Raw genomic sequence first — 55,954 nt, forward strand, 5'->3', positions numbered from 1 at the left:
TCGCCGTCATCGTCCCCTTCATAAAGTTCGGATGCCTTTTCAAGCGCGTGCTTCAGCTTCCCGGAGAGGATCTGCTGGGTTTCACTGCCCTTGTTGGGTGCGAAGAGAAGTCCCATGATGGTTCCGCCTGCTGCGCCGAGGACCGCTCCGAAAAACATCCCTTTGTAGAATTTATCCTGCTGCTGTACCATGGCCTGATGGGTTATGAGGTGAACGTGGCTCTGTGTGCTGGTATGTATCTTACAACAATATAACGATTTTTGCCGTTCCTCTTCAGCGCGGCATCATCGCCATGATCTCCTCGCGTGCGGCAACGATGTACCCGGTGAGGTCGGGGCGGCAGAGGAGGCGGAACTTTTTCGTATAGCGCTCGAACGCCAGGATGAAGCCGGAGCTGAAGACTGATTCGTTGAGGTCGTCGAAGCGGATGTACTTTCCCTCGAGCTCGAGCGAATAGTGGACATGTTCGGACCGGGTGGGGTAGACCCTGAGTTCGCGAAGGTCGGCATAGTCGAAGATATCCTTTTTCGAGGGGGGATCGATGAGCACCTCGTGGCCGGCAAGCGAGAGGTTGTGGCGTGCGTTCAGGAACCGGCAGATCTCCTGCTCCATCTGGCGGCGCACGGTGCTGTCGTTGTTGTAGGCGAACCAGCGATCATCGGCCTCTCCGGACTCCTCAAGGTAAGGCTGCACGGTGATGGCCCGCTTGTATACCCTGCGCATGATGATGTCCTGGAGCAGCTCCTGCAGCGGATGGGTCCGGTCGCCGAGCAGTTCGCGCAGCTCAAAGAGCACCCGGTCATCGGCGTTCCCGTAGAACAGCTCCCGGAGAGCCTGCGGCGCAACCAGCCCCTCGGTGGCGATGTCCTGCAGGAGGCGGCGCAGCATGGCCGAGAGCGACCGGCTGGTGTGGTGCCAGTAGACGTTGCGCATCATCATGTACTTTGCGAACATGAGGCTCTCGAGCGGGGCGATGCCTTTTTCGGTGATGGCGAACCGTTCGCGCTCCGGGTCGGGTACGAACGATTCTATCAGCCGCTCGATGTCTATGCTGCCGTAGGGGATGTTGCAGTGGTGCGCGTCGCGCATCAGGTAGTCCATCTTGTCGGGATCGAGCGTGCCGCTGATGAGCTTGCCGAACCGGCTTCCCGACCCGTCTTTGATCAGGGTAATGACGGCTTCGGGCGAGACCTTCCAGTCCAGACGGAGAATATCGGCGATCGTCGGCATGCCGGGGTGCTCCTCGTGTATGAAGCGCTCGCAAAGGTCCTCATGGTGCGAAAAGACCCTTTCGCCGTCGACAACGGGAATCTGGTCCTCAATGATATGGGCGTGGGGGTAATGGCCGATGTCGTGCAGGAGGCTTGCTGCGAGCAGCAGTCGGCAGTTGTGGTCGTCGAAATGGAACTCCCCCCCCTGCAGGCTGAGGGCCAGGGGGTTGGTCAGCATGCGCTGCAGGATCAGCTTCATCAGGTGGTAGACCCCGATGGAATGCTCGAAGCGGGTATGGGTGGCTCCCGGATAGACCTGCTGGGAGAACGAGAGCTGGCGTATCCCCTTCAGGCGGAGGAACGAGGGGTGCGAAATGATCTTTTTCAGTGGACCCGAAAGGGGGATGTGCCCCCAGATGGGAATGCGGATGAATCCGCCGTCGGACCGGAATAGGAGATGTTCGGCAATCATGGGGTGCAGGGATGCTTCAGTACCGCTCAAGACTGAATTTTTCGCCGAGGTACATTCTTCTCACTTCCGGATGGCTGGCGATCTCTTCCGGGGTGCCGTGCATGAAGAGGCTCCCGTCGAAGAGCAGGTAGGCGTGATTTGTGATGGAGAGCGTTTCGTGCACGTTGTGGTCGGTGATGAGGACGCCGATGTTGCGTTTCACCAGGCCTTCGACGATCTGCTGGATGTCCTCGACAGCAATCGGATCGACGCCGGCGAAGGGTTCGTCGAAGAGTATGAACTTCGGGTCGAGCGCTAAGGCACGGGCGATTTCCGTCCTGCGCCGCTCTCCGCCGGAGAGCGCGTAGCCCATGCTCTTGCGGATGGCCGAGATGCCGAGGTCCTCAAGCATCATGTCGGTTTTTTCCTGCTGCCGGGCTTTCGGCATGTCGGTGAACTCCAGCACGGCGAGGATGTTCTCCTCGACCGTCATATTCCGGAAAACGGATGCCTCCTGCGGCAGATAGCCGATGCCGAGCCGTGCGCGTTTGTACATCGGCTCCTTGGTGATGTTCCGGCTGTCCAGGAATACGTCACCCCGATCGGGACGGACGAGACCGACGATCATGTAGAAGGTGGTGGTCTTGCCGGCGCCGTTCGGCCCGAGCAGCCCCACGATCTCGCCCTGGCTGACTGCGATGTTCGAGTCCCTGACGACCAGGTGCTTGTTGTAGGATTTCTGCAGTCCGGTGCAGCTGAGGGTTGCGCTCATGGAATGGGATAAGTTGCTGTTGCCGGATTCTTCCGGGGGAAGCCGTGTCATGTTCAATGTACAAATAAATCCCGCCTTTGTTCCGGCCGCAGGATGCGTCAGGATCCGCCATACGATCCGCCATACTTCATGTTGAACGTCTCTTCGCTCATGATGAGCAGGAGAACGCCCTCGATGAATCCGACGATGGTGGGTATGCCGGTCCAGCAGAAGAGGATGTACATGATGCCCCAGCCGATGCTGCCGAGATAGAACTTGTGGATGCCGAGGCTGCCGAGAAAGAGGGCGAAGAGGGCGGCGGCAAGCCTGCTCCTCCCGTTCGGTGCGATCGCTCCAAGGCTCGAGGTGAATGGGGCCGGGGTCTGGCGAATGCCGCATTTCGGGCAGATCTCAGCTTTCCGGTTGATCAGCGCTCCGCATTCGGTGCAGTACTTTTCGTCGGGTTGTATTGCCATCGTTCAGATAGTGGTTCAAGGGTTCAGTGAGCTGTTGCCCAGGAGAGTATGCTTCGAATGAAAATACGGACTCGTGCGGCAAGGGGCAAGACTTTTCCAATGAAGATTGTGTACTTTGGCTATAGGGCGCGATTGGACGGACGGGCGCCGGTATTTTTCCAACCAGCAAGTTCCAAGAGGTTATTATGGGCAAGGTGATGCCGTACAAAGGGGTATGGCCGGAGGTGCATGAAACGGTGTTCATGACCGACGGCTCGTATGTGATCGGGGATGTGAAGATCGGGGCGGATTCGAGTCTCTGGTTCAATGCCGTGGTGCGCGGGGATGTCTGCCCGATCCGTATCGGGGAGCGTACGAGCGTGCAGGACAACGTAACGCTGCATGTGACCCACGATACCGGACCGCTTGAGATCGGCAGCAACGTCACCATCGGTCACGGTGCGACCCTGCACGCCTGTACGGTCCGGGACTATGTGCTGATCGGCATGGGCGCCACCCTGCTCGACGACTGCGTTGTGGAGCCCTGGTCGATCGTGGCTGCCGGTGCGCTCGTGCGACAGGGGTTCCGGGTGCCTTCCGGGATGCTGGTAGCAGGCGTGCCGGCCAAGGTCATGCGTCCGATCACCGAGGAGGAGAGGCGGAACATCGAGGAGTCGCCCGAGAACTATGTGCGCTATGCGGCCCACTACCGCGAGGGCAGGGTGCTCTCTCAGGCGGTGGATCGATAGCGCGTTCAGGTGTCAGGACCGCCGGAATTAGGGTGGTGTTTTCTTGGCTGATTTCGCTAAATTGAGCGGGGCGGCCGAACCACCCCCGGCGGCAAAGGCCGTTCCTTTTCCGCCATGACTGTTTTCTCAATTCTTTTTCTGAAACTCCCTGGACAACCCATGATGGAACATGATGTAGTGATCGTCGGAGGTGGTATCAGCGGCTTGAGCATGGCGTTTTACTGTGCCGAGGCCGGTATGCGGCCTCTTCTGCTTGAACAGAATGCTGAAGCGGGCGGCTCATTCGCCTCCCCCCGCTACGAGATCGGCAGAAAGACGTTCTGGCTCGAGATGGGCGCACACACCTGCTACAGCTCCTACCAGAACCTGCTCGGTATCGTCGAAGCCTGCGGTATGATGGGGGATATCATTCCCCGGGCCAAGGTGCCATTCTCGCTCTTCATCGACGGCAAGGTGAAGTCCCTCGTTTCTTCGCTCCACATCGGCGAACTGCTGCTCTCGGCCCCGAACATCTTCAAGCTTAAAAAAGAGGACCAGAGCGTCCGCTCCTATTACGAGAAAATCGTCGGCAAAAGGAACTACGACGAGGTGATCCGCCACTTCTTCAACGCTGTTCCCTCGCAGCCCACCGACGACTTTCCCGCCGACATGATGTTCAAGAGCCGTCCGAAACGCAAAGACGTATTGAAAAACTATACTTTCCGCGATGGCCTCCAGAGTGTCGCCCGCTCGATTGCCGGCCGGAAGGGCATCACGGTTGCCACGGACAGCGAAGTCACCCTTGTGCGCCATGAGGGAGGAAACTACCGGGTCACCACCGCGGGAGGAGAGGAATATGCCGCGGCGAGACTTGTGCTGGCCACCCCGTCGGCAGTCTCCTCGAAGCTGCTTGAAGGCATGGAGCCGGAGCTGTCGCGCCACCTTTCGGTGCTCAAAGCTGCTGAAGTCGACTCCATCGGCGTCATCGTCCGTAAGGACGTGGTTGCCTTGAAGCCGGTTGCCGCGCTGATTTCCCCTAATGACGTGTTCTATTCGGTCGTGTCGCGCGACACGGTGCCGGATGATCATTTCAGGGGCTTCTCGTTCCATTTCAGGCCGGGCCTTCCGGAGAAGCAGAAGAAGACCCGCATCATGGAGGTGCTCGGCATCCCGATGGCCAAAATGGAGCATATCAATGTGAAGACGAACACGGTGCCTTCGCTCCGCCTCGGCCACCGCCAGTGGCTCGAAAAAACTGACGCCCTGCTCAAAGCCAAGAAAGGTCTCGGCCTGTCGGGCAACTATTTCGGTGGCATGGCCATCGAAGACTGCGTCAGCCGCTCAAAGAGTGAATTCGAACGGATGAGGGGATAGCGGCCTGTGGAAGTGTTTCTGAAAAGCTGGCAGAGCGTTGAGGGTGGTTACCTCTTGCCGGCCCTGCTGGTTCTTTCCGCCATCCTGCTCTATTTCGGTGCGAACACGGTGTTCGGGCGGGTTGTCCGCAACATCCGCCGGTCGGTCAGGGGTACCGGCCTGCCGGTGGAGGTGGCCGCCGCCCCGTTCCGGCTGCTTGTGGAGCTTGCCGGCATAACGCTCCTGCTCCATTACCTGCCGCTGCCCGAAGGGCTGTTGCCGGTGCTCAAGCACCTCCTTATCATTCTCGCCATCATCTCCTCGGCCTGGTTCATGATGCGCCTGCTGATAGTGCTTGAGCGCTTTGTCCTGCTCCATTACGAGTCGAAAACCCTTGAAAACAGCGCTGCACGACGCAAGGTCGCGACCCATGCGAGCCTTGCCCGGAAGATCCTCAATGTGATTCTGGTGGTTCTTGCCCTCTCCTCCGTCCTCATGACCTTCGATACGGTCCGCCAGGTCGGAGTGAGCATCCTCGCATCTGCCGGCATTGCCGGTGTCATCATGGGCTTTGCAGCCCAGAAAAGCCTTGCCACCCTCATTGCCGGCGTGCAGATTGCCATCACCCAGCCCATCAGCATCGATGACGTGGTCGTCGTGGAGAAAGAGTGGGGAAAGATCGAGGAAATCACCCTCACCTACGTGGTGGTGAATATCTGGGATCAGCGCCGCCTGATCGTTCCGATCAGCCGCTTTATCGACCAGCCGTTCGAGAACTGGTCGAGGGTCTCTGCTGAACTGCTCGGAACGGTGTTCTTCTACGTTGATTATGCCATACCCGTCGAGGAACTGCGCAGCGAGCTGGAGCGCATCGTTTCCTCTACACCGCTCTGGGATAAGCGGGTGGTGAAACTGCATGTGACGAATACGTCGGACCGCTCGCTGGAGGTTCGTGCCCTCATGAGCGCCAGAAACTCTTCGGACGCATGGGAGCTTCGCTGCCTGGTCCGTGAAGAGATGATCGGTTTCATCAGGGAAAACTACCCGGGAGGCCTGCCGAGAGTCAGAATGGAGATGGATCAGGGAGGCGCGGCCGCCCTCGGGATATAAAAAAATGTGATTTTTGCGCTTTTTTGGCTAGCTTCGCTTTTTGTCAGGAGCAGTGCCGGTGATTCCAGAGGCTGAAGACCGCGTATGGGTTCTGATCATATTTTCAACACGACCGCAAGAGGTACAAACAGGAGGACGCGACTATGGCACAGGCCAAAACAGGAGATAAAGTAAAAATACATTATACCGGCACACTCAGCGACGGATCGGTGTTTGATACCTCTGCCGATCGTGATCCGCTGGAGTTCACCCTCGGCGGCGGGCAGGTTATTCCCGGTTTTGATACCGCGGTCATCGATATGGCGCCGGGCGAGGTGAAGGTACAGGTCATTCCGGTCGAGGAGGCTTACGGCCCGCATAGCGTAGAGCTGGTCACAGACGTGCAGCGTGATCGCTTCCCACCGGACATGGAGCTTGAAATCGGCCAGCAGCTGCAGGTCGGTCTTGCCGACGGCCAGCAGGCCATCGTGATGATCGTGGACCTGAAAGAGGATGCCGTGACGCTTGATGCCAACCACCCGCTTGCAGGCCAGGAGCTTACCTTCGAGATCGAACTGGTCGAGATCCTCTAAGCTTCCCCTCCCTCTGGAGTCTCAACGCCGTTCTTCCAGCAGGTAGACGGCGTCGTTTTTTCGGACTTTTGGGCATCGCAGGGTGATGGTGTCGCCTTTCGTCGCAGTGGGTGAGCCTTCCACGTCATTGGTGCGGAAGCTTTCAGGAGTGAAGGTTTCCACGCCGGTGACGGGGCCCTGTATCGAGAGTTTTCCCCCCGCCGTAAGCTTGCCTGCCTGGATCAGGATTTCAGCTACTCCCGCCTTTGGATAGTATTTCACCACCTTGCCGAGATAGGTTTTGCGTTCAAGTGCCTGCGACCCGTAGGACTTTGACCAGGCTTCGAGCGGCCGGCCGAAGTAGAACCCGTCGGAAAATCCCCGGTTGTACACCGTTCTGAGTTCCTCCTTCAGTTCAGCCGTGAGCGCGCTGTAGCGTGCCCTGAAACCCGGGTCGCTACGTTCGCTGATGCAGCAGTCCAGCGCCCTGCGGTATGCGGACGTTACCGTCTGCACGTATTCGGGGCTGCGGCTTCTTCCCTCTATCTTGAACGCGCCGATGCCGGCATCCATCAGCCGGTCAAGAAATTCGACGGCCGAGAGGTCCTTCGGGCTCATGACGTAGTCGCTGCCGAGTTCGAGGCTGACACCCTCTTCCGGGTCGGTGACGATGTAGCTTCTTCTGCAGGGCTGTACGCATTCCCCCCGGTTCGCCGACTTGCCGAACAGCTCCTGCGACAGGAAGCAGCGGCCTGAGACGGCAACGCACATCGCCCCGTGCACGAAGCACTCAATCTTGAGCGGTAGCCGTTCCTCCTCCACCATTGTGGTAAGACGCTGGACCTGCTGCAGGGTGAGCTCCCGGGCAGGGACTATCATGGTGGCGCCCTGTGCGGCAAAGTACCGGATGGCGGCGGTGTTGCTTACCGAGGCCTGTGTCGAGAGATGGAACGGCATGCTCTCCCGCCGGCAGGCGTCGATGACGGCCATGTCCCAGCAGATGACGGCGTCGAGGCCTGCCGATTTCGCGGCGGCAACGTAGCTTTTGATCATCGGCAGCTCGCTGTCGTAGACGGTGGTATTCAGCGTAAGGTAGGCTCTGGCGCCGTGGCTGTCGGCCAGCTTGCGGATGGCGGGAAAGTCTGTGGGCGTGAAGCTTTCGCTCCCGGCACGCATGTTGCAGCCCTCGGTGCCGAAATACACTGCGTCCGCGCCCGCCCTCAATGCGGCCTGCATGGCGGCGTGGCTGCCGGCCGGGGCGATCAGTTCAGGGCGCTTTTTTGTTGTGGTGTGCTCTCGGGCCATACTCATCAGTGTGCTTCAGGGGTTCCGATACGTCGCCCGCATGGCGGCGCGGTATGGGATAATAGCGAATAAGGCGTACATTTTCATTGCGCGTATTTCAGTGTCCGGATTCCTCCCTGGACTCTCCGCCATTTTTTTTGATACCCTTATGAACGACCGTCTTTTTTCTTCGCTGCTTTTTGCCGTCTCCCTCGGCCTTGCACTTATTGAGCTGGCGCTTCTCGCCTCCCTGTCCCCGCCCGATGTCTCGCTCGTTGTGCTTGCCGTTGCCCTTTCGCTTGCCGGGATGCTGTTCTCGGTTCGCATGCTGCTTGGCGCCCGTCATGCGGTGGAGTCCGTTTCATCGCGCCGGCAGAGGGCGATGCAGGATCCGGTGATGCGCGAGCGGCTTGAGGGCTACGCTACGGACGAGGCGTTCCGGGGCGGCGCCTGCGGTGGAGGAGAGACTGCTGCCGCACCCTCATCGGCGCCCTCACGTCTCAATCTTGAAACCTTCTCGCTCGACAGGGAGGGGTTTCAGGAGTACATCGGCCGTTCCATGGGGGGGGGCGGTGAAGAAGAGGATGGCGGCTTTTGCGTCGATCTTGACTGCGACGCACTCTCCCGCGGAGGCGGCGTTATGCCCTCCGACTTTTCCCATGACCCCGCATCGGTGATGGCCGGTCTCAAAAGGGCAGGGGGGAAGCCGTGAAGAACCGCGCCTTGCCGGAAGTGAGCCGTGCTCTTCTTAAACGCATCGCCCGGCTCCAGCAACGAAAATACCGCGACCGGGAAGGGCTTTTCATCGCTGAAGGGCTTCGCACGGTGCGTGAGCTGCTCGGGCAGATGGCCGGAGCCGATATGCTCGACTGCCTCATCTGCACCGCCGAAGGGCTCGCATTCTTCCCTGAGTCCTCCATCTACAGCGGATCACTCTTTCTGGCCTCTGAGGACGATTTTAACCGGGTGGCCGGCACCAGTTCACCCCAGGGCGTGCTCGGTGTGTTCCGCCAGCCGGTCTTCCCCCTTCCGTATGAACGGCCGTATTCCGGCCGGGCACTTCTTGTGGCGCTTGATGAAGTACAGGATCCCGGCAACGCCGGCACGATCCTCCGTACAGCTGCGTGGCTCGGGGCGGACGGACTGCTTGCAGGGCCGGGAACGGTCGATCTCTACAACGCCAAAACCGTCCGGTCATCGGCCGGCAGCCTGCTCGGCATGCCGCATACCCGTGCCGGGGATCTCCCGGCGGCGCTTCGTCAGCTGCAGAAAGCGGGGTTCAAGGTCATCTGTTCTTCTCTTGAAGGAGAGGATTTCAGGAGCGGGGGGGCGTGGCCGGAACGGACGGTGCTCGTGGTCGGCAACGAGGCCAACGGCGTGGGGCCGGAAGTGCGCGTTCTGGCGGACCGCCTGGTGAAAATTCCGCACGGCAGGGGACCGGCACGGGTCGAGTCGCTCAATGCGGCCGTATCGGCGGCGATCCTCATGGAACGGATCCTGCTTTAGCTTCGGGGGCGCTCCTCAACCCTATACCAGTAGGACAGGATAGTCCAGCTCGCTTATGAGCTCCCGTATATCCTCCTTTGCCATCCGCATCTCCTCACAGAGGACAACGAGTCCAGAGTCGACCATGCGGATGAAGCGGACAAGCGTTTTCGCATCCGCTCCCCTCAGGTTGTGGAACTCCATTGTCTCCGCTCTCTCGGACTCCTGCTCCCGAATCGACGCCTCCATTCGCGCTGCCTCTTCAGGGTCTGCCTCAAGGATGAGTACATGCAGCAGCGCCCCTTCCGGCGTCAGGAAAAGAGCCGCCTGCAGCGCCTTTTCAGCTCCTTCAGACCCGTCGTAGAGGGTGATGAACGGTCCCTTGGTTGCTGACACTCCATGGCGCATGAAGAGCATCGGCTTTTTGCCCTCAACGAGCGCTTTTTGTGCTGTTGAGCCCAGCCCCCTGCGGCAGGTTGGCGACTTGCCGCTTCTGCCGAGTACCAACAGGTCGCATTCCAGGGCGGCCTCTACAACCTCTTCGGGCACCAGCCCCCTGCGTATACTGAACGAGTGGCGGAGGGTGGAGTTCCCGATGGCCGACAGAAGCGCCGCTTCGGCTTTTTCTGCCTGCAGCCGCACAGCCCGTTCAAGTTCTGCGGGCTCGATTGCCCGGGGCTCGTGGCTGTATGGGCGGATTTCACTGCTGAACGGGAGCTCGGCAAGACTGAACAGGTTGGAGTCTTCGACGAAGATGCCCTGAATATCGGCCTGCATGCGTTCGGCCAGTTCCCTTGCGGCCTTGATTGAAGCTATGCTGTGCGGCGAACAGTCTATGGCGACCGCGATCTGACGGATGATCATATTCACTCTTCGGGGGTTTCGGTGTTTGAGGAATACTGCCTGATTTTTTCGGCCATCCCGGCCAGTCGTGCGGCGATTTTCCCGTTGATGCTCCCGGCAGGCCACTCATCGTTTTCGTTCTGCACTCCGGCCTCGACGCCGGTGAGCAGCTCGATGCCCTCATCGACATGGGTGGCGGCATAGATCGAGAAGCGTTCCTCTCTGACCGCCTCGACCACGTCACGTCGGAGCATGAGGTTCAGGACATTGGACGCCGGGATCAGTACGCCCTGCCTGCCGGTAAGCCCCCGGGCGTTGCAGAGGTCGAAAAATCCTTCGATTTTTTCATTGACGCCGCCGATTGCCTGCAGTTCGCCGTACTGGTTGACGGAGCCGGTAACGGCGATCCACTGACGGATGGGAACGTCAGAGAGGGCGGAGAGGAGGGCGTAGAGTTCGGCCGATGAGGCGCTGTCGCCCTCCACGCCCCCGTAGGACTGTTCGAACACCAGCGATGCAGAAAGAGAGAGCGGCTGGGACATACCGAAGCGTGCACCCAGAAAACCCGAGAGGATCATGACCCCTTTGGAGTGGATCGGCCCGCCGAGCTCGGCTTCCCGTTCAATGTCGATCACTTCGCCTTTGCCGAGCCGGATCCGGGCGGTGATTCTGCCCGGGTGCGCGAACAGCTCGCGACCTGCAGGGTAGATGGCAAGTCCGTTGATCTGTCCGGTTTTTTCTGTATCGGTGTCGATGAGGATGGCGTTTTTCAGGGTAGCCTCCCTGATCTTTTCGCTGATGCGCGACGCCCGTACCACCCGCGCTTCAACCGCCCGGTCCACATCATCGGCGCCGACAGTGTTGCGCCCTGCCGAGCCGGCATGGAAATCGGCTTCATGGACCAGATCGCTGATCTCCTGCAGTCGGCTGGTCAGCTTCCTGCTGTCACCGGCCAGCCGTCCCCCGTATTCCACTGCCCGGGCAACGGCTTCGCGGCTGAAGTGCCGGAGACTGTTCTGTTTGGCCACCCTTGCGATAATGCGGGCGTAGGAGTGTTTGCCTTCAGGGTCCGCTTCCAGCTCGTCTTCAAAATCAGCCGCCACTTTGAAGAGTTCGCTGAAGTCTGGATCGTAGGCGTTGAGCAGGTAGTAGAGCCTGCGCTCCCCGAACAGAATTACCTTCAGGTCGAGCGGGATCGGCTCGGGTTCAAGGGAGACGGTGCTGATGAGGCTGTAGAGCTGGCCGAGTGATTCGATGCGGATCTGGCGGGTCCGGAGCGCGTTTTTCAGTGCGTCCCAGGCGAATGGCTCCATGAGCAGGCGTCGGGCGTCGAGGAGCAGGTACCCGCCGTTGGCTCTGTGCAGGGCGCCCGGCTTGATGAGGGTGAAGTCGGTGACGAGCGTACCCATTTCCGAGAGATGTTCGATGTCGCCAACCAGATTCCTGCAGGCCGGTTTGTCTTCGTATACGATCGGTGCACCCTTGGCGGCGCCGTTGTCGACCGCTACATTGACGCGGTAGCGGTTGAATGTACGGCTCTTTTTCATGGGGTTGCCCGCTTCCTGCCCCTTTTCAAGGAACTGGTAGAAGTTTTCGACGATATCGTTTTCCACGGCATCGAGGTAGGTCCCGACTTCGGGGAGTGCTTCGTAGCGGCTTTTGAGTTCGTCGACAAGCGGCCGGACGGCAAAGTCCGCGATGGTGCGGTTCAGGCCGTTGATTTTTTCCTGCGTCTCGCGCTGCCACTTCGGCATCTGCGACATGACCGTCTGCAGTTCGGTTTTCAGTTTCCCTATTTTTTCCTCGATCTCCTCCCGCTTTTGTTCATCAAGCCGCATGAACTCATCCGGCTTGAGCACTTCGCCTTTCCTGACCGGTGCAAACGCAAACCCGGCTGGAGTACGTATGAGGGCGATGCCGGCATCTGCCGCTTTTTTCTCGAGTTCTCCAATCGCTTCGGCCTGCTGCTCCTGGAACTTTTCGTGGATGGCTTTTTCCTCTCCCTGATACTCTTCACTGCTGAAGGCCGCAGGGATGACGGTGAGGAGGGCTTCGACAAGGCGGTCCATACCGCCCGACAGTTCCGCGGCTTTTCCCGGCGGCAGGCGGAGGGCTTTCGGATGACGCGGTTTTTCGAAGTTGTAGACATGGCACCAGTCGTCGGGAACCGGCGCTTTCGGGGCGACGGTTTCGAGGTGGTGCATGAGTGAGGTCTGTTTGCCGGTGCCGCTCCGCCCGAGGGCGAAGAGGTTGAAGCCGTCATGACGGATAGCTATCGAAAAGGCTATTGCGTCGAGGGCCCGTTTTTGGCCTGCGGCTTCCGTTCGGCCGTCAAGTTCCGCGGTGGTCTCAAAGTTGAAGTCCAGCGGGTCGCATTCCCTGCGAAGCTGTTCCGGGGGGAGTTTTCCATGCAGCTGCGTCATTTCCACTCCTGTTCCTGCCATCGTCGTCGGATGGCTTTCCCCTTTCCGGGTCAAGTGCCGGAACCGGCAGCTGGGGATCTGGTCATTCCGGATGGGTTCTGTCCTACCCTTGCAATGTACGAAACTCTTTCTGTTATGAGAACCCTGGTTTTCAGACCTCCTTTCCGTCAGTGGGGAGTGTGGGGCGCAGGTGCACGGGTTCGGCCGCTTTCGGCCGCAGCCGGAGGTTGAGCATTTCGACTCCGACTGAGAAGGCCATGGCGAAATAGACGTATCCCTTGGGGATTTCATAGCCTGCGCCTTCGGCCAGGAGCGTGACGCCGACCAGAATGAGGAAGCTCAGTGCAAGCATTTTGATGGTCGGGTGGCGTTCGACGAAATCACTGATGCTGTTGGCCGCAAGCATCATTACTCCGACGGCGATCATGATGGCGATGACCATCACTGGAAGGTCACGCGCCAGTCCCACCGCAGTGATGACGGAGTCGAGCGAGAAGACGATATCGAGAACTGCGATCTGCAGGAGGGTGAAGAGAAAGCTGCCGGGTGCTGCGCGGGTGCCGCCTTCTTCGCCGCCTTCAAGGCTCTGGTGGATTTCATGGGTGCTTTTTGCGAGAAGGAAAAGCCCTCCGGCGACAAGGATCAGGTCGCGGCCCGAGACGCTGTGATCGGCTACACTGAAGAGTTCGCCGGTCAGGCGCATGACCATGCTGATGGAGAGCAGCAGCAGGATGCGGGTCACCATGGCAAGTCCCAGTCCCATAACACGTCCACGCTGCCGCTGGTGCTCGGGGAGACGGCCCGCCAGAATGGAGATGAAGATGATGTTGTCAATGCCGAGAACGATCTCAAGTATGGTAAGGGTCGCCAGAGCGACCCATGCTTCAGGTTGCAGTATCCAGTCCATCGGTGGTCGGGGCGGGTGAAGGGTTGATGCCGGCTGTTTTGCAATGTAGCCAACATTTGTCTTCCTGCAATGGGGCGTTTTTTCGTTACTTTTATGTCATGGCTCTCTTGTGGCGTCATTTCATCAGCCGTTTTATATTATGGGGGAAGCATTTCAACAGCCGGTTGTTCCGGCCCTGCGGGCAGCCTTCGATTCGGGGCTGACCCGTCCCCGCGTATGGCGTGTCCGGCAGCTGGAAGCGCTCGGGCGGTTTCTTCTGGAGCGGGAAGAGGAGCTTGCCGCTGCGGTGCAGGCAGATGTCGGCAAACCTCCTGCCGAGGTCTTCTTCACGGAGACAGCCTTTCTCCAGAGTGAAATCCGTTACGCCCTTCAGCATCTCGGAGGGTGGATGCGCCCGAAACGTGCCGCCCTGCCCCTGCTCTACCAGCCGGCGACAGCTTCCTATGCATACGAACCCCTCGGCGTGGTGCTCATCATCGGAGCATGGAACTACCCGCTCCAGCTCGTACTGGCTCCGCTCGTCAGTGCCATTGCCGCCGGCAACTGTGCCGTGCTCAAGCCTTCAGAGCAGGCGCCCCGCACCTCCGCCTGTATAGCCGAAGGAATCCGGCACTACCTCGACGGCCAGGCATTTCTGGTCGTTGAGGGCGGGCCCCTGGAGGCCCGGCAGCTGCTTCGGGAGCGCTTCGAGCATGTGTTTTTCACGGGAAGCAGGGCGGCAGGCCGGGAGGTGATGAGGGCGGCTGCCATGCATCCCGCTTCGGTGACGCTTGAACTCGGCGGCCGGTGCCCCTGCATCGTCGATTCCGGCATGCAGCTCAAAACAGTTGCACGCCGCATCGCATGGGCGAAGTTCCTCAACGCGGGACAGACCTGCATCGCGCCGGATTATGTTCTGGTGCGCCGCGGCCTTGAGCGCATGCTTGCCGATGCGTTAAGGGAGGCCTTGGTGTCATTTTATGGGCCATCACCCGGCCGGAGTCCCGGATATGCCCGCGTGGTCGGCGACGACAGGCTCCTCCGGCTTGAGGAGCGCTTCCCCGGCATTGCAGATGAGAGCCCTGGAGGGGGGCGCTCTCTTCCCCCCACGATACTGGAGGGAGCGGGGCCGGAGTACGCCGGTGCGGGGGATGAGATTTTCGGCCCTGTCCTGCCGCTTGTTTCTTACGGTGAGATCGGAGAGGCGATCGGAATGATTCGGGACGGGGAGGAGCCCTTGGCCATCTACCTGTTCAGTACTGACCGCGGAGTGCAGCAGAGGGTGCTCCGGGAAACCCGTTCCGGGGGGGTTTGCATCAACGATCTGCTGTTCCAGGCCGCCGTGCCATCCCTTCCCTTCGGCGGGGTTGGGCGAAGCGGGTTCGGCGCCTATCATGGGCGGGCAGGGTTTGAGGAGTTTTCCACCCGTCGGAGCGTCATGAAGCGCCCGATTGTGGCTGATATGTCGCTGCGCTACCCGCCCTACGGAAACCGGAAGTTCCGGTTCCTGCGGTGGTTGCTTGGCTGTTTCCAGTGAGGGTACCCCTTTGGTGCCTTCCACTAAACATATGTAAGGGTTGACTGATGATGAATGATGGGAAGATAGGGCTTGCTTTGGGTGGCGGTGCGGTGCTTGGCGCTGCGCATGTGGGTGTGCTCAGGGCGCTCGATGAACTTGACATCAAGGTCTCGATGCTCAGCGGTACGAGCATCGGTTCGTTCATCGCCGCACTCCACGCATTCGGCAAAACCTGGCAGGAGATCCGCGACGTCACCCTTGAGCTTGACTGGTTCGACCTGTCGGGTCCCGTGCTCTCGCAGTACGGGCTGCTGTCGAACAGGAAGTTCGGTCGGGTCGTCCACGAGCTTCTCGGCCGGAAAAACATCGAAGATGCCCCGATTCCGCTTGCGATGGTAGCCGCCAACGTATCCACGGGACGGAAGGTGGTGATCCGGAGCGGGGACGTGGCTGCCGGCGTAATGGCGAGCACCTGCATCCCGGGCCTCTTCCGGCCAGTGGAACAGAACGGCTCCATGCTTGTGGACGGCATGCTTCTCGAAAATGTGCCGGTCTCGCCTCTTTTCGAGCTCGGCATCCATCCGCTTATCTGTGTCGACCTGCTCGCCCGCCATACCTTCACCAAGCCCGACAGCATCATCGGGCTGCTTTTGAACTCCTTTTATGCCGCAATCACCAATGTGGCTTCCGTGCAGACCGGTATGGCCGATCTCTGCATCGCCCCCGATCTCGGGGCATTCAACCTCATCGATACCGACCAGATTCCCGAAATCATCGAGGCGGGCTACCGTGATGCCCTCAAAGCACTTTCTGCGTTCAGGGAGAACGCCTCCTTTTTGGCTTGACTCCTTTTCCAAATTGCTTTAACTTTCAAAGTAAGTGATGTCGCCGCCGGGGGGGAAGGGCTCTCCTGCGGCATGGATGCATTCCGGGTTGAAACGATGAAAAAAGGAGCGTGTATCATGAAGAAATTTGCTGCGGGAACCCTTTTTGCCGTTCTGGCGCTTGCCGGCTCCGGTCGGCTGGCTTCGGCCGCTACGCCTTATGCCACCGGTTCGGTGGGTCTTGCCATGCTGCAGGACTCGGACGTGGAGTTCGCCGCCGACCGGTCCTACAATACCGGCTACACTCTTACTGGCGCCGTAGGCCTCCGGAGCGGGGAGTACAGACTTGAGGGCGAGCTTGGCTATCAGGAAAACGGCATCGAGAGTTCAGGAGATGATGTATCAATCCTCAGCTTCCTCGGTAACGGTTACATTGATTTTGAGATGGCATCGTCGTCTTTCACCCCCTACCTGACGGCTGGGTTCGGGTTGGCATCGGTGGACGACAGCAGCGGGCCGGGTTCCGTCGACGATACGGTGTTCGCCTGGCAGCTTGGGGCTGGCGTAGGGTACCGGTTTGCTGACAACATGCTGGTGGACGTCAGGTACCGCTACCTCGGCACCGGCGATCCCGAACTGGCCGGCGGTCGTGAGTACAGCATCGATACCCACAACTTCATGGTCGGCCTGCGGGTTGAGTTCTGAGGCGGAGCGGAGTGCCGTCCCCCTTTTATCTTGAACACCCTCACAGGGAGCACAATACCATGCCGATCAGAAAACTCAGGGAGTTTCTCGACAGTCACGGGGTACGGTATTTCGCGGTAAGCCATTCTCCGGCCTATACGGCGCAGGAGGTGGCAGCTTCAGCCCACGTGCCAGGAAAGGAAATGGCCAAGACGGTCATCGTGCGGCTTGACGGAACGATGGCCATGGCCGTGCTTCCGGCTTCCCGCCAGCTTGATTTCGACCGGCTTCGAGAGGCTTCCGGTGCCGCGGATGTGTGCCTTGCCGGCGAGGCGGAGTTCGCCGGCCGCTTTCCCGGGTGCGAGCCCGGCGCCATGCCGCCGTTCGGCAATCTCTACGGCATGGAGGTTTTTATGGACGAGGAACTTGAGGATGATGACGACATTGCATTCAACGCCGGCACTCACCGGGAGCTCCTGCGCCTCTCCTACAGTGATTTCAGCCGTCTCGTGCGCCCGAAGGTGGCCCCTATCAGCGCCGCGGGAGGGGGATTGCCATCGCAATGATGGTTTTTCTTGGGGGAAATGTTACCTTTGGGGCATGTCTGCAGGTACTTCGGGGGCCATCTGCCCCCTCTATCGGCATACATGCGGCCGGGTGTACTCAAGAACTGCTTTCCTGTCATGAAGATTGCCTTATATGCCGGTACCTTTGTCAAGGACAAGGACGGAGCCGTAAAATCCATTTACCAGCTGGTTGCTTCATTCAGGAAAAACGGCCATGAAGTTGTAGTCTGGTCTCCGGATGTATCACCTTCCGATGATCACGGTGGTGTTGCGGTCCATGCCATGCCTTCCGTGCCGATTCCCCTTTATCCCGATTACCGGCTCGGGTTCTTTTCTGCTGATACCCGCCGCCAGCTTGACCTGTTTGAGCCGGACATTGTCCATATTTCAACCCCCGACATCATCGGGCGGAAGTTTCTGCTCTACGCCCTGAAGCACCGCCTGCCGGTCGCCTCGGCCTACCATACCGATTTCCCTTCCTACCTCAACTACTACCGCCTTGGTTTCGCCGAAGGTGCGCTCTGGCGATATCTTGCCTGGTTTTACAACAGCTGCGAAACTGTTCTGGCGCCCAATGAGATTGTCCGCCGGAACCTGCTTTCGCACGGAATCCGGAACGTCGGCATCTGGTCGCGGGGTATTGACCGCGAGCTGTTTCATCCCGGAAGGCGTTCGGAAACGCTGCGCCGCAGTTGGAACGCAGACGGCCGGAAGGTTCTGGTGTTTGCTGGCCGGTTTGTCTGGTACAAGGATATCCGGATTGTGATGGACCTGTACCGTCGCTTTCAGGAAGAGGGCAAGGCGGACCGGGTCCGGTTCGTCATGATCGGTTCGGGACCCGAAGAGGACGCGCTCCGGCGGGCGATGCCCGAGGCGGTCTTTACCGGCTATCTGACCGGTACATCCCTGCCGGAAGCCTATGCCAGCGGTGACATTTTTCTTTTTCCGTCGACGACCGAAGCGTTCTGCAACGTATCGCTTGAGGCTATTTCATGCGGTCTTCCGGCCATCGTATCGGACGAAGGAGGATGCCGCGACATCGTCGAACTGTCGGGAGGCGGGCTGGTGGCCCGTGCCCGTGACATCGACAGCTTTTATCGGCAGTGCCTCGGTCTTCTTGACGATGCCCGGCGTTTCGCAATACAGCGCGAAGCCGGTCTTGCCTATGCGGCATCCCAGTCCTGGGACGTTGTCAACGGCGCATTGATTGAGCGATACCAGCAAATGACCTCCTGAGTACCTGAGCCGGCCAAGGTTCCGTACCCCGGAGGATTTTTTCTCCCCGCACAATCGCATATATTTCATATATAATATTGCGTACCTAGTTCAATAAAGGCAATTTCCAATTCCCTCCCCCTCATGGCTACAGGCAGGCCGTCATACAGCGACCTTGAGCGTCGGATAGAAGAGCTTGAGCGCCATGCCGTGGAAAGCCGCATTTTCGAGCAGGTTTCGCTTGACCGTCAGGCGCTCCTCCGCGACCAGAACATCAAGCTGGTCAGAAAATCGATTGAGCTTTCCGATGTCAAACGGCAGCTGGAGCAGAAGAACCGCGAACTCGAGTTCTCCCGCAGCCAGGTCGAGGAGGCCATGGATTCGCTCCGCCGGAATGAAAACATCCTGAACTCCATCCTCGCCAACAGCCCCGGCACCATCGTTTCTGTCGACAGCGCTCACAGCATCATCTACATGAACCGGCCTGTGCCGGGCTTCGATGCCGCTTTTCATGTGGGCGATTCGCTGTACAACCACCTGCAGGGTCCGGGACAGGATGTTTTCCGCATGACGGTTGACCGGGTGTTCGCATCCGAACGGCCCCCCTCGATCGAATCCGAGTTTACCCTGCCGGACGGCGGAACGGCTGAGGTAGAGTGCCGGTTCGGACCCTGCCTCCAGGGCGGCGAGGTTGCGTCCGTGGTCGTCATCATGTCGGATATTTCGCCGCGCAAGCGTATGGAGCGCGACCTGCAGCGCTCGATTGGTGATCTTGAGCGCTTCAACAGGATCATGGTCGGCCGCGAAATGCATGCCATAGAGCTGCAGAAGGAACTTGACATGCTGAGCGGCAGGGCTGTCGCCCACTCATGCGACGGTGTGTCAGATGATGCCGGGTCCCCGCTCTCTGCGGTGGGCGCGGATGAGGACACGGGACCGGACCGGAACCTCCAGCGCACCGTGCTGTTGAACCTCATCGACGAAGCCAACCAGACCCGGAATGAACTGCTTGAAGCCAACCGGCGGCTTGAGGAGTCGGTGCTCCGCACCCAGCTCATGGCCGAGGAGGCACGTGAGGCGAATGCCGCCAAGGGGCAGTTCCTCGCCAACATGAGCCATGAGATCCGGACCCCTATGAATGGAGTCATCGGCATGGCTGACCTCCTGCTTGAAACCGATCTCGATCAGGAGCAGCAGAAGTATGTGCAGACCATCATTTCAAGCGGCCGGAACCTTCTGAAGATCATCAATGACATTCTGGACTTTTCCAAGATTGAGGCTGGTCGCCTGGAATTGGAGCATGAGGAGTTTGAACTCGCTGAACTGCTTGAAGAGCTCGGCTGTATGCTGGGCCCCGAAGCGCAGGCCGCCGGGCTTGAGCTGACCCTCAGCATAGCTCCCGATGGTCCCACCAGGTTGAAGGGCGATCCGCAGCGTCTCCGTCAGGTGCTCGTGAATCTGCTCGGCAACGCCGTGAAGTTCACCCACGAGGGCGGGGAGGTGATCCTGGAATCGACGGTGCAGAAGGAGACTGAGCTGTACGCCGTGGTCCGCTTCTCGGTCCGGGACAGCGGTATCGGCATCCCGCAGGATAGGATCGATTCGATTTTCGAGCCCTTTTCACAGGTGGACGGTTCCTCGGTCCGTCGCTACGGAGGCACCGGACTCGGCCTTTCCATATCAAATCATCTGGTGGGCCGGATGGGCGGCCGGATCAATGTGCAGAGCACGCTGGACGAAGGCTCGACCTTCTGGTTCGACATCATCCTTGAAAAGCAGCCGGAGCAGCTCTCCTCCTCTCCGCCTGTTTTCACGGGGGCGTCGCCTATCATTCTCGTCGCATGGTCGATGGTCCTTGGCAATGCACTTTCAGCCTTCATAGAGTCCCGCGGACACCGGTGCCTCCGGCCGGCCGGTCCGGAGGATGTGCCCGGGGTGCTTGTCGGCTTCGCATCCGGACCGATGCCGATGCTTCTGCTGGACATGCGTTGTTTCGGCCCCGATGCGGAAGGGTTCAGGGATTTCGTGCCGGTACTTGCGGCTTATGAAGGCCTGCATGTAGTGCTTCTCGTTCCGATGGGGTGCAAAGAAGAGATGAAAACACTTGCCGGAGGGCTTTCCGCCATTTTTCTGGAGAAGCCGGTCCGCCGGGCTGATCTTGCCGGGATCCTCAAGGACCATGTCCGGGAGGAGGGCGACGGCGGCATTGGGAAGGCGGATCAGAAGGCAGCCCGTTCAGGCGCCTCACAGCCCCCTTCTGCCGCATCGCCTCTCAACGTTCTTGTCGTTGAGGACAGTATGGTCAACCGCAATGTCGCGGTGTCCATGCTCAAGAAACTAGGGTATTCGCCGGACGTGGCTGTCTGCGGAACGGCCGCCCTTGAAGCCATGCGGCGCAAGGCATACGATCTTGTGTTCATGGACTGCCAGATGCCGGAGATGGACGGCTATGAGGCGACGCGCCATATCCGGGAAGATGAGGACCTGAAAGGCTCAAGGAGTGTGCCTGTGGTGGCGATGACTGCCAATGCAATGAAGGGGGACCGGGAAAAATGCATCAATGCGGGCATGGACGATTACATTGCCAAGCCGCTTCGCAAGTCCGATTTCAAGACGATCATGGATCGCTACTTTCCCGGCATGGACCGCTCTCTTTCCGAAGATGGCCGGGAGCAGCCTCTGCCGGCCAGGCAGCCGACTGCCGACAGCGTGTTCATGGTCGAGGACGTGCTGCAGCGGCTGCAGCAGGACCGGGAGATCATCCGCATCATCCTCAGTCAGTTCATCTCCACTGCCGAAGCGGAACTGGCAGCGATCGCCGATGCGGCAGCGCGCAACGACATGTCCCGTTTCCGCCTCCTCCTGCATACCATGAAAGGCGCAGCGGCGACGGTTGGCGCTGTTGAGCTGAGCCGGAATGCTGCCGAACTCGAGGCGGCCGAGCGATCGAAGGACCTCAAGACATTCGGGCGGCTGCTCGGGAATTTAAACGGGTGCTTCCAGCGTTTCAAGGAAAGGGCTTCGGCCACTGGTTGGTATGATGAGTGAACACTTTACATGACATCTGCATGAAAATCGGTTTCATTGGTCTTGGTAAAATGGGATTCAATATGGCTTCGCAGCTCCTTGAGCGCGGCCATCAGCTGGTCGTTTTCGACCTGCTTCCCTCCGCCATGGTGCGCATCGCAGAGGCGGGTGCGGAGGCGGCTGCATCACCCGCCGAACTCTGCGGAAGCCTGCCAACTCCGCGCATCATCTGGATGATGGTACCGGCAGGAGAGCCTGTCGACAGCACCCTCGAGATGCTCGAGCCTTCGCTCGCACCGGGCGACATCCTCATCGACGGCGGCAATTCCCGGTATCTGGATTCAGAGGAACGGGCGCGCCGGCTTGCAATGAAGGGGATTCGTTTCCTTGACGCGGGAACCAGCGGCGGACTTGATGGAGCTCGCCACGGTGCCTGCCTGATGGTGGGCGGTGAGAAATCGGCATATGAGGCCGTCGAGCCGATCCTTAAAGACCTTACGGTTGAGAACGGCTATGGCTACATGGGCCCTTCGGGGTCCGGGCACTTCGTGAAAATGGTGCACAACGGCATCGAGTACGGCATGATGCAGGCGATGGGGGAGGGATTCGGTCTTCTGGAAGCGAGCCGTTACGGGCTGGATCTCGAGGATGTGGCACGGGTATGGTCGCATGGATCGGTAATCCGCGGCTGGCTGATGGAGCTTGCCTGTGACGCATTTTCCAGGGACGGGTCGCTCAGTTACCTTGAGGGCAAGGTCGCAGATTCGGGGGAGGGTCGCTGGACGGTAGAGTCAGCTCTGCAGCATGAGGTGTCCATTCCTGTCATTGCGGCCTCGCTTTTCAGCCGGTACCGTTCCCGCAGCGACAACACGTTCTCAGACCGCGTTGTTGCTGCACTCCGACATGAATTCGGCGGGCACTCCTTCACCCCGCCACCTGCCGCCGAGCTGTAATGGACAATTTCACCATAGTGATTTTCGGCGCAACCGGCGATTTGGCCCATAGAAAGCTGTTTCCCTCGGTCTTTGATCTTGCCCTGCACCAGCATCTCCCGGACGAGTACCGGGTGATTGGTTGCGGCCGCAGGTCGTTTTCCCACCAGGAGTTTCGCGACATGGTGCTTCGTTCGCTTCAGGACGCATCGGGAAACGCCGGTTTCGATGACGGGGTTCTCAATGCCTTTCTCCGCCGTCTGTTCTATGTCCGTCTCGATATAGCCGAAAGCGAGGGTTATCACCGACTCTACCGGGAAATCATGGACGCCGCCGGTGAGAGTGGCGTATGTACACATCTCCTCTACTATCTTGCCGTTTCACCCGGCCTCCTGCCTGTCATCGTCGGGAACCTTTCGGTTGCCGGCCTCGGGGGCAAGGACCTGCCCTGCACCGGATGGAGGAAAATCATTGTCGAAAAGCCCTTCGGCAGCGACCTTCAAAGTGCCCGCCGCATGAACGCCGCTGTCGGCGAGGTGTTCAATGAAGACCAGATATTCCGGATTGATCACTATCTTGGCAAGGAGACGGTGCAGAACATCCTGGTGTTCCGGTTCTCCAACGGCATTTTCGAGCCGCTCTGGAACCGCCACTACATCGCCAGCGTCAGCATCACCATTGCAGAGGATTTCGGCATCCGCGGGCGTGGCGCGTTTTATGAGGAGGTCGGCCTCCTTCGCGACATCATCCAGAACCATGCACTGCAGCTGCTGGCATCCGTTGCCATGGAGCCGCCCGTCGACCTCCAGGCCGACTCGGTTCGCGATGAGAAGAGCAAGGTTCTGCGCTCGATCCGCCGCCACACTCCTGCAGACGCCGGCAGTGCCGTCGTGCTCGGTCAGTATGAGGGGTACCGGAACGAAAAAGACGTCGACCCGCATTCCACCGTTGAAACTTTCGCCGCAATCAGGTTTTTTGTCGACAACTGGCGGTGGCAGGGTGTGCCGTTTTATGTGAAGGCGGGCAAGAACCTGTCGGAAACGCGCACCCAGATCGTCATCACCTTCAAGTGCCCCCCCCAGAACTTTTTCGGCCCCGCCGATAGCTGCAGCTACACGGCCAATCAGGTCATCATGACCATTCAGCCGGAGGAGACGATCGCCCTGCGGTTCGGCACCAAGCGGCCGGGCGAGGCGGTGGTGACCGATCCTGTCTACATGAAGTTCGATTACCGCAATGCGTTTCCGGGCGAGGGGCTTACCGCCTACCACCGGCTGCTGCTTGATGCCATTGCCGGTGACCGGTTGAATTTCATCCGCCAGGACAGCGTGGAGCATGCCTGGGAGGTGGTCGACGCCATCCGCCATTCGGTTGACGGAACCCCGCCTGCGCCCTATCCTGTCCATTCAGATGGCCCTGCCGATGCGTCCCTGATTTATGGCTGAGCCTTAAACCAGAGGGTTCTGCCTTGTACTGGACGGACCCTCGAAGCCGGCAGCTCAGGCCGTTGTCCGCTGATGATCGACGTTGCAAGTGACGCCCGCTCGACTGACGGTACGAAAAAAAGCACCGTCCGGGCATGGTTCAGCACCGGGAGCGTGAAGGTCAGGCGCGGGACCCGAGGCTCCAGGTCGGGAGCCTGGACTGCAATGACCCAGCGGCTCTTTTCTTCGAGCGCTCCCGTATTGCCCGGAAAGAGCGAGGCGGTGTGACCGTCCGGCCCCAGTCCGAGGAGCACCAGGTCGAACATCGGGAACCCCTCACGGAGTGCACCCCCGGAGCCTGCCGGAGACTGTCTGATCAGTGATTCATATGCCGCCGCCGCTGTATCCGGCACCTTTTCCCCCTCCATCCTGTACACCCTAAGTCCGCCGGCTTCCATCCCGTGGAAAAGGGATTCCTCTGCCATCCGGTAATTGCTTCGGGGGTCGCCGGGCGGCAGGGAGCGCTCATCGCCCCAGAAAAAGAGGCACTCATTCCACGGCATGCCTATGGTTCCGTCCCCTTGGACTCCGTCTTTTGGGGGCTCAAGGTCGTGGCGAAGGAAGCGGCTGGCATGAAGGCCCGTTCTCAGGAGGCGGTAGAGCGCTCGCGGGGAATTTCCGCCGGACAGCGCCATGGCAAAGAAGCCCTGCCCGCTGACACTTCGCCATGCTTCAAGAATGATGATGGCTGCGGCGTGTTCGGCCAGCTCCTCCGGAGTGCCGGTAAAAATCTCTGTTGATTTGTCCATAGGGGACAGGTGTTCATGTTTTGTTTTTCCTGAGCTCGCGGACCGTTTCGGCGATATGGCTGGCAGTGAAGCCCAGTGCCTCCATAACAGCTCCGCCCGGTCCGGACGCTCCGAACCGGTCGATGGCGATGATGCATCCCGACGGACCGCTGAAGCGGTCCCATCCGAACGGTGAGGCAGCCTCGACGACGACACGGGTGGTTACCCTCGGAGGCAGCACCCGGTGCTGCCACGCTTCCGGCTGGAGGAGGAACAGTTCGCGTGAAGGCATGGAGACCACCCTTGCCGCGATGCCCTCTTTCTCCAGCATCACCTTCGCCTGAAGGGAGATGTGGACTTCCGAGCCTGTGGCTATGATGATGGCCGCATCTTCCGGCGCCGGTGCGCCACTCCAGTCAGAGAGGATGTAGCCTCCCTTTGCCACTTCCTCCATGCAGCTGTCGTTTTCCCTGTCAAGCACGGGGAGCTTCTGGCGGGTGAGGACAAGGGCGACGGGACCCTTGAGGCCGAGTGCCAGAGCCCATGCCGCTTTCGTCTCGTTGGCGTCCGCCGGCCGGATGATGGTGAGGTTCGGCATGGCCCTGAGCATGGCAAGCTGTTCGACCGGCTGGTGCGTCGGTCCGTCCTCTCCGAGGCCTATGCTGTCATGGGTGAAGATGAATACCACGGGGAGCCGCATGAGAGCAGAGAGACGGATCGCCGGTTTCATGTAATCGGAGAAGATGAGGAATGTCGCGCCGTAGGGACGGAGGATTCCTGAGAGCGCGATGCCGTTGAGGATGGCTCCCATGGAGTGTTCCCGGACTCCGAAATGGATGGTGGCCCCTCCGGGATTTTCGGCTGTGAAGCTCGCTGCTCCCTTGAGGAATGTGCCGCAGGAGGAGCCGAGATCAGCCGAACCGCCGATGAGGAAAGGAATGGTTTCCGCCATGGCTTCCAGGCAGGCCTGCGACGCCTGGCGGGTTGCCCTCTCCTGCGGGGGAGTGAATGAGGGAAGTGCGTCCTCCCACTCTTCAGGGAGCCTGCCCTCCAGCCGATCCCGGAGGCTTTGGGCTATTTCGGGGAAGCGGAGGGCATAGTGGCCGAACATGCTGTTCCATGTTGCTTCGAGGACTTCGCCCTGCTCCCGAACGGGGCGGAAGTGTTCCCGGACTTCGGGGGCGACGTGGAACCGCGCTTCCGGCGGAAAGCCGAAGGCTGCTTTCAGCAGCGCAGTCTCTTCCTTGCCGAGCGGTTCTCCGTGCGCCTTTGCCGTGTCCTGACGGTTGGGACTGCCGTAGCCGATGTGTGTCCGGACCCTGATGAAGCTGGGGCGCCGGCTCTCTTCCCTGGCCAGCATCACCGCATCATGTATGGCTTTGGTGTCGTTGCCGTCCTCAACCTCCTGAACATGCCAGCCATAGGCCCGGTACCGGGACGAGGTGTCTTCGGTGAAGGCGAGGGAAGTCGGGCCCTCTATCGATATTCCGTTGCTGTCGTACAGGCAGATCAGTTTGCCGAGCTGCAGGTGGGCGGCAAGCGAGGCTGCTTCGCTCCCGATGCCCTCCATCATGTCCCCGTCGCTGCAGATGACATAAGTATAGTGGTCGATGAGCTCAATTTCGCCCCGGTTCAGGATGGCTGCGGCATGCCGTTCCGAAATGGCCATGCCGACGGCGGTGGCGATGCCCTGCCCGAGCGGCCCCGTGGTGGTTTCCACTCCCGGGGTCAGTCCGTATTCGGGATGACCGGGCGTGCGGCTTCCAAGCTGTCGGAACTGCTGCAGGTCCTCCATTGTGAGATCGTATCCCGACAGATGGAGCATAGCATAGAGCATTGCGGATGCGTGCCCTGCGGAGAGGACGAACCGGTCCCGGTTAAGCCATGAAGGGTTCCGGGGGTTGTGTCTCATGATGTGTCGGAAGAGCACGAAGAGCATCGGGGCTGCGCCGAGCGGCATGCCGGGGTGGCCGGACTGTGCCCGCTCCACCATGTCGACGGCAAGGATTCTGACGGTGTTGATCGCCAGCTGGTCTGAAGCATCTGGTGCCATGTCGGGTTCCGGCGGTTTTTCCTGTCTCCTCTTCATCGGCAATATACCAACCCATCCGGCCAGCCGAAAGGTTTCATTGAGACGCACCCGGCTTTGCTGGCGGCGGAAGTGTTGCGTACCTTTCTGTACGGGCCCGCCAACGAAAGCACTTGCATATGCCTCTCAACGACGGCTACGGCGTTCTTGCCGGAACGCTCGGCAACTGGTACTGCGACCACTCAAGGGAGGCGGGGCAGTACTATCACTGCAACCTCAGGGTCAGGGCGCGGGGCCGGTATTTCCGCTGCCCGGTCGACCTTGACAGCAAGCACCTTCCTGACGGGCTGGAGTGGCGGGTCGTCGATCCCGTTCCCCCGTTTCCTGTTCAGCTGGAGCGCCTGGCCGACGGGTGGCATGCACTTGAATCCCGCCCCGGGACCGGAGCCATCGACTACTACCGCAGCCCCGAGCTGCGCCCTCCTGCGCCGGATCCCTCTCCGGCCGCATGGATGTCGGGAACCGGTGCCCGGGCATTCAGGGATCTGGAGCCCCTGCTCCTGCAGTGCCGGAGGATCTTTGTGTTCGGCGAGCCGTTCCGTCATGGCAGCGGGGTGCACAACATCCACCAGAACCAGGGTGATCCGCCGCATTCGAGGTGGCGGAGGGAGAACGGCAGCTGGCAGGATGGTGCCATATTCATCCTTCGTCATGATGGTACCTTCGCGGCATTTTTGTGTAAATTCAAGACGCAGAAACTTTTTTCTCCTTCAGAGCAGGACCTTTCTCATGGTGCCAGTGAAAAAAGGGATACTCGACCGGTACGCAAGGACTGACGAGGGACGCGTGGTGATTGACGTTGCCGCACTGCGCGTGGAGGATCTCTATGCGGATTTCGACAAAAAGGCCCCCTATCACCGCAAGGACTTCGATGACAATCTGGTGGAGTACCTTGCGGACTGCGTGCAGGAAATCGGCCGCTCGGATTTCGTCATCCGGTTCGCCTTCGACCAGACGCCGGAAGACGTTCTTCTGGAGGAGGTCCGTTCGGGCATCAACTCCTTTTTCATCTACCTGCGCGCACTGGAGCTGGCGGCCATACGAAAGTTGCTGCAGGTATCCTTCATCCTTCTGTTTTCGGGTCTCTTGATGCTTGTCGCATCCCTCTGGCTACCCGGATATTTCGAGATTCCACCGGAAGGCGCAGCACCCTCGAGAATTCTGGTCGAAGGCATCACGATTGCCGCATGGGTTGCGATATGGGAGGCGCTGGTCCGATTTCTGGTGGACTGGCCCCCTAAAATCCGCCGCGTCCGTCGATTCCGGCGCATTGCCTCCGCACCGGTCATCTTCATCCCTGCAAGGGAGCTGGCGGAAGTTGCCGCCACCATCAGGAGTCGGGGATAGATGTGAATATTATATATATTAAATGTTTATTGTAATGCTTGAGCCCGTTCGGCGTCTACGCCTTCCGGATCTCTTCAATCTAGAGTGATGTGTATGGCCACGATGAGAACGGTCGCGTTCAGCGCCCTGCTTTACATAATTGTCTTGTTTCTTCCTGCACCGGTTCTGGCGGCCGGCACGCCGCCATCGCGTGCAGCCCATATTGCCGCCTTTGCCGCTGCTCCGGCCCTCCGATCCGAGATCAGCCCGAAACTGCTCACGGTCGCGCTTTCCGGGTATTACCGCATGCTTGAGCAGGGGGAAATCCTGCGGGAGGGTGTTATGACCGTGATCGATTTCAACCGTCCGTCTTCTGAAAAAAGACTGTTCGTCATTGACATCCGGAACATGAGCATCATCTATTCCTCCCTTGTGGCACATGGCAGCGGGAGCGGGGGCGCCAAGGCCGCTCGCTTTTCCAATGAACCGGGATCATTTCAGAGCAGTCTGGGCTTTTTCACCACGGGTGATACCTATGCGGGCCGGCATGGCTATTCGCTCCGGCTTGAAGGGCTGGAAGAGGGGGTCAACGACAACGCCGCGATGCGCAGCATCGTCATCCATGGAGCCGACTATGCCACCCGAGGGTTCATCTCGAAGTACGGCCGGCTCGGCCGGAGCCAGGGGTGCCCGGCGCTGCCGCCCGGCAGTTCACGGCCGGTGATCGATCTCATCAAAGGCGGAAGCTGCCTGTTCATCTATCACGACAGTGCGGGGTATGCTGCCTCGGTTCCACTGCCGGATCCCGACCGTCCGTCCTGACGGCGGCACAGTGACCAACCGGAGGGTTGCATATGCTTCTCTTGCTCCTGATCCTCTTCGCATTCAGTCCGGCTCCGCCGGCACTGGAGGCCGCACAGCCTCAGAACGAGGTGCAGCAGGCGGCCATCAGCCGCTGCATCGCAGGACTCCGGGTGGCGCATCCCGCTCCTGATCCTCACCATACCTGCGTCCGCCAGCTATACGACCTCTATGCCCCAAGGGAGTTCCGGCCTCTCTGGACCAAGCGGCGTTTCGTCGATGCCCTGCTTCGAGAAATCGACTCCTCCGCAACGGACGGCCTTGATCCCGATGACTACCACCGCGATGCCGTTTTGCGCCTGAAGCATTCCCCGCCCTCGACTCTGGACGAACGGGTGCAGGCGGAACTTCTTCTTTCTGACGCCTTCCTCACCCTCGCAGCCCATCTCCGGTACGGCAAGGTCGATCCCCTGCGTCTTGATCCGCACTGGAACTTTCCTGGTTCGGGCGTCCGGTCAGCCATCGGTCCCGGGATGCATCGTGAACCCGGCGAGGAGGGGCCCGCAGCCCTCTTGCAGGAGTTCAGGCTCCGTCATCCCAAGTACCGCATGCTCCGCCGCGCCCTTGCCCGTTACCGCGCCATCGCGGCTTCGGGCGGCTGGCCCGTTCTGCCGCCGGGACCCGCCCTCACTCCCGGCATGCAGAGCTCGCGGGTGCCGGCCCTTCGCCGTCGCCTTGCCATCGTCGGCGACCTCGAAAGCACACTCATCAGGGACAGTTCGACCGTTTTTGACCCGGAACTCTCCCTCGCGGTCCGCCGCTTCCAGGAACGCCACGGCATCACAGTCGACGGAGTTCCGGGCCTCGAGACCCGGAGCGCAATGAACGTGCCGGCATCCGTCCGGGTCGAGTGCCTCAAGGTGAACCTTGAGCGCTATCGCTGGTTCCTCAGCGACCTTGATTCAACCTATGTACTGGTCAATATCGCCGGCTTCAGTCTCCAATATGTGGAAGATGGGGAATTCCGCTGGGCCACGAGGGTGATTGTCGGCAGGCCTTACAGGAAAACGCCGGTCTTCAAGGCTGATATGAAGGCAGTCGTGTTCAACCCCCGGTGGGTTGTTCCTCCCACCATCCTCAAGCAGGATGCACTGCCCGCCATCCGGAAAGATCCCGGCTGGCTGAGGGCCAACCACATATCGGTCATCGACCGCAACGGCAGGACGGTGGATCCTATATCGGTGGACTGGTCCGCCCGTTCGGCTGCCACCTTTCCCTACCGGCTGCAGCAGGCCGCCGGGGATGATGGCGCGCTTGGCAGACTCAAGTTCCTGCTTCCGAACCCGTATCTCGTCTACCTGCACGATACTCCGAAAAGAGAGCTTTTCCTGCAAAGTGCAAGGACATTCAGCTCCGGCTGCATCAGGGTGGAAAACCCGCGCCGCCTGGCCCAACTGGTGCTTGCCGACAGCGTGCGGTGGAGTCCGGAGCAAATCGACGCACAGATTGATACCGGCAGAACCCGGACCATAAGCCTCCCGAAACCCGTTCCCGTCCTCATCCTTTACCTTGCCGCGATGGCCGAGGGTGAGCGGGTGCTGTTCCGCAACGACGTATACCGGCGGGACACCGCCGTTCTCCAGGCCCTTCAGGCACCTCTTCCCCACTATAAAACGGAAAGCTGCGGCTTTTGATGCCATGTCATTTACTGTCGAAATCACCGTGCAGCGCGAGTTCCGCACTGCATCGAGCCCGGAAGATGTTTTCCGGCTGCTTGCCGATGTGCCCCGGTCGGCATCCTATTTCCCGCAGGTCCTTCAGCTGGTTGATCTCGGCGACAACGCATACCGGTGGGAGATGGAGAAAATCGGTGTCGGCGACTACACCCTCCAGCAGACCATTTACGCATCCCGGTACACTTCCGACCCGGCGACCCTCAGCGTCTCCTGGACTCCGGTGGAGGGTGTCGGCAACGCTCTTGTGGAAGGGCACTGGACCCTTGCCTCGACAGGCGGCGGTACGGCTGTCGCACTCTACTCCAAAGGGCTCCTCACGGTCGAATTGCCGGGCTTTCTCCAGTTTCTTCTCTCTCCGCTCGTAACGATGGAGTTCGAGGGCCTCATCGACCGCTACATCCGGAACCTGTCGGCAGCCCTCGGCCCTGAATGAAAAGACCGGAGACGGGCTCCGGTCTTTTCAATGATGTTCAGCCGATCGGCCGCTTTGCCTATGATCTAGTAGCTGAGGTTGGGGGCGAGCCACTTCTCGGCATCCTGCAGGCTGAAGCCTTTGCGTCCAGCATAGTCCTCCACCTGGTCCTTCTGGACTTTGCCGAGTACGAAGTAGCGGGCTTCGGGGTTGGCGAAATAGAAGCCGCTTACGGAGGCGGCAGGGTCCATTGCATAGGTTTCGGTGAGGGTGATGCCGGTGTTGGCTTCGGCGTTGAGCAGGGTGAAAAGCCCTGCTTTTTCCGTATGGTCGGGGCATGCGGGGTAGCCGGGTGCGGGGCGGATGCCCTGGTAGTCTTCACCGATGAGCGCTTCCGAGCCGAGGATTTCGGCGGGGGCGTAGCCCCAGAGTTCGCGGCGCACTTTTTCATGCAGCATCTCGGCGAAGGCTTCTGCAAGCCGGTCGGCGAGCGCCTGCAGGAGGATTGCGCTGTAGTCGTCGTGCATACCCCGGTATCGTTCGAGGATGGGTTTGATGCCGAGACCGGTGGTTACGGCAAATCCTCCGATGTGGTCTTTAAGGCCGCTCTCTTTAGGTGCCAGAAAGTCGGCCAGGGCAAGGTTCGGTTCTCCTGCGGGTTTTTCCTGCTGCTGGCGCAGGGTATGGATGGTCGCCAGGACTGCCGTATGCGTTTCATCGGTGTAGACTTCGATGTCGTCTCCCGCACTTGCGGCCGGGAAGAGGCCTGCAACGCCACGGATGCCGAGCAGCTTTTCTTTCTCGATGAGGTCAAGCATGGCGTTGGCGTCCCCGAGGAGCTTTGTGGCTTCAGCCCCGACCTTGGGGTCGGAGAGGATTTCAGGATAACGGCCGTGCAACTCCCAGGTCTGGAAGAACGGAGTCCAGTCGATGTAGGGGCGGAGCGCTCCGGCAGTGACGTTGTCAAGCACCGTTGTTCCGGGCTTTTTCGGCAGAGGGGGGAGCGTTGCGTTCCAGTCCGGACGGAGGCGGTTCCTGCGGGCCTCTTCAACGCTGACGAAGCGCTTGGCCGCGCTTCTTTCGGCATGGCCGAGGCGCATTGCTTCCTGTTCATCCTTCAGTTTGGCCACATATCCCTCTTTCAGCTGCGGGTTGAGCAGGCTGCCGGCGACGGGTACGCTGCGTGAGGCGTCGAGCACCTGGACGACGGGTCCGGAGTAGACCGGAGCGATTTTTACCGCGGTGTGGATTTTCGAGGTGGTGGCTCCGCCGAGGATGAGCGGGATCTTCATGCCGAGCCGCTCCATTTCTTTGGCGACATGCACCATTTCGTCAAGCGACGGGGTGATGAGTCCGCTGAGGCCTATGATGTCGGCTTTTTCGCGCACGGCTGCCTCGAGGATCTTTTCACAGGGCATCATCACCCCGATGTCGATTACCTCGTAGTTGTTGCAGGAGAGAACGACGGAGACGATGTTCTTGCCGATGTCGTGCACGTCGCCCTTGACGGTGGCGAGCAGGATCTTCGCTGCGGCTTTGGTGTCTTTGTTGCGGGCCTTCTCCTCTTCGATGAAGGGGATGAGCCAGGCGACCGAGCGTTTCATGACGCGGGCGCTCTTGACCACCTGCGGAAGAAACATCTTGCCTTCGGCGAAGAGGTCGCCGATGGCGTTCATGCCGTCCATGAGCGGGCCTTCGATAACCTGCAGCGGGCTGGGGTAAAGTTTGCGGGCCTCTTCTGTGTCCTCGTCGATATACTCGACGATGCCTTTGATGAGGGCGTGACGGAGACGTTCGACGACTGGCAGCGAGCGCCACTCTGCGGCTTTTGCCTCTGTTTTTTCTCCACCGTCCCGAATGGTTTCTGCAAAGCTGACGAGACGTTCGGTGGCATCACTGCGCCGGTTGAGGAGCACGTCTTCGACGCGGACCAACAGTTCGGGGTCGATGTCTTCGTAGATGGCGAGCTGGCCGGCATTGACGATGCCCATGTCAAGCCCGGCCTGAATGGCATGGTAAAGGAATGCGGCGTGCATGGCTTCCCGCACCGGCTCGTTTCCACGGAAGGAGAATGAGACGTTGCTGATGCCTCCCGACACTTTTGCGTGCGGGAGGCTCTCCTTGATCCAGCGAACGCTTTCGATGAAGTCGAGGGCGTAGGTGTCGTGTTCTTCGATGCCGGTGGCGACGGTGAGTACGTTGGGGTCGAAAATGATGTCTTCGGGAGGGAAACCGACCTCCTCGGTGAGGATGCGGTAGGCACGCCCGCAGATCTCTTTCCTGCGTTCCAGGCTGTCGGCCTGACCTGCTTCGTCGAAGGCCATGACCACGGTTGCCGCACCGTATTCAAGGATCTTCGCGGCTCTTTGGCGGAAGGGTTCTTCGCCCTCCTTGAGGCTGATGGAGTTGACGATGCTCTTGCCCTGGACGCACTGAAGCCCTTTTTCGATGACCGACCACTTCGAGCTGTCGATCATGACGGGGACCTTGGCGATTTCAGGTTCCGAGGCGATGAGGTTCAGGAACTCCTGCATCACCTTCTCACTGTCAAGCATTCCTTCGTCGACATTGACGTCAATCACCTGTGCGCCGCTTTCAACCTGCTGGCGGGCGATGGAGAGGGCTTCGTCGTAATTGCCCTCACGGATAAGGCGGGCGAACTTTTTCGAGCCGGTGACGTTGGTCCGCTCGCCGACATTGATGAACCCGGTGGTGGAGTTGACCCGGAGTGGTTCAAGGCCGGAGAGCTGGAGCTCATGCGACGCCGTCGGCCGTTTTCTCGGCTGGAGTGCCACTACGGCATCGGCGATGGCCTTGATGTGGCCGGGCGTGGTGCCGCAGCAGCCGCCGACAATGTTGACGAACCCTGATTCAGCAAAGCCGGCAATCTGGTCCGCCATATATTCGGGGGAGTCGTCGTATTCGCCGAACTCGTTCGGCAAACCGGCGTTCGGGTATACGCTGACGAAGCTTTCAGCAACGGTGGAGATCGCCTCGATGAACGGGCGCATCTGTTTGGAGCCGAGCGCACAGTTCAGGCCGACCGAGAGCAAATCCGGCATATGGGCGATCGAGATCCAGAAGGCTTCGGTGGTCTGGCCGGAAAGAGTGCGGCCGCTCTGGTCGACGACGGTTCCGGAGACCATGACGGGGACGCGCTTATTGGTCCGGGTGAAGAATTCTTCTATGGCAAAAAGAGCTGCCTTGCAGTTGAGGGTATCGAAGACGGTTTCGACGAGCAGCACATCCACGCCACCCTCCATCAGCCCTTCGAGCTGCAGGAGGTAGTTGTCCACCACATCGCGGAAGCTTACCGCCCGGTAGCCGGGGTTGTTGACATCGGGAGAGAGCGAAAGGGTCTTGTTTGTCGGGCCGATTGATCCAGCAACGAACCGGGGCTTTGCGGGGTCTTTTGCGGTGTAACTGTCGGCGGCTTTCCGTGCGAGTCTTGATGCTTCGAGGTTGAGTTCCTTGATGAGATCTTCGGTTCCGTAGTCGCCCTGAGAAATAGGATTGGCGTTGAACGTGTTGGTTTCAATGATGTCGGAACCCGCTTCGAGGAAGTCGCAGTGGATCTGGTATATGATGTCGGGACGGGTCAGCACCAGGATGTCGTTGTTGCCGAGGAGCGGGTGGGTGTGACTCTTGAAGCGTTCGCCCCGGTAGTCGTTCTCGGTTAGTTTGTGGCGCTGGATCATGGTGCCCATGGCGCCGTCGAGGACGAGGATGCGCTCTCTGAGGAGCTCTCTGAGTGTTGCCTTCATGCTGTGTGCTGGATCCGGTTTTAAAAAGGGGAATATACGGATAAGTCGGCAATTCCCTGCGCCTGCCTGTGGACTGTGGAGGGTTTTAATGGTATATTGACGGTGGCGGTAACCTCAAGCAACCTGCAAACATGCAACGCCCCATGCGTATACTCACATTCAAGGCCATTGTGCCGATGCTTTTCATCCTGCAGCTGGTGCTGCCTTCTTCCGCCCGGGCGGCACTGCCCCTCGGCGGGTTCAGCTTTGAGGCGGGGCCTCATATGTCCTGGTTTTCTTATGATGAGCCCGGAGTCATGGAAGAGTCCGGACTGCTGTACGGCGTTTCAGGGGCCTGCTCGTACCGGGCCGACAATCTGCCGGCAGGCATAGACATGCTTCGCCTTGAGGCGATGATTGCCAGAGGTGAGGTGGACTACTCCTCTTCTGGTTCGGGGGATTTGAGTGGAATCGATGAGCGGATGTATGAGATCAGGCTGCTTGCCTCCCGGGATATTTTCAAAGGGCTGCGTTCAACCCTGTCCTGGTACACCGGCATCGCCTACCGCAGGCTGGATGACAGCAGCGGAGGGATGGTCACCACGACACAGTACTGCGGCTACGACCGCCACAGCAACTACTGGTACAGCCCCATCGGCATGGAACTGGTTGCCAGACAGGGCGCCGGCTGGTCGATCGGCGGCACGCTTGAGTATGATGCCTTCTGGGGCGGGACGCAGGTGAGCGACTTGACCGATGCCAACAACGCTTCCTATACGTACTCCGATGATCTTGAAAACAGCCAGTCGAGCGGGTACGGTTGGCGCGCGGCACTGATGTTCCGTCAGGAGGTCGGCTTCGGCGCCATGTCGTTCGGTCCGTATTTTCGGTACTGGAACATCGACCGCTCCGACGTTGATACCATTGTCATCACCGAGAACGGCGTCCAACGGGTCACAGGGTTCGTGGAGCCCGACAACAATTCTTCCGAGTACGGGATGGCGGTCTCTATCAGCTTTTAGCCGTCGTCCGCTTCTCGATCCATGAGCGTATGGCGGCGACCCCTTCACCCGATATCTGGTGTGCCACCGGGTATTCGTGGTAGCTGATGTCGTCGACCCGGTCTTTGAGCCAGTGCTCGGATGCACGTCCTTTTTCGATAGGCAGCACGTCGTCATAGATGCCGTGCATCACAAGAAAGGGCAGTGCTCTCAGCCCCTCCGGGCCGCCGCCTTCCGGCATGCTTGATTCCGGAAGCTGCCCCGAGAGGGCGATCACTCCGTGCAGCAGGTCGGGCCGGGTGAAGGCTGTCAAGTAGCTCATCACCGCTCCCTGGCTGAACCCCATCAAAAACACCTTTCCTCCAGCCGGACTGAACGTCTCGATCAGCTCCCCGGTGAATGCAATGAACCGGTCCAGCGCGAGCGCTGCGGCTGCGTAGTCCACCGTGATGCCGGTCGGCGTGAACTCAATCGGGAACCAGCCGAACATTTCCATGTCGAGCATCACCGGCGCCCTCGGGCTGACATAGCGGCACGTTGCCGGGAGATCCGGGGCAAGCTGGATAAGGTCTTTTTCGTTGCTGCCGTAGCCGTGCAGCATGATGACGAGAGGGGCTGGTTCAGGGCCTCTGGGGTCAAGTTCGAGGGTGGTGAGTGAACGGTGCTGTCGCTTGAGCATGGCGATTGAAGGTCGTGTTGCGGTTATGGGTGTGGTTCCATGGGCAGGGCGCCCTCTATGATGCCGCCGCCGAGCACTTCCTCGCCGCGGTAGAAGACGGCTGCCTGACCGGGGGTGAGGGCGCTTTTTGGTTCCTTGAACATTATTCTGGCTGTGACTCCGGTCGGGCCGGGCCCCAGTGGAATGATGGTGCAGGGGGAGGCGTGGTCCCGGTATCTTATCTTTGCTGTGGCTTCCATCGGGGCAAAGGGCGGATCGATCCCTATCCAGTTGAGGTGAGAAACTTCGACCGACGTTGAAAAGAGTGCGCTTTTCGGACCGGTGTGGACGAGGTTGCCGATGGGGTCGATGGCCGTCACGTAAAGCGGCTCCCCGGTCGCTGTGCCGAGCCCCCTCCGCTGGCCGATGGTGTAGAACGGGTAGCCTTTGTGGTGGCCGATGACCTGCCCGGAAGGATCGAGGATTTCCCCGCCCTCAACCCGCCGGTGGAGTCCGGGCACGGCGCTTTCCAGATAGCTGCCGTAGTCGTCGTCAGGCACGAAGCAGATCTCCTGGCTCTCTTTTTTTTCTGCAGCGGTGAGGCCGAAGGAACGGGCCAGATCGCGGACTTCAGGCTTCGTAAGGCCTCCGAGCGGCAGGATTGTCCGTGAAAGCTCTTCCTGTGCGAGCATCCAGAGGAAGTAGCTCTGGTCTTTCTTCCGGTCAAGGCCGGCAAAGAGCCTGTGACGGCCATCGATGAACGCGGTGCGGGCGTAATGGCCTGTGGCGACCATGTCCGCACCGAGCTGGGCGGCTCCTTCCAGAAGGCCTCTCCACTTGATGGTTTTGTTGCAGACCATGCAGGGGTTCGGGGTCCTTGCTGCAAGGTACTCCTCCTTGAAATAATCCATCACTTCGTTCCGGAATCTGGCCGCGAGGTTGAGGGTAAAGACGGGGATATGGAACTCCTCCCTGCTGGAGATCGTCATCGGCGATGGTTCGAGAACAGTTGATCCGTCACCTTCCTGCAGCACCTTGAGGTGCAGCCCCAGGACCTCATATCCCTCACGGACGAGCATGCAGGCCGCGACCGAGGAGTCCACGCCACCGGAGAGGCCGACAATGACTTTTTTCTTCTTTCGTTCCATAGCTTCAGCTGATTTTGTAGCCGGGCCCGCCACCGCCTTCGGGAGGTGTCCAGGTGATTATCCCGTATGGGTCCGCTGCTTCGCAGGTCTTGCAGTGCAGGCAGTTGGATGCGTTGATCCGTAGTGCGCCTCCCCCATCGGTGAGCTCATAGACGCCGGCGGGACAGAACCGGGTGCAGGGGTTGCCGTACTCGCGGCGGCAGCGATCGAGGCAGATGGCAGCCATGTCTTCGGAGGATATCCTGAGGTGGCATGGCTGGTTTTCCTCGTGCACGGTACCTGAACGGTAGATGGCATCGGCTTTGGTGAAGGTGAGTGTACCGTCTGGACGGTGCGCCTGCTCCGCCTTCTCGAGGGCGGCCATCTCTTTCCTCGATTCCAGCGCGGGATCGGATGTTTTTGTTGTGCTTTCAGCCTTGCCTGCAGCAAGCCCCGCTCCGGGGAATTTCAGACTGATGCCGGTCTGCAGGAGGCCGTGGTAGATGCCTCGATCGAAGGCCTGGCGGTAGCTGCGGGCAAGAGCGAGTTCGTCGTGGGCCCAGGATGTGCGGAACTGCTTCTCGTATCCGGCGAGTCGACCGGCCGAAAAGTCGTCCTGGCAGAGTGCTTCAAAGAGGGTTTCTGCTGCCAGCATGCCGGACTTCATGGCGAGGTGGATCCCCTTCAGGCGTCGCATGTCGAGCATGCCGGCAGATTCGCCGACGAGGAGAAACCCCTCTCCGGATATCCTGCCCATGGCATCGTACCCGCCGGAGGTGATGGTCCTCGCCCCCGCCTCCAGGATGGTGCCTCCCTCCAGGAGGCTCCGGACAAACGGGTGCTCCTTGAACCGCTGCAGGTTCAGGTGGGGATCGGCGGCCGGGGCATGCCGTTCGACAGAGGTGACGAACCCGACCGAAAGTTCAGTATCGGAGAGGGCATAGATCCATCCGCCGCCGTAACGGCTGGACGGAAGGGGGTAGCCGAAGGTGTGACGCACCGTTCCCGCGCTTATTCTGCCGGAAGGGATCCGCCAGCACTCCTTCATTCCGGTCTCCTGGTTGCGGGCGGCACCCGGCGGGTGGAGGTTGAATATCCGGTCCAGTTCTGCCGTGAGAGATCCGCCGGCACCTTCGCCGATCACCGTTGCCCGGGCTTTGAGGACAAGGCCCGGCTCGTATGCGGGTCCGGGGGTTCCATTCTTATCGACACCCTTGTCGTCCGTCAACACCCCTATAAGGCGCCCATCTTCAACCACGGTGCCGACTGCCGCCGTGCCCTCAAACAGGTCGATGCCCTCTTTCTCCGCCAGTTCGGCCATCCACGCCCCGACACGGGAAAGCGAGCAGAGGGTGTTGCCCCGGTTGCTGAACGCCTCGGGGATGCTCGGGAACCTTAGTTTCCGGTTTTTCGTGAGGTACCAGATGCCCTCTTCGGAAACGGCCGGCCCCGAAGGGAAGCCGCGTTCCAGGTAATCCGGCATGAACTCCCTGAGCGCCCTTGGGTCGAGGATAGCTCCTGACAGGAGGTGAGCTCCCGGGTAACGCCCCTTGTCGATGACGGCAATCGATGGCTCGAGCGGGTCAGGAGCCATTGCATTGTGATGTCGGAGCAGGCGGCGAAGGTGGATTGCCGCAGTAAGGTTTGCCGGCCCGGCGCCGATGAAAAGGATGTCGAATTCGACTGTTTCAGGTTCGGTGTTCACGGGCGGAAGGGTTATGGAAGAGACTCAGAGGAGGATGCCTCCGAGGAGCAGCGATGCCACGCTGAAGTAGATGACGATGCCGGTCACGTCGACCAGAGTGGCGACGAACGGCGCAGAGGAGGTCGCCGGGTCGAGACCCCAGTGCTGCAGGAGCAGCGGAAGCATGGAGCCTGCAAGCGTGCCGAAGAGGACGATGCCGACGAGCGAGATGCCGACGGTAAGCGACATGTATACCCACTGCATGGTCAGCTGGCCGAAGACCATGGCCCATACGATGACCCGGAACACTCCGATGAGGCCGAGCAGGCCTCCGAGCGCCATGCCGGAAATGATTTCGCGGCGCATCACGTTCCACCAGTCCCGGATGGTGATTTCGCCGAGCGCAAGGGAGCGGATGATCAGCGTTGCCGCCTGAGAGCCGGAGTTGCCGCCGCTGGAGATGATGAGCGGAATGAAGGTGGCAAGGACAATGGCTTTGGCCAGTTCCTCCTCGAAGAATGCCATTGCCGAAGCGGTAAGCATTTCACCGATGAAGAGGACGACGAGCCAGACCGCCCGCTTTTTGATGAGCTGCGGAATGGGCAGGTCGATGTAGGGCTCTTCGAGGGCTTCGATACCGCCGAACTTCTGGATGTCTTCGGTCTCCTCCTCTTCTGCGACGTCGAGCATGTCGTCGACCGTCACGATGCCGATAAGGTAGCCGTTCGAGTCGACGACCGGAAGGGCGACGGTATCGTACTTCTTGAAGGCGTCGAGTGCGTCCTTCTGGTCCTGGGTTGCCGTCAAGGTGACGATCTTGTCTTCGGAGACAATGTCGCGGATCTTTTTCTCCGGGCTCGAGAGCAGGAGTTCACGGGCCATCAGTTCGCCCTTGAGCTTGCCGTGGTCGTCGACGACGTAGATGACGTTGAGGGTTTCGCTCTCGTGGCCGTAGGTCCGGATGTATTCGAGGACCTGGTTGATGTTCCAGTCCTTCTTGACGGAGAGGTAGTCAGGCGACATGAGCCTGCCGACGCTGTCTTCGGCGTAGGCAAGCAGGGTCTTTGCGATCTTGAACTCTTTGAAGGAGAGCAGGCGGAGCAGCTCCTGCGTCACGTTGCCGGGCAGTTCCTCGAGCAGTGCCGTACGGTCATCGGCCGACATGCTGTTGAGGATGTGGGTTACATCCTTCTGGGTGAGGGCTTCGAGGAGGTTCTGCTGGGAGTCGAGATCGAGGTATTCGAATGTCTCGGTGGCAACGTCCTTTGGGAGCAGGCGGAAGAGTATGGCCTGTTCGTTTTCGGGCAGGTCGCTGATGAGCTCGGCAAGATCGACCGGCAGCCAGTCATTGAATATCCGCTGCAGGGCGCTGAAGTTTCTGCGCTCGATCAGTTCCCTGATTTCTGGAAGGAGTGGGGTGCCGAGCATTCCGGAAGTCGTTTAGGGTGGATCATGCCTTGCCAGCCGTCCCCTAATAAAGGACATTTTTTTACAACTTTCCAACATCGCCGTGCCATTTTGTCCCCCTCAGGAGGGGCGCCCCTTCGAGACGTGGGGGCTGTCGGCAAGGTATTTCCTCCATGGCAGTTCGCGGCTCCTCGAAATCCCGACCCGGGTTGAAGTGCAGATCATCGAGGGTTGCGGCGAAGGTGCATCGAGCAGGAAGAACTCGTTGCCGAACAGATCCCTGCCGCTGGAGCTCCGCTCGACGCCGAGGGCGCTGGTGAGCTTGGCCGGTCCGCTCATGAGGGCGGTCTCGACTGTCGTCTGCCGCCGCTCCTGCATGCAGGGGATTCCTTCAACCGGTTCCATCGCCCGTATGAGCACGGCTCCGGCCGTGCCTTCGGGTTCGGTGACGATGTTCAGGAGATGGTGGCATCCGTAGGAAAAATAAACGTACAGGGTGCCGGGGGCCTCGAACATGACCCGGTTCCGCTCAGTCTTTTTCCTCCACGCATGGCAGGCCTCATCGTTATGGCCGAGATAGGCTTCGGTTTCGACGATCCGCCCCTTCAGGACGGTGCCTGAGGGCGTGATGCGCACGAAAATCTTTCCGAGGAGGCGCTCGGTGAGCGCCAGGGTGGGAGCCGTGAAGAATTGTTTTCCGAGCCGCGTCATGGCCTGCGAATAGAGTTTGTAAAAGATGTACTAAGTAGTATAATGTAGTATGTCACTTTTGAACTTCAACTCCTGCAGATTCCCCTCCCTAGATTCCTAGATACATGGGCCGAGTAATTGCGATTGCAAACCAGAAGGGCGGGGTCGGCAAAACGACCACGGCCGTCAACATTGCGGCTTCCATTGCGATTTCCGAGTTCAGGACGCTGCTCATCGACATCGACCCCCAGGCCAATGCGACCTCGGGTTTCGGTATCGACAATGGCGAGGAGATCGACAACACGTTCTATCAGGTGATGGTGAAGGGGGGAGAGATCAAGGATGCCGTCATGCGCTCCAGCCTTGAGTACCTCGACGTCCTGCCCTCGAACGTGAACCTCGTCGGCATGGAGGTGGAGCTGGTGAACATGCGCGACCGAGAGTATGTGATGCAGAAGGCACTGAAGGCGGTCAGGAACGACTACGACTACATCATCATCGACTGCCCCCCGTCGCTTGGTCTCATAACCCTCAACGCCCTTACCGCGGCCGATTCGGTGCTCATCCCGGTCCAGGCGGAATACTACGCGCTTGAAGGTCTGGGCAAGCTGCTCAACACGATAAGTATCGTGCGCAAGCACCTGAACCCGAAGCTCGACATAGAGGGCGTGCTGGTGACCATGTTTGACGCCCGCCTCCGTCTTGCGACCCAGGTGGCCGAAGAGGTTAAGAAGTTTTTCAAAGACAAGGTATACCGTACCCACATCCGCAGGAACGTGCGGCTGTCCGAGGCTCCGAGCCACGGCATGCCGGCCCTCCTGTACGATGCCCAGAGCATAGGGTCGAAAGATTACCTGGACCTTGTCCGGGAGATGTTCGAACGGGACGGAAACATCAAAAAATTTAAAGTCCGGCAGCAGTAGCCGCCGGCGGACGGGTCAGGGGATATGGCGAAAAACGCATTGGGAAAAGGCCTGAAGGCGCTGATCCCGGAAGAGGGGTTCTCCAGGGCAGGACGGGACGAGGTCGATGTTCCCATGCAGGACGGGGTGATCGGCAGCCTGCCGGTCGAGAGCATTCACGCCAACCCGTTCCAGCCCCGCAAGGAGTTCGACGAGACGGCCCTTGAGGAGCTGATGAACTCCATACTGGAGAACGGCGTCATCCAGCCGGTGACGGTGCAGCGGGACGGCGAGGGCTACCAGCTCATCAGCGGCGAACGGCGCCTGCGCGCAGTCCGCAAGGCCGGCTACAAATTCATTCCCGCCTATGTCATCGAGGCCCGTAGTGACTCCAGCAAGCTCGAGCTTGCGCTCATCGAGAACATCCAGCGCGAAGACCTCAATGCCATCGAAGTGGCGCTGGCACTCAAAAGCCTGACGACGAAGTGCAGCCTCACTCAGGACGAAGTGGCCAAGAAGGTCGGCAAGAACCGCTCTTCGGTCAGCAACTTTCTCCGTCTCCTGAAGCTTCCGCTGCAGGTGCAGGACAGTATCCGCAGCCGTGAAATCTCCTTCGGCCACGCCCGGGCCCTCATCAACCTGCCGGGTGAACAGCAGCAGCTGAGGGTATGGAAGCAGGTGATCGCCCACCAGCTCTCCGTGCGCCAGACTGAGGCCCTCGTGGCCCGGATGTTCCGCGAAGACGGCAGTGCCGACAAAAAGGCGAAGCCGGAGCGCGAGCCGCATGTCGCCGAGCTCGAATCGCTTCTTCGCAACAAGCTTGCCACAAAGGTCCGCATCATCGAAAAGAAGGGTGGCAAGGGAGAGATCCACATCCAGTATTTTTCAGGTGACGATCTCGAAAGGATTCTTGAAATCATGGGTGACGAATAAGCCTCCGGCACTCGTCACGAACCGCATAGATCTGTACAAAAGCGTATGAAGTTCACTTTGGTAGGAAACGGACGGATGGGCAGGGAAGTTGCCGCCGTAATCAGCCGTTCAGGCATCCATGAAACCGCGGCAGTCCTTGATGTTGATGCCAAAATCACTCCCGACTCTTTCCGCGGCAGCGATGCCATCATCGACTTCACCGTCCGCGATGCATTTCTTCAGAACCTCGATGCCATGCTCGCCTCGGGCGTGCCGGTCGTGGCCGGAACAACCGGCTGGGACGATGTCCGCGCCGGGGTCGCTTCCAAGGTGAAGGCCGCCGGCGGTTCGCTGCTCTACTCCGCCAACTTCTCTCTCGGCGTAAACATTTTTCTTCGCACCGTTCGTGAGGCGTCACGCCTCATCGCCCCGTTCGAACAGTTCGACATTGCTTTCAGCGAACAGCACCACACTGCCAAGGCTGATTTTCCGAGCGGAACGGCTCTTGCCGCAGCCGAGCACATCCTTGCTGCAAACAGCCGTAAGCACAGCATCGTGCGCCAGTTGCCGGATGGCAGGAAGATTCAGCCCGACGAGCTGCAGGTCGCAGCCATCCGGCTCGGCGGAGTCTTCGGCAAGCATACAGCCTTTATTGATTCGGAGGCGGACGAGATCGTGATTTCCCATACTGCCAAGAACCGTTCCGGCTTTGCTTCCGGTGCCGTAGAGACTGCCGCCTGGCTGGCCCTGCGCCACAAGACAGCTCCAGGGTTCTATACCATGGACGACTTCCTGAACGAAAGACTCGCATAGCCGTATGGTGTTCCGGGAAAAACTTTTCGCCGTCATGCTCACGGCCTCCATCGTCATCCTGACGACCACAGTTCCCTACCTGACCCTTGTCAACGTCTTCCTGTTTCTGGGGATATTCATGGCGGGATCGGTTGGCCTCAACCGCAGCATCCTGCGATTCCAGGTGCGCCTTCCCTATAACGAAGCCTTCATTCTCGCCTTCTTCGGCGGCGTGGTGGGCGGGATTCTCTCTGAAGCGGTTTCATGGGTGCTGATGGAGACGCTTTCCTATCGCCCCGGGACTGAAAGCCTGTCGCTCGTCATCAGCTGGGTGCTGGAAATGGCCCGTGACCGCCCGGAACTCAATCAGCAGGTCCAGTCGCTGCTCGAGGCTGAAAAACTCGCCCTCGCTCCGCTTTCGCTCTCCCTCACCGACCTGGTTCAGAGCATGCTCTTCTCTGCGGCTTTCTATGCGCCGATTGCCGGATTCGGAGGGATGTGGGCCGTGTTCCGACTCAAGCGCAAGGCAGCCCGCCGCTAGACTCTCCCCGGCGGTACTCCGCAGCCATCTGCCTATACCAGGCCCGATCCGTCTTTTCCGATCCCGGAAGCGTTGTCCACTGGCACACCCGGAAAAACACCACCGGCGTTTTCAGACGGCCGACCCGCATCTGCATTTCGCGGCGGAGGGTTTCGTCGTCAGGGCCGTCTCCTCCGGCAGTACGGATAAATGCCGCCGGACGCTCTCCATATTCGGGGTCCCGCACGGGCGCCACCACGGCTTCAAGCACACCCTCAATCTCCCTCAGCGCCCTTTCCACCTCTTCTGGGTGAATGTTTTCTCCGCCAGAGATGAACATGTCGTCTTTTCTTCCGAGCACCCGCACCGTGCCGTCGGCGGCAAGCGAGCCGATGTCACCGGTATGGAACCACCCGTCCGGGTCACCGATGGGGTCTATGGCTCCGTTTCTGAGGTAGCCTGTGCAGAGGCACTTCCCGCGCACCAGAAGCTCGCCGTCCGGTGCCTCCCGGACCTCCCTCCACGGGAGCACCCTGCCGCTGTCGGAGCGGTGCCTCGCAACCGGAGCGTCGGTGGTGGCGATCTGCGAGGCCATCTCCGTTGAACCGTAGCTCAGGTAAATGGGGAGGCCTCTTGCGGCAGCCTCGTCGACGAGGCTGCCGGAAGCAGCACTTCCGCCGAGGAGTAGGGCTTTGATTCCGGCCGTCAGGGCCGGATCATTTTCCCTGTAGAGTAGCCGGAAAAGCTGGGTCGGAACAAGCGAGAGGTGCGAGATCGGGAAGCGTTCGAGGGAGTCGGTGAGGGATGCATGCGGCCGGTCAATGGCAAGGGCGCCGCCCGATGCCAGTGAACGGAAGATGAGGGCGTAGCCGCCGACATGGAAAAGGGGGAGCGACAGGAGCCAGGTGTCTCCGGGCCCGAACGGCAGGTTGCTGTTGGAGCCGAGTGCATTGTACCAATGGTTCTCCAGCGAGTGCACCGCTGCTTTTGCTGTGCCGGTGCTTGCAGACGTGTGGATTATGGTGATTGGCCGTACGGTCGTGCCTTTGTGGTTCAGCAGCGCACTCCGGCGGTCCGGGAGGGCGGAGGCTTCAGCGAGCAGCTCCGCGGCGTCAATTGAAGCCGTATCCGTGTCCGGGGCGGGGCATTCCGCTCCGGTGATGCAAAGGGACGGCTGCAGCTCCTGAAGCATCTGGCGCAGCCTTGCTTCCGGCAGGCGGTGGTTGAGGGGGGCCGCCACCATTCCTGCGCTGAGGAGGGCGAGCAGGATGAGGACCATATCGGGAGTGTTCGGGGAGATGATGGCGACACCATCACCATCCCGGAGGCCCCTGTTCAGGAGCGCGGCGGCTATCCGTCCGGCCATGGCGCTACACTCCTTGAATGAACGGCTGCCATCCGGGGTGAGAAGCATGGGCATCGGGCCGAACCGGGAAGCGGCATCGGCCACCGGGTCCGGTGCCGGAGACCTCAGAGGGTCCATACCGAAGCGAGGCTGAGGTTTGTGGTTCGGACTTCCCGGGTATCTAGGTAGAGGCTGGCTGCGTCGAGCGAGCCCCCTTCAGCATGGAACGCTGTGGTCTGGATATCTTCCTTCAGATGGCGGAACGTGTCGAGACCGCAGGCCGCTGGCCTCACGGAGGTCGCTGCGGCAAGGATGGCGTAGAAGCCGAGGCTGATGCTGCTTTCAAATGCCGAGCTGAAGACGGCCTGCATATTATGGTCTGCCGCATACCGTACCAGATTGAGTACGGCGGCAACGCCACCGAGGCAGTTGGGTTTGAGCACCAGGGCACCGATGGTCTCCGGGGGCAGTGCTCCGAGGAGTCCGGGTTTCTGCCAGAGGGTTTCATCCAGAGCGGAGCGGATGCCGGTCTTTGCATGGTATTCCGGAATGTCGCGTGGCTGCAGGAGCGGTTCCTCGATGTAGGTGACGCTGTTCTTGGGAAGTTCACGGGCGAAAGCAATGGCGTCGTCGAGCGGCATTGACTGGTTGGCATCAAGGCGGAGTTCAACCTGACTGCCGAACAGCCGGTGCAGGGCGTGGACAGCGGCGGCTGCTTCCTCGGCGTTCTCTTTTCCGACTTTGAGCTTGAACGCACGGTACCCTTCCTGGTAGCTGGCCTGTGCCCTCAGGAGGACTACGTCCGTCGATCCCATGAGGAGAGCGTTCAAGGGCACCCGGGGGAGCATACTCTCTCCTGGAACCGAAAACGGGTGCCGGCCGCTGATTGATGCCTCAAGGTTCATGACGGCCATTTCCAGACCCATGCGCACTGACGGGAACAGTCCTTCCGTCATGAGCGCGGCGCCGCTCTCCCCGTGCATGGCGAGGGTTTCGACTATCTGGCGTTCTGCCGATTCCGTTGTCTCGCGGTGCAGCCCCGAGAGCGGGGCGATTTCGCCCCATGCGGTGTGCTTTCCGTCTCCGGTCTTAAGGGCAAGCAGCACGCCATCGCGCTGCAGAAGGCGTCTTCCCCTGACGGTTACCGGCTCGTTGAACGGCAACGAATACCGGTAGAGATAAGCATAGGAGGCAGTCAAGGACGTTTCGGGAAACGGCTGAAGTCGGGCTTGCGCTTTTCGACAAATGCGTTGCGCCCTTCCTGACCTTCTTCGCTCATGTAGTAAAGGAGCGTGGCGTTGCCGGCCAGTTCCTGCAGGCCGGCCTGCCCGTCGCAGTCGGCGTTCAGTGATGCTTTCAGGCACCGGATCGCCAAGGGTGAGTTTGCCAGAATCTCGCGGCACCACTGCACGGTTTCCTCCTCGAGTTTCTCAAGCGGGACCACGGTGTTGACGAGGCCCATGTCGAGCGCCTCCTGAGCCGTGTACTGACGGCAGAGGTACCAGATTTCGCGGGCTTTTTTCTGGCCTACGAGGCGGGCCATATAGCTGGCACCCCAGCCGCCGTCGAAGGATCCTACCCGCGGGCCGGTCTGGCCGAACCGTGCGTTTTCGGCGGCGATGGTGAGGTCGCAGAGCATGTGCAGCACGTGTCCGCCGCCGATTGCATAACCGGCAACCATGGCGATGACCGGTTTCGGGCAGGTGCGGATATCGCGCTGGAAATCAAGGACGTTCAGTTTGTTGACACCTTTGGCATCGGCATAGCCGGCATTGCCGCGGATTTTCTGGTCGCCTCCGGAGCAGAATGCAAGTTCACCCGCTCCGGTCAGGATGACTACGCCGACTGCTTCGTCGTTGCGTGCATCCTGCAGCGCCTCGATCATCTGCTCGACGGTCTGTGGGCGGAACGCATTGCGCCGTTCCGGGCGGTTGATGGTGATTTTGGCGATGCCTTCGGCTTTATGGTAGAGGATGTCGGAGAACTCCCCGCACTGGCTCCATGCTATGCTGCTCATTACGGCTCTCAGTCTTGCTGGTTGAAGAAATGCTGCAGGCGCTCCTGGAATCGGTCCCGTGCTTCGATGTGCAGCGTGTGGCCGCAGCCGGGGAAGGTTTCAAGGCGCGAGTGAGGGAACAAATTAACCATTTGACGGCCAATCTCAAGGTATTTGGGGTCTTTTTCCCCGGCCATGAACTGCACCGGCACCGGGCTTGCGGCACATTGATCCCAGAAAGAGGGCTGATTGCCTGTGCCGAGCAGGCGGAGCGCCCGGGCAAGGCTTCGGGGGGATCCCTTTTGGCGAAGTGTTTCCACCTCATGGAAGAGAGGATGGCTTTTAAGGGTGGAGAAGAGCGGCTGGCTGTACCAGAACTCCAGGAACCCCTCGAAGTTCCGCTCGATCTTGCGGGCGGTTCCCTCATCGCTTTTCCTTCTGGCTAGACGTTCTTCTTCTGTCCGGAGCCCCGGGGAGGAAGAGACGATCACTGCTCTCTGAAAGAGTTCGGGGTGGCGAAGCAGAAGGGCGACGCCGATCCTTCCTCCCATTGAATAGCCTACGAGAAAGCCCGGTGCGGGGAGCAGCTTTCGAAGACCTTCGGCGAGGGTGTCGACAGTATGGAGAAAATACCCGCTCGAAGCTTCGCTTTCCTCCTGCAGTCCGTCCGGACCGTTGTCCCTGAAGACTGCCCCACCGTGACCAGGAAGGTCGACGAGGATGCAATGGAGGCTGCCGGAGAGGCCGGAGGTGAAGGGCAGCCAGTCGCTGCCGGAGCCGAGGAACCCGTGCAGGAATACGACGGACGGAAGCGACGGGTCGCCGATGGTGGTGAAGCGGAGCGGGACCTGAATCGGGGTGATGGTATCCATTGTGCAATATAATGATCCTGCTGCACCCTCCGTGATCCACTTACAGGCTGAAGTGAGGGCCATTCAGCCTGCGGGTGTGACGGCATGCGCAGCACGTCGCTGCCATGGACGGGGCGCATGACGGACGATGGCCGGGTCGAATACCCTGAAGTCCCGGTCCACGTGCAGGTCTGCCAGAGGTTTGAGTGAACGCACATGCTGGTGTTCGCGTTCGAGCACGCTCCAGCGGTAGCCGTCCGTCGGTTCTTTCGCCCGCAGCATCTGGCTGAGCTTCGTGTCGTGGTAGGTGAGGTCGATGAATACCCTAAGGTCCACCCCTTCGGTACGGATGGCATACAGGCCGTCGATGATGAGCAGCTGGATCTTGCTGAAGTCGGTGAAGAGCTGGTCGACCTCCTCGGTGATGATGTCGATGCAGGGGATCGAGACGCTGCGTCCTTGACGGAAGTCCCCGATGTTGCGGTGCAGCTGCTCCCAGTCGTATTCCTGCACCCCTACCGCTTCGAAGTTGCTCTGTATGCGGTGCTCGCGACGCTGAAGCGGATGGACCCGGTAGTAGTTGTCGGTATGGAGGATCTTGACCCTGATGCCCCGGCCTTTGAGCAGGAGTGCGAGGGAGTGCGAGAGTTCGGACTTTCCTGCACCCGATTCTCCCGATATGGCTACGACGAACTTCTCTCCGGGCTGATTCTTCCGGAGCTGTTCGATATCCAGCAGCACCCGCTCAAGAATGGCGCCTGCCGCCGATTTGTGCTGGTCGTTGATCAGCAGTACGTCTCCCAACATGGCTATAACTTCTTGGTTGCGCCTGTCAGTATGCTATACCGTTCATGCCCCCATGCACTAAGTAACGTTTTTCTCCGCGAAGAGACAAGGGAAACCGGTTCAGCGGTCGGTGAAGGCAGTTTCTGCAAATGCGTTGAACCGCGCCTGCAGGGTGCGGTGCTGTTCGACATTTTCGCTGCGGGAAGAGGCGATCTCGATGATGGTGCTTTGGGGAGCCTCTCCGGCAGCGAGGAAGCACTCCTCGAATTCCCTGTTGGTCCGGGGCGCGGCGTAGCGGAGCCCGAACATCCCGGCGGCATGTTGTGCATGGAAGTGCTGCGGGGTGGCGAAGTGCTCCTCGAAAATGTCATTGCAGGATGCAACCGGGAGGAATGAGAATATGCCGCCTCCGTTGTTGTTGAGGAGCACGATGCGCATAGGCCGGGAGAGGGAGCGGAGGAGCGAGAGTGCGTTGAGGTCGTGGAGGAATGCGATGTCGCCGATAAGGAGCGTGACTTTCCTTCCGAGGCCTTCCCCGTATCCTGCCGCCGTTGAGATGATGCCGTCTATGCCGCTTGCTCCGCGGTTGAGCCCGCACGGCAGCCCGTCCGGCTGGAGTGCTGCGGCAAACGAGTCCAGCTCCCTGACCGACATGCTGTTTGATGTGAAGAGCGCCTCCCCGGGGGTGATGAGCTGCGAGATTTGGCGTGCAGCGGAGATTTCGCTGAGGGGAATGCTCGCTTCCGTCAAGTCGTCAAGCGCCCCGCTGCAGTGCAGGAAGAACCCTTCGGCTGGTTCCTTGATCGCTGAGGGTTCGCTCCTGCAGCCCATGAGGCCTTCGGCGGCAGTCTGGAGTGAGGACTCAAGAGAGAGGCTCACCGGGTGGTCGGGGGCGTAGCGTTCGGGATGCTCCCTGATGACTACATAATGCGCGGGCTTCCATGCTTTCAGGGCTGCCGATGGATGGCGGGCGATGAGCCGCCCTCCGAAATGCACGACAAGATCAGGACGGAACCGGCCGAGAAACGCCGGAGTGGCGAACGCCTGCTGCCATGCCAGTGTCCCCTCCGTGAGGCGGAGGCCCGAGGAGAGATCTGCGTAGAGCGGGATGCGGAGGTCATCGGCAAGAGATGCAACAGCACGGGCGTCATCTGGAGAGGGAATGCTTCCTGCAATGAGGAGCGGCCGGCGGGCCGTGGCCAGCAGTTCGCGGATGGTCGCCATGGCGCGCGCATCGGGACGGCGTTCAGGCTGAGCAGATGAAGTCCGGGGGCGGCCGTCGAGCTTCCATGCCTGGAGGGGCTCAAGCCAGGGGTCCTGGCCTTCAAGCGGTTCCGGGTCGAATGGTTCCCTGAATGGCTGGTTCAGGTGGACGGGGCCCCGGGGTGCGCCGAGGCTTTTAGCGACGGCGTGCTCAACGGTCGAAAGCAGCGACTGGAGAGGGATTTCCGTTGATGGCTGCGGCAGCTGCATGTGCCAGCGTGCGTAGCGGCCGAAGATGCCGTCCTGGCGGATGGTCTGGTTGGCTCCGCACTCCTGGAGGTCGAAAGGCCTGTCGGCGGAGATGACGATCATCGGCACGAAATCCGCCGAAGCCTCGACGACGGCGGGGAAGTAGTTGGCCACTGCGGTACCGGAGGTGCAGACGAGGACGGCAGGGCGGCCGGTCGCTCGGGCGTGGCCGAGGGCGAAAAAGCCTGCAGAGCGCTCGTCGGGGAACATTTTCCAGCTCGCACGGGGGTTCCTTGCAACGGCGGCGGTGAGCGGAGTGGAGCGTGAACCGGGCGAGATGCAGAACATTGAGGCATTCTGGCGGATGAGCTCCTCGACGAGGACGGCGCTCCAGATCGTTGTTGCTTGGCGGTTGTTCATGCCTTGTCCTCTGTGATGGCCAGCAGGTCTCCGATTTTCTGCTCGACCTCGTCCCATTCCAGTTCAGGGTCGGATCCGCGGACGAGCCCTGCGCCTGAGTACAGCGAGGCGGTCGTACCGTTGACAAGCGCCGAGCGGATGCCGACGGCGAACTCCGCCGCATCCCTCATGATCCACCCTACCGGCGCGGCATACCAGCCGCGGCTGAAGGGTTCGAGCTCCATGATGTGGCGCATGGCCTCCTCTTTCGGTACACCGCCGACGGCCGGCGTCGGGTGAAGGATAGAGAGCACTTCCCCGTCATCGGTGCATTCGGGTTTCAGGACGGCCGAGCAACGGGTGTAGAGGTGTGCAAGGCGGTTCAGCTGCAGTACCTGCACCTCATCCTCCATCTCGATCTGGCTGCATGCCGGGAGGAGCTCGTTGTAGATCATGTCTTTGACGAACCGGTGCTCCCTGATGTCTTTTTCTGAGCCGAGGAGAGCCCGTGATGCATGCTCATCGGTGAGGTCCGCGCCCTCTTTCGAGCAGGTGCCGGCAAGGGCCTCGGTAAGAAGCCGGGATCCGTCCCGACGGTAGAGGCGTTCGGGGGTGAAGCTCAGGAACGCACAGCCCTCTTCGGGTTCGAAATAGAACCGGTAGGTGGAGTTCTGGGGATAGGGGTGACGGAGAAGGAAGAGCATGGGGTTGCAGGCTGAAGCGAACTCCAGAGTGGTTTTGCGGGCGAGCATGATTTTCTCGGTGCTGCCGTCTTCGAATGTCGCAATGGCTTTGCCGCAGTTCCGTATCCATCCCTCCCGGTCTGGGCTGCATGAACGGCCGGTGACGGCCGGGAGGCGCTCCCCGTTGTCGCCGGCATCACTCGGGAGTGAAGCGATGAGGGTACGGGCATCCTCTATTCTGGCAAGGGTTTCATCGGGGGTGCCGGCAAGGATATGGCAGGTAAGGGTACAGGCTCCGTTTTCCATGGAGAGCTCAAGGAGCGGGAGGATGAAGGAGAACGCCGGAAAGTTTTTCCAGTCGTGGTCCTGCTGTTCAATGTTGTTGAAGGAGATCCCTCCGAAATACCTCGCAGCGCGGCTCTTTTGGGCCATCGATTCACCAAGGATCCTGAATGCGGAACTGTTCTGTTCCCTGCCGCTGTATGTAATGCGGTCGGCGACACCGATGCCGGCGGCGGCATAGTCCTGCTCACGGTTTCTCCAGAATATTCTGGGGCGGATGTTCTGGGCGGCGAGCCACTTGGCGGGGTCTGATGGCTGCAGCGGCTGACGGAACAGCATAAGCGTACCCGGCGGATGGAGGGGGTTGGCGCCATCTCTGCCATGCTGCTGGAGTGCTGTCTGGATGGCTTCGGCCGCCTGTGCTATCGGTAGGGGGGTCTCTGTGGGCGTGATGATGATATGGTGGTCACTCATAAGTATCAGTCGGCATTGTAGTGCCTGTTCACGGCTTTTGGCCGTCCGGCTTTCCCCCTTTCAGATGGCTTTGCAGAGAAACGGCAAGATAATTGTTTTTATCCAGAAGCCAGTCATAAATCTGACGGGCTTCAGCCATCCTGTCGAGGTGTGTGAAGCATACGGCAAGGTTGTAGTGGGCTTCGGTAAAGGAACGGCTGTTTGCAATCGCCGCCTCATAGGCCTCTGCAGCAAGCCTGTAGTCTTTCAGCTGCATGAGGGCGTTGCCGAGGTCGTAGTTGCGCAGCGAGTCCGATGGTGCGCGTTCCAGGTGCTTCCGGAACCAGTCGCGGGCTTCCGTGTAGCGTTCCTGATTGAAGCGGACCGCCCCGAGGGAGTGGTAGGCCGCGTCAAGCTCCGGATCGATTTTCAAGGCTCCGCTGTATGCCTCTGCCGCTTCGTCATAGCGCTTTGAGCGCGCGAATGCGTTTGCGAGGTTCATGAGGGCTCCGGTGTCATCCGGATGCTGCCACACTTCCTGCTGGAGCGAGCGGATGTCATCCTGCGGTTTGGTGCAGGATGAGAGGACGGGAAGCGCCAGCAGGCCGATGAAGATGAGGGCCCTCTTGAGCAGGGTGTGCGGCTGCAGCATGGATTGTTTCATGGGCTCCCTGGCGTGGTCGGAATGAGCCGGACCCCATTCTGGCTGTATCGTGAGGGGGAACGGTAAAGAGTAAAATATACACACACGGCCCATCTTCTGCCAAGGAAAGATTTCGTGATGGGCCGCCGTCATTGTACCTTACTGGTAAAGGCGAGAAACTCAGAGCATATGGAGGCAGCATGAAGCAGGACGTGAGGGTTGAGGGTATGACGTGCGGCGGTTGCGAGCGTTCGGTGAAGGAGGCGCTGATGGAACTTGAGGGCGTATTGTCCGCGGAGGCGTCCTTCCTGGAGAACGTGGTCCGGGTGGACTACGATCCCGATATGATCAGCATCCGGGCCATTATGTCGGTTATCGTCGAACTGGGGTTCAGGGTCGTGCCGTGAGACCCTTGCCAGAAGGTCAACAGGAACACATTTCACAGGGGGTACAAGTCCAATGGCAGAGGATAGATCGGACAGGCTGGCGGTGCTTATCGATGCCGACAACACCCAGCCCTCCATTATCGAAGGGCTTCTGGCTGAAATTGCCAAATTCGGTACATCAAACGTCAAGCGCATTTACGGAGACTGGACTTCGACGGCCCTGAAAGGCTGGAAAGAGGTGCTGCTTGAGTACTCGATCCAGCCCATCCAGCAGTTCGGCTACACGAAAGGCAAGAACTCGACCGACAGCGCCATGATCATCGATGCCATGGATCTGCTCTATACGGGGCGTTTCAACGGGTTCTGCATTGTCTCGAGCGACAGCGACTTCACCAAGCTTGCCGTCCGCATCAGGGAAGCCGGCCTGACGGTTTACGGCTTCGGCGAGCAGAAGACGCCGGGCCCCTTTGTTTCGGCATGCGACAAGTTCATATACACCGAGGTGCTTCGTGCAAAAACAAACGAGAACGAGCCGATAAAGCGTAGGTCGGCGGCCGACCTCAAGCAGGATACCCGCCTCGTCCGCCTTCTGCGCAATGCAGTCGAGGCATCATCGGATGAGGCTGGATGGGCCCATCTGGCGGCTACCGGCAGCAACATAGCCAAGCAGTCTCCGGAGTTCGACCCTCGTAACTACGGTTACGGCAAACTCGGAGAACTTATCGCCGCAACGAAACTGTTTGAGGTGGATGAACGCATCGGCGGGGACGGGCAGTCGAAATCGATCTATCTGAGAGACAGGCGGAAACGGAGCTGAGGGAGCCGCCCGGGCAAGAAATGAAAAAGGCCCCTCGGGTGGGGACCTTGTTTCCTTGCGGAGCTGACGGGGCTCGAACCCGCGACCTCCTGCGTGACAGGCAGGCGCTCTAACCAGACTGAGCTACAGCTCCGTGAAAGAGTTGTAAATGTAGGTAGCGGCCCCTTGAAATCCAAAAAGTATTTTCCTTTTTTTTCTGAGTATATTAACCGCCCGGGGACGGCCTCCTCCGGCTACTTTAAAGGATGTAACCAATCACGCAATGACCACTGTAAACTCTTCGGGCTCGCTGACAGTAACCGACAACCGTACGGGAAAAACCTATGACATCCCGGTGGAAAACGGTGCATTCAAGACAATGGATTTTCGTCAGATCAAGGTATCTGACGATGATTTCGGCCTCCTCGGTTACGACCCCGGGTTCCTGAATACCGCATCCTGCAAAAGCGCCATTACCTACATCGACGGCGATCGCGGCATCCTCCGCTACCGGGGGTACCCGATCGAGCAGCTGGCCCTGCACAGCACGTTCCTCGAGACGGCCTACCTGCTGATCAAAGGGGAGCTGCCTGACAAGGAGCGCCTGGCAGTATGGTCCTACAACATCCACCACCACACCATGACCCACGCCAACATCGTGAAGTTCATGGACGGGTTCCGCTACGACGCCCATCCGATGGGCATCATGGTCGGTACAGTGGGTGCGCTTTCCACATTCTACCCCGACGCCAAGGACATCATGAACGAGGACTCCCGCAAGCTTCAGGTGCGGCGCCTCATCGGCAAGATCCCGACGCTTGCTGCCATGAGTTTCCGCCACAGCATGGGTTTCCCCTATGTCCTGCCGGACAACGACTTGAGCTATCCCGGCAACTTCCTCTCCATGATGTTCAAGATGACGGAGCAAAACTACAGCCCGAACCCCGTGCTTGAGCGTGCGCTCGACGTGCTCTTCATCCTCCATGCCGATCATGAGCAGAACTGCTCGACCAATGCGGTGCGGGCCGTCGGCAGTTCCGGCGTTGATCCCTACACGGCAGTTGCCGCCGGGTGCGCCGCCCTGTACGGCCCCAAGCACGGCGGAGCCAACGAGGCGGTCATCCGTATGTTGATGGAGATCGGGTCCATTGAGAAGGTGCCTGAGTTCATCAAGTCGGTCAAGGCCGGTTCCGGACGGCTGATGGGATTCGGTCACCGGGTATACAAGAACTACGATCCCAGGGCGAAAATCATCAAGAAGATCGCTTTCGAAGTGTTCGAGGAGACCGGCCGCAGCCCGCTGCTCGACATTGCGCTCGAGCTTGAGCGGATCGCACTCGAGGATGACTACTTCATCTCACGCAAGCTCTATCCTAACGTGGATTTCTATTCCGGCCTGATATACAAGGCGATGGGCTTCCCGCTCGACATGTTCCCCGTTCTCTTCGCCATCGGCCGTATCCCCGGCTGGCTGTCGCAGTGGACCGAGCACGTCCAGGACAGCGACCAGAAGATCGCCAGGCCGCGTCAGCTTTATCTCGGAGAGGAAGCGCGCGACTGGATGCCGATCGA

The 55,954-nt window shown here is 60.0% G+C and carries 51 protein-coding genes and 1 tRNA gene (2 of these 52 cut by a window edge); 27 read left to right on the plus strand and 25 right to left on the minus strand.

The features are described 5' to 3' along the window. From PLUT_RS01485 to PLUT_RS01500, 4 genes are all read right to left on the minus strand, one after another. A protein-coding gene (locus PLUT_RS01485) for a YtxH domain-containing protein (protein ID WP_011357049.1) crosses the window boundary here: on the minus strand, positions 1-191 show its 5' portion. Its footprint begins 136 nt before the window's first position; only the first 191 of its 327 coding nucleotides appear in the window; it begins with the start codon at positions 189-191; the stop codon falls past the left edge of the window. A gap of 82 nt (positions 192-273) precedes the next feature. After that, positions 274-1,683 (minus strand): HD domain-containing protein, encoded by a 1,410-nt coding sequence (locus PLUT_RS01490; RefSeq protein WP_011357050.1) that lies wholly within the window; start codon positions 1,681-1,683, stop codon positions 274-276. Positions 1,684-1,699: 16 nt separating this feature from the next. Further along, positions 1,700-2,434: an LPS export ABC transporter ATP-binding protein gene (gene lptB, locus PLUT_RS01495; RefSeq protein WP_011357051.1), complete on the minus strand. Its 735-nt coding sequence runs from the start codon at positions 2,432-2,434 to the stop codon at positions 1,700-1,702. Positions 2,435-2,532: 98 nt separating this feature from the next. Beyond that, on the minus strand, positions 2,533-2,889 hold the full coding sequence (locus PLUT_RS01500) for a TM2 domain-containing protein (protein ID WP_011357052.1): 357 nt from the start codon (positions 2,887-2,889) through the stop codon (positions 2,533-2,535). A 185-nt stretch (positions 2,890-3,074) separates the two neighbouring features. Here PLUT_RS01500 and PLUT_RS01505 point away from each other — a divergent pair, with 185 nt between their 5' ends. The 4 genes from PLUT_RS01505 (at position 3,075) to PLUT_RS01520 (ending at position 6,631) form a co-directional block, all read left to right on the plus strand. Then, positions 3,075-3,617 carry a gamma carbonic anhydrase family protein gene (locus PLUT_RS01505; protein ID WP_011357053.1) on the plus strand — a complete coding sequence of 181 codons (543 nt, stop codon included), beginning with the start codon at positions 3,075-3,077 and terminating at the stop codon, positions 3,615-3,617. Between the two features lie 159 nt (positions 3,618-3,776). Continuing rightward, entirely contained in the window at positions 3,777-4,970 is a 1,194-nt protein-coding gene (locus tag PLUT_RS01510; protein WP_041463724.1) for a protoporphyrinogen/coproporphyrinogen oxidase, read from the plus strand. A gap of 6 nt (positions 4,971-4,976) precedes the next feature. Then, on the plus strand, positions 4,977-6,059 hold the full coding sequence (locus PLUT_RS01515; RefSeq protein ID WP_011357055.1) for a mechanosensitive ion channel family protein: 1,083 nt from the start codon (positions 4,977-4,979) through the stop codon (positions 6,057-6,059). A 143-nt stretch (positions 6,060-6,202) separates the two neighbouring features. Then, the gene (locus tag PLUT_RS01520; RefSeq protein WP_011357056.1) at positions 6,203-6,631 is read left to right on the plus strand and encodes an FKBP-type peptidyl-prolyl cis-trans isomerase; all 429 of its coding nucleotides are present in this window, start codon (positions 6,203-6,205) and stop codon (positions 6,629-6,631) included. Positions 6,632-6,652: 21 nt separating this feature from the next. On the opposite strand, the gene PLUT_RS01525 is transcribed toward PLUT_RS01520, so the two are convergent. Continuing rightward, on the minus strand, positions 6,653-7,915 hold the full coding sequence (locus PLUT_RS01525) for a peptidase U32 family protein (RefSeq protein ID WP_011357057.1): 1,263 nt from the start codon (positions 7,913-7,915) through the stop codon (positions 6,653-6,655). Between the two features lie 148 nt (positions 7,916-8,063). Here PLUT_RS01525 and PLUT_RS01530 point away from each other — a divergent pair, with 148 nt between their 5' ends. Both PLUT_RS01530 and PLUT_RS01535 read left to right on the plus strand, forming a co-directional pair. Beyond that, positions 8,064-8,606: a hypothetical protein gene (locus PLUT_RS01530; RefSeq protein ID WP_157858113.1), complete on the plus strand. Its 543-nt coding sequence runs from the start codon at positions 8,064-8,066 to the stop codon at positions 8,604-8,606. After that, positions 8,603-9,400: a TrmH family RNA methyltransferase gene (locus PLUT_RS01535; protein WP_011357059.1), complete on the plus strand. Its 798-nt coding sequence runs from the start codon at positions 8,603-8,605 to the stop codon at positions 9,398-9,400. Before PLUT_RS01530 ends, PLUT_RS01535 begins: the two co-directional genes overlap by 4 nt. Before the next feature lie 21 nt (positions 9,401-9,421). Here PLUT_RS01535 and PLUT_RS01540 read toward each other — a convergent pair whose 3' ends face one another. From PLUT_RS01540 to PLUT_RS01550, 3 genes are all read right to left on the minus strand, one after another. Next, positions 9,422-10,243, minus strand: a complete 822-nt coding sequence (locus tag PLUT_RS01540; RefSeq protein ID WP_011357060.1) for a universal stress protein — start codon at positions 10,241-10,243, stop codon at positions 9,422-9,424. A 2-nt stretch (positions 10,244-10,245) separates the two neighbouring features. Next, positions 10,246-12,666 carry a Lon protease family protein gene (locus tag PLUT_RS01545; protein WP_238974605.1) on the minus strand — a complete coding sequence of 807 codons (2,421 nt, stop codon included), beginning with the start codon at positions 12,664-12,666 and terminating at the stop codon, positions 10,246-10,248. A gap of 130 nt (positions 12,667-12,796) precedes the next feature. Further along, complete coding sequence (locus tag PLUT_RS01550; RefSeq protein ID WP_011357062.1) at positions 12,797-13,552, minus strand: TerC family protein; 756 nt, start codon at positions 13,550-13,552, stop codon at positions 12,797-12,799. A gap of 139 nt (positions 13,553-13,691) precedes the next feature. On the opposite strand from PLUT_RS01550, the gene PLUT_RS01555 reads away from it, so the two are divergent. The 8 genes from PLUT_RS01555 (at position 13,692) to zwf (ending at position 23,743) form a co-directional block, all read left to right on the plus strand. After that, the gene (locus PLUT_RS01555) at positions 13,692-15,068 is read left to right on the plus strand and encodes an aldehyde dehydrogenase family protein (protein ID WP_011357063.1); all 1,377 of its coding nucleotides are present in this window, start codon (positions 13,692-13,694) and stop codon (positions 15,066-15,068) included. Between the two features lie 47 nt (positions 15,069-15,115). Continuing rightward, a complete protein-coding gene (locus PLUT_RS01560) occupies positions 15,116-15,895 on the plus strand; it encodes a patatin-like phospholipase family protein (protein ID WP_011357064.1) in 780 nt (259 codons plus the stop codon). A gap of 117 nt (positions 15,896-16,012) precedes the next feature. Next, positions 16,013-16,579 (plus strand): outer membrane protein, encoded by a 567-nt coding sequence (locus PLUT_RS01565; protein WP_041463979.1) that lies wholly within the window; start codon positions 16,013-16,015, stop codon positions 16,577-16,579. A 59-nt stretch (positions 16,580-16,638) separates the two neighbouring features. Beyond that, a complete protein-coding gene (locus PLUT_RS01570; protein ID WP_011357066.1) occupies positions 16,639-17,124 on the plus strand; it encodes an aminoacyl-tRNA deacylase in 486 nt (161 codons plus the stop codon). 117 nt (positions 17,125-17,241) lie between these two features. Continuing rightward, complete coding sequence (locus PLUT_RS01575; RefSeq protein ID WP_011357067.1) at positions 17,242-18,360, plus strand: glycosyltransferase family 4 protein; 1,119 nt, start codon at positions 17,242-17,244, stop codon at positions 18,358-18,360. Positions 18,361-18,483: 123 nt separating this feature from the next. Continuing rightward, positions 18,484-21,387: an ATP-binding protein gene (locus PLUT_RS11020; protein WP_011357068.1), complete on the plus strand. Its 2,904-nt coding sequence runs from the start codon at positions 18,484-18,486 to the stop codon at positions 21,385-21,387. Positions 21,388-21,407: 20 nt separating this feature from the next. Further along, positions 21,408-22,319: a phosphogluconate dehydrogenase (NAD(+)-dependent, decarboxylating) gene (gene gnd, locus PLUT_RS01585; RefSeq protein WP_011357069.1), complete on the plus strand. Its 912-nt coding sequence runs from the start codon at positions 21,408-21,410 to the stop codon at positions 22,317-22,319. Further along, positions 22,319-23,743 carry a glucose-6-phosphate dehydrogenase gene (gene zwf / locus PLUT_RS01590; protein ID WP_011357070.1) on the plus strand — a complete coding sequence of 475 codons (1,425 nt, stop codon included), beginning with the start codon at positions 22,319-22,321 and terminating at the stop codon, positions 23,741-23,743. The genes gnd and zwf overlap by 1 nt, the downstream gene beginning before the upstream one ends. On the opposite strand, the gene pgl is transcribed toward zwf, so the two are convergent. Beyond that, positions 23,734-24,531: a 6-phosphogluconolactonase gene (gene pgl, locus PLUT_RS01595; RefSeq protein ID WP_011357071.1), complete on the minus strand. Its 798-nt coding sequence runs from the start codon at positions 24,529-24,531 to the stop codon at positions 23,734-23,736. The genes zwf and pgl overlap by 10 nt on opposite strands. A 13-nt stretch (positions 24,532-24,544) precedes the next feature. Then, positions 24,545-26,563, minus strand: a complete 2,019-nt coding sequence (tkt, locus tag PLUT_RS01600; RefSeq protein WP_041463982.1) for a transketolase — start codon at positions 26,561-26,563, stop codon at positions 24,545-24,547. Positions 26,564-26,718: 155 nt separating this feature from the next. Between tkt and PLUT_RS01605 the strand changes: the two genes are divergently transcribed. The 5 genes from PLUT_RS01605 (at position 26,719) to PLUT_RS01625 (ending at position 30,895) form a co-directional block, all read left to right on the plus strand. Further along, entirely contained in the window at positions 26,719-27,375 is a 657-nt protein-coding gene (locus PLUT_RS01605; RefSeq protein WP_011357073.1) for a DUF2278 family protein, read from the plus strand. Then, positions 27,329-27,946, plus strand: coding sequence for a hypothetical protein (locus tag PLUT_RS01610; protein ID WP_081423663.1), 618 nt, complete (start codon positions 27,329-27,331; stop codon positions 27,944-27,946). The genes PLUT_RS01605 and PLUT_RS01610 overlap by 47 nt, the downstream gene beginning before the upstream one ends. Before the next feature lie 93 nt (positions 27,947-28,039). Next, positions 28,040-28,747 (plus strand): murein L,D-transpeptidase catalytic domain family protein, encoded by a 708-nt coding sequence (locus PLUT_RS01615; RefSeq protein ID WP_011357075.1) that lies wholly within the window; start codon positions 28,040-28,042, stop codon positions 28,745-28,747. A 32-nt stretch (positions 28,748-28,779) separates the two neighbouring features. Then, on the plus strand, positions 28,780-30,420 hold the full coding sequence (locus tag PLUT_RS01620) for a L,D-transpeptidase family protein (protein ID WP_011357076.1): 1,641 nt from the start codon (positions 28,780-28,782) through the stop codon (positions 30,418-30,420). A gap of 4 nt (positions 30,421-30,424) precedes the next feature. Beyond that, positions 30,425-30,895, plus strand: coding sequence for an SRPBCC family protein (locus PLUT_RS01625; RefSeq protein WP_011357077.1), 471 nt, complete (start codon positions 30,425-30,427; stop codon positions 30,893-30,895). A gap of 65 nt (positions 30,896-30,960) precedes the next feature. Here PLUT_RS01625 and metH read toward each other — a convergent pair whose 3' ends face one another. After that, on the minus strand, positions 30,961-34,638 hold the full coding sequence (metH, locus tag PLUT_RS01630) for a methionine synthase (protein ID WP_011357078.1): 3,678 nt from the start codon (positions 34,636-34,638) through the stop codon (positions 30,961-30,963). A 143-nt stretch (positions 34,639-34,781) separates the two neighbouring features. Here metH and PLUT_RS01635 point away from each other — a divergent pair, with 143 nt between their 5' ends. Beyond that, positions 34,782-35,639, plus strand: a complete 858-nt coding sequence (locus PLUT_RS01635) for a hypothetical protein (protein WP_041463727.1) — start codon at positions 34,782-34,784, stop codon at positions 35,637-35,639. On the opposite strand, the gene PLUT_RS01640 is transcribed toward PLUT_RS01635, so the two are convergent. From PLUT_RS01640 to PLUT_RS01660, 5 genes are all read right to left on the minus strand, one after another. After that, complete coding sequence (locus PLUT_RS01640) at positions 35,629-36,297, minus strand: alpha/beta hydrolase (RefSeq protein ID WP_011357080.1); 669 nt, start codon at positions 36,295-36,297, stop codon at positions 35,629-35,631. The genes PLUT_RS01635 and PLUT_RS01640 overlap by 11 nt on opposite strands. A 23-nt stretch (positions 36,298-36,320) precedes the next feature. Beyond that, positions 36,321-37,424, minus strand: a complete 1,104-nt coding sequence (gene mnmA / locus PLUT_RS01645; RefSeq protein ID WP_011357081.1) for a tRNA 2-thiouridine(34) synthase MnmA — start codon at positions 37,422-37,424, stop codon at positions 36,321-36,323. Positions 37,425-37,428: 4 nt separating this feature from the next. After that, positions 37,429-39,108, minus strand: a complete 1,680-nt coding sequence (locus PLUT_RS01650) for an electron transfer flavoprotein-ubiquinone oxidoreductase (RefSeq protein ID WP_011357082.1) — start codon at positions 39,106-39,108, stop codon at positions 37,429-37,431. A 24-nt stretch (positions 39,109-39,132) separates the two neighbouring features. After that, complete coding sequence (gene mgtE / locus PLUT_RS01655; RefSeq protein WP_011357083.1) at positions 39,133-40,515, minus strand: magnesium transporter; 1,383 nt, start codon at positions 40,513-40,515, stop codon at positions 39,133-39,135. A gap of 99 nt (positions 40,516-40,614) precedes the next feature. Beyond that, positions 40,615-41,205, minus strand: a complete 591-nt coding sequence (locus tag PLUT_RS01660) for a DNA-3-methyladenine glycosylase (RefSeq protein ID WP_011357084.1) — start codon at positions 41,203-41,205, stop codon at positions 40,615-40,617. A 104-nt stretch (positions 41,206-41,309) separates the two neighbouring features. On the opposite strand from PLUT_RS01660, the gene PLUT_RS01665 reads away from it, so the two are divergent. Genes PLUT_RS01665 through PLUT_RS01680 form a run of 4 tightly spaced genes read left to right on the plus strand, consistent with a single transcriptional unit; the run spans position 41,310 to position 44,331 of the window. Continuing rightward, positions 41,310-42,107, plus strand: a complete 798-nt coding sequence (locus PLUT_RS01665; RefSeq protein WP_011357085.1) for a ParA family protein — start codon at positions 41,310-41,312, stop codon at positions 42,105-42,107. A gap of 24 nt (positions 42,108-42,131) precedes the next feature. After that, complete coding sequence (locus PLUT_RS01670) at positions 42,132-43,019, plus strand: ParB/RepB/Spo0J family partition protein (RefSeq protein ID WP_011357086.1); 888 nt, start codon at positions 42,132-42,134, stop codon at positions 43,017-43,019. A gap of 45 nt (positions 43,020-43,064) precedes the next feature. Next, a complete protein-coding gene (gene dapB, locus PLUT_RS01675) occupies positions 43,065-43,811 on the plus strand; it encodes a 4-hydroxy-tetrahydrodipicolinate reductase (protein WP_011357087.1) in 747 nt (248 codons plus the stop codon). A 4-nt stretch (positions 43,812-43,815) separates the two neighbouring features. Next, on the plus strand, positions 43,816-44,331 hold the full coding sequence (locus PLUT_RS01680) for a hypothetical protein (RefSeq protein ID WP_011357088.1): 516 nt from the start codon (positions 43,816-43,818) through the stop codon (positions 44,329-44,331). Here PLUT_RS01680 and menE read toward each other — a convergent pair. The 8 genes from menE to PLUT_RS01720 form a co-directional block, all read right to left on the minus strand. Next, positions 44,306-45,793: an o-succinylbenzoate--CoA ligase gene (menE, locus tag PLUT_RS01685; RefSeq protein ID WP_011357089.1), complete on the minus strand. Its 1,488-nt coding sequence runs from the start codon at positions 45,791-45,793 to the stop codon at positions 44,306-44,308. The two genes, PLUT_RS01680 and menE, sit on opposite strands and share 26 nt — an antisense overlap. Then, positions 45,781-46,854: an o-succinylbenzoate synthase gene (gene menC, locus PLUT_RS01690; RefSeq protein WP_011357090.1), complete on the minus strand. Its 1,074-nt coding sequence runs from the start codon at positions 46,852-46,854 to the stop codon at positions 45,781-45,783. The genes menE and menC overlap by 13 nt, the downstream gene beginning before the upstream one ends. Further along, positions 46,851-47,672: a 1,4-dihydroxy-2-naphthoyl-CoA synthase gene (gene menB, locus PLUT_RS01695; protein ID WP_011357091.1), complete on the minus strand. Its 822-nt coding sequence runs from the start codon at positions 47,670-47,672 to the stop codon at positions 46,851-46,853. The genes menC and menB overlap by 4 nt, the downstream gene beginning before the upstream one ends. An 8-nt stretch (positions 47,673-47,680) precedes the next feature. After that, positions 47,681-48,523, minus strand: coding sequence for a 2-succinyl-6-hydroxy-2,4-cyclohexadiene-1-carboxylate synthase (gene menH / locus PLUT_RS01700; protein WP_041463728.1), 843 nt, complete (start codon positions 48,521-48,523; stop codon positions 47,681-47,683). Between the two features lie 63 nt (positions 48,524-48,586). Next, entirely contained in the window at positions 48,587-49,309 is a 723-nt protein-coding gene (locus PLUT_RS01705; RefSeq protein WP_011357093.1) for a uridine kinase family protein, read from the minus strand. Between the two features lie 99 nt (positions 49,310-49,408). Further along, positions 49,409-51,160: a 2-succinyl-5-enolpyruvyl-6-hydroxy-3-cyclohexene-1-carboxylic-acid synthase gene (gene menD / locus PLUT_RS01710; RefSeq protein WP_011357094.1), complete on the minus strand. Its 1,752-nt coding sequence runs from the start codon at positions 51,158-51,160 to the stop codon at positions 49,409-49,411. After that, entirely contained in the window at positions 51,157-52,578 is a 1,422-nt protein-coding gene (locus PLUT_RS01715; RefSeq protein ID WP_011357095.1) for an isochorismate synthase, read from the minus strand. The genes menD and PLUT_RS01715 overlap by 4 nt, the downstream gene beginning before the upstream one ends. Positions 52,579-52,606: 28 nt before the next feature. Beyond that, complete coding sequence (locus tag PLUT_RS01720; RefSeq protein WP_011357096.1) at positions 52,607-53,221, minus strand: tetratricopeptide repeat protein; 615 nt, start codon at positions 53,219-53,221, stop codon at positions 52,607-52,609. Positions 53,222-53,352: 131 nt separating this feature from the next. Between PLUT_RS01720 and PLUT_RS01725 the strand changes: the two genes are divergently transcribed. After that, positions 53,353-53,607 carry a heavy-metal-associated domain-containing protein gene (locus PLUT_RS01725; protein ID WP_238974606.1) on the plus strand — a complete coding sequence of 85 codons (255 nt, stop codon included), beginning with the start codon at positions 53,353-53,355 and terminating at the stop codon, positions 53,605-53,607. Positions 53,608-53,659: 52 nt separating this feature from the next. After that, positions 53,660-54,403 (plus strand): NYN domain-containing protein, encoded by a 744-nt coding sequence (locus PLUT_RS01730; protein ID WP_011357098.1) that lies wholly within the window; start codon positions 53,660-53,662, stop codon positions 54,401-54,403. Positions 54,404-54,461: 58 nt separating this feature from the next. On the opposite strand, the gene PLUT_RS01735 is transcribed toward PLUT_RS01730, so the two are convergent. Continuing rightward, a tRNA-Asp gene (locus tag PLUT_RS01735) sits at positions 54,462-54,536 on the minus strand. Positions 54,537-54,665: 129 nt separating this feature from the next. Here PLUT_RS01735 and PLUT_RS01740 point away from each other — a divergent pair. Further along, positions 54,666-55,954: the 5' portion of a citrate synthase gene (locus PLUT_RS01740; protein ID WP_011357099.1), read on the plus strand. 55 nt of this gene lie beyond the right edge of the window; only the first 1,289 of its 1,344 coding nucleotides appear in the window; it begins with the start codon at positions 54,666-54,668; its stop codon lies beyond the right edge, outside the window.

The organism is Pelodictyon luteolum DSM 273, assembly GCF_000012485.1.
Lineage (GTDB): Bacteria > Bacteroidota > Chlorobiia > Chlorobiales > Chlorobiaceae > Chlorobium > Chlorobium luteolum.

What these genes read in the sequence shown, in the direction of transcription:
- PLUT_RS01490 (WP_011357050.1), bottom strand. Translation starts at nt 1,683, where the DNA reads ATGATTGCCGAACATCTCCTATTCCGGTCCGACGGCGGATTCATCCGC.
- lptB (WP_011357051.1), bottom strand. Translation starts at nt 2,434, where the DNA reads ATGAGCGCAACCCTCAGCTGCACCGGACTGCAGAAATCCTACAACAAG.
- PLUT_RS01500 (WP_011357052.1), bottom strand. Translation starts at nt 2,889, where the DNA reads ATGGCAATACAACCCGACGAAAAGTACTGCACCGAATGCGGAGCGCTG.
- PLUT_RS01505 (WP_011357053.1), top strand. Translation starts at nt 3,075, where the DNA reads ATGGGCAAGGTGATGCCGTACAAAGGGGTATGGCCGGAGGTGCATGAA.
- PLUT_RS01510 (WP_041463724.1), top strand. Translation starts at nt 3,777, where the DNA reads ATGATGGAACATGATGTAGTGATCGTCGGAGGTGGTATCAGCGGCTTG.
- PLUT_RS01520 (WP_011357056.1), top strand. Translation starts at nt 6,203, where the DNA reads ATGGCACAGGCCAAAACAGGAGATAAAGTAAAAATACATTATACCGGC.
- PLUT_RS01525 (WP_011357057.1), bottom strand. Translation starts at nt 7,915, where the DNA reads ATGGCCCGAGAGCACACCACAACAAAAAAGCGCCCTGAACTGATCGCC.
- PLUT_RS01530 (WP_157858113.1), top strand. Translation starts at nt 8,064, where the DNA reads ATGAACGACCGTCTTTTTTCTTCGCTGCTTTTTGCCGTCTCCCTCGGC.
- PLUT_RS01540 (WP_011357060.1), bottom strand. Translation starts at nt 10,243, where the DNA reads ATGATCATCCGTCAGATCGCGGTCGCCATAGACTGTTCGCCGCACAGC.
- PLUT_RS01545 (WP_238974605.1), bottom strand. Translation starts at nt 12,666, where the DNA reads ATGGCAGGAACAGGAGTGGAAATGACGCAGCTGCATGGAAAACTCCCC.
- PLUT_RS01550 (WP_011357062.1), bottom strand. Translation starts at nt 13,552, where the DNA reads ATGGACTGGATACTGCAACCTGAAGCATGGGTCGCTCTGGCGACCCTT.
- PLUT_RS01555 (WP_011357063.1), top strand. Translation starts at nt 13,692, where the DNA reads ATGGGGGAAGCATTTCAACAGCCGGTTGTTCCGGCCCTGCGGGCAGCC.
- PLUT_RS01560 (WP_011357064.1), top strand. Translation starts at nt 15,116, where the DNA reads ATGATGAATGATGGGAAGATAGGGCTTGCTTTGGGTGGCGGTGCGGTG.
- PLUT_RS01565 (WP_041463979.1), top strand. Translation starts at nt 16,013, where the DNA reads ATGAAGAAATTTGCTGCGGGAACCCTTTTTGCCGTTCTGGCGCTTGCC.
- PLUT_RS01570 (WP_011357066.1), top strand. Translation starts at nt 16,639, where the DNA reads ATGCCGATCAGAAAACTCAGGGAGTTTCTCGACAGTCACGGGGTACGG.
- PLUT_RS01575 (WP_011357067.1), top strand. Translation starts at nt 17,242, where the DNA reads ATGAAGATTGCCTTATATGCCGGTACCTTTGTCAAGGACAAGGACGGA.
- PLUT_RS11020 (WP_011357068.1), top strand. Translation starts at nt 18,484, where the DNA reads ATGGCTACAGGCAGGCCGTCATACAGCGACCTTGAGCGTCGGATAGAA.
- gnd (WP_011357069.1), top strand. Translation starts at nt 21,408, where the DNA reads ATGAAAATCGGTTTCATTGGTCTTGGTAAAATGGGATTCAATATGGCT.
- zwf (WP_011357070.1), top strand. Translation starts at nt 22,319, where the DNA reads ATGGACAATTTCACCATAGTGATTTTCGGCGCAACCGGCGATTTGGCC.
- pgl (WP_011357071.1), bottom strand. Translation starts at nt 24,531, where the DNA reads ATGGACAAATCAACAGAGATTTTTACCGGCACTCCGGAGGAGCTGGCC.
- tkt (WP_041463982.1), bottom strand. Translation starts at nt 26,563, where the DNA reads ATGGCACCAGATGCTTCAGACCAGCTGGCGATCAACACCGTCAGAATC.
- PLUT_RS01605 (WP_011357073.1), top strand. Translation starts at nt 26,719, where the DNA reads ATGCCTCTCAACGACGGCTACGGCGTTCTTGCCGGAACGCTCGGCAAC.
- PLUT_RS01610 (WP_081423663.1), top strand. Translation starts at nt 27,329, where the DNA reads ATGGTGCCAGTGAAAAAAGGGATACTCGACCGGTACGCAAGGACTGAC.
- PLUT_RS01615 (WP_011357075.1), top strand. Translation starts at nt 28,040, where the DNA reads ATGGCCACGATGAGAACGGTCGCGTTCAGCGCCCTGCTTTACATAATT.
- PLUT_RS01620 (WP_011357076.1), top strand. Translation starts at nt 28,780, where the DNA reads ATGCTTCTCTTGCTCCTGATCCTCTTCGCATTCAGTCCGGCTCCGCCG.
- PLUT_RS01625 (WP_011357077.1), top strand. Translation starts at nt 30,425, where the DNA reads ATGTCATTTACTGTCGAAATCACCGTGCAGCGCGAGTTCCGCACTGCA.
- metH (WP_011357078.1), bottom strand. Translation starts at nt 34,638, where the DNA reads ATGAAGGCAACACTCAGAGAGCTCCTCAGAGAGCGCATCCTCGTCCTC.
- PLUT_RS01635 (WP_041463727.1), top strand. Translation starts at nt 34,782, where the DNA reads ATGCGTATACTCACATTCAAGGCCATTGTGCCGATGCTTTTCATCCTG.
- PLUT_RS01640 (WP_011357080.1), bottom strand. Translation starts at nt 36,297, where the DNA reads ATGCTCAAGCGACAGCACCGTTCACTCACCACCCTCGAACTTGACCCC.
- mnmA (WP_011357081.1), bottom strand. Translation starts at nt 37,424, where the DNA reads ATGGAACGAAAGAAGAAAAAAGTCATTGTCGGCCTCTCCGGTGGCGTG.
- mgtE (WP_011357083.1), bottom strand. Translation starts at nt 40,515, where the DNA reads ATGCTCGGCACCCCACTCCTTCCAGAAATCAGGGAACTGATCGAGCGC.
- PLUT_RS01660 (WP_011357084.1), bottom strand. Translation starts at nt 41,205, where the DNA reads ATGACGCGGCTCGGAAAACAATTCTTCACGGCTCCCACCCTGGCGCTC.
- PLUT_RS01665 (WP_011357085.1), top strand. Translation starts at nt 41,310, where the DNA reads ATGGGCCGAGTAATTGCGATTGCAAACCAGAAGGGCGGGGTCGGCAAA.
- PLUT_RS01670 (WP_011357086.1), top strand. Translation starts at nt 42,132, where the DNA reads ATGGCGAAAAACGCATTGGGAAAAGGCCTGAAGGCGCTGATCCCGGAA.
- dapB (WP_011357087.1), top strand. Translation starts at nt 43,065, where the DNA reads ATGAAGTTCACTTTGGTAGGAAACGGACGGATGGGCAGGGAAGTTGCC.
- PLUT_RS01680 (WP_011357088.1), top strand. Translation starts at nt 43,816, where the DNA reads ATGGTGTTCCGGGAAAAACTTTTCGCCGTCATGCTCACGGCCTCCATC.
- menE (WP_011357089.1), bottom strand. Translation starts at nt 45,793, where the DNA reads ATGGACCCTCTGAGGTCTCCGGCACCGGACCCGGTGGCCGATGCCGCT.
- menB (WP_011357091.1), bottom strand. Translation starts at nt 47,672, where the DNA reads ATGAGCAGCATAGCATGGAGCCAGTGCGGGGAGTTCTCCGACATCCTC.
- menH (WP_041463728.1), bottom strand. Translation starts at nt 48,523, where the DNA reads ATGGATACCATCACCCCGATTCAGGTCCCGCTCCGCTTCACCACCATC.
- PLUT_RS01705 (WP_011357093.1), bottom strand. Translation starts at nt 49,309, where the DNA reads ATGTTGGGAGACGTACTGCTGATCAACGACCAGCACAAATCGGCGGCA.
- menD (WP_011357094.1), bottom strand. Translation starts at nt 51,160, where the DNA reads ATGAACAACCGCCAAGCAACAACGATCTGGAGCGCCGTCCTCGTCGAG.
- PLUT_RS01715 (WP_011357095.1), bottom strand. Translation starts at nt 52,578, where the DNA reads ATGAGTGACCACCATATCATCATCACGCCCACAGAGACCCCCCTACCG.
- PLUT_RS01720 (WP_011357096.1), bottom strand. Translation starts at nt 53,221, where the DNA reads ATGAAACAATCCATGCTGCAGCCGCACACCCTGCTCAAGAGGGCCCTC.
- PLUT_RS01730 (WP_011357098.1), top strand. Translation starts at nt 53,660, where the DNA reads ATGGCAGAGGATAGATCGGACAGGCTGGCGGTGCTTATCGATGCCGAC.